Raw genomic sequence first — 57,671 nt, forward strand, 5'->3', positions numbered from 1 at the left:
CGGTCGGCAGTGTCTGCTGCTCTGGTGACAGCCGGCTGGCGAGCTCCATGGCATAGTTACTGTTATCGCCGGTCAGCGAGTTGCTCAGGAACCACGGCCAGTCAATGCTGCTCTCGCTGATAATATCTTCCAGCGACACATCGGTATTCAGCAGAGATAACTCCACCTGGTCGTGTGGAAAATGATACGGCAGCAGGGTCGGTATTTGCTGGTTAATGGCATCATTAACAACCATCAGGGTGGCCAGGTCCGGCCGACGCTCTGCCTGTCCCTGAATACCGCCGACAGCGGAACTGCTCAGGTTCGTGCCATTGTCCGGTGTCTGCTGCAAGGTCCCCCGAACTCTGCGGGTCAATTGATTTTCTCGGAACATGCAGCGGATATACTGCGCCTGGCCCATCGCCAGGTCCCAGGCTTTACCTCCGCGGGAGCCCGGCCATGACATATTGGCGTTAATAAACTGTTTACGGGTCTGACGGACAATATCAAACACGGAATAATAATTATATTTTGCAAAATTCCCTGCCGGGACCCGGATGGCGGTTTCGACCTGTGAAAGTGCCGGACTGGTGGTCTGATTCATATTCATAAATAATGATGACTCCTGAAAATAAACAGAATGAAATCCTGAAGACTGATAATGTCTGCAGGGGAATTATTTTGTATTGCCAGAAAATGAGTGGCTTATATTGAGTTTATTTATGTGCTATTTTTCTGCTGTGCGGAATCGCGGTTCCCGGTGTGCAAAGATGGCACAACAAATTAACTCAGGAATAAACAACGTTCAGCGCTCCGGCGTCGGGTCAGGCCGGGAACAACCTGACCGCTGGCGTGGTCCCATTTCAGGAATTCATTCGCTGCGCCGTCATAGTCACCGTTATTCAGTTTCTTCAGTAAAGTGGCGTGAGCCAGCGCGTTAATGCCCATGTTTTAGGTAATCCACCAGAGCATCAAACTGATTCTGTGTCAGATTGACGGCGACCAGCCGGTTTACTCCATGCTCCGCGGTGAACTACCGCTATGGAGGATGGGGATTGCTGACAATCTGAATCTGGCAAATGCCGTGAATACAGGTGTTGCGGCCCTTACGCTGCATAAGGTCAGAAGGTGGACTGTTTCAGTTCCTGCTGTATCAGTTTTATAGCTTTACGATAATCTGGTGTCTCCCGTTTCTTGGTCGGGTAATACAAGGAGGTACAGAGCGCTACGCCTTTGATGTGCAGTGCGTGATCTGTTGATAATCCCAGAGCCCGACAGACTCTGACGGGGATGAGTAACATCGCCAGCCCTTGTTGTAACCGGTACAGTGAACTGAACAAATCGACGTTATCAAAATTGAATGCAGGGTTGGTAATACCTAGTGTCTGTTCAAAAAAATGGTATATGGTGTCCTGATTAAAATTTTTAGCCCCCTCATGAAAAAGTACAGGTGTTCCGGCCAGCCTGTTGATATCAGGTTTGCCGCAGAGAAAGAATTTTTTAGGAATAAATAACATGACCCCACCCTCCACTGATGTCCGGCAGACAAGCGATTCCCGATGAAAATAATTTCTGGCAGAAATAACAATGCAGTTGTTTGTCTGACACAGTTCTTCTATTATTTGGCTGTTAACGGCTCTCCCCATTATATTTGTTTTTTGGCCGGAAATGGTCAGTGCTGAAATGATCAGATTTTTTAAACTTTCCGGATAAATTTCGTCAAATATTATTTCTAGTTGTTTCGTTTTACCCGTAGGTCCGATTTCCTGCTCCAGTGCATGTAAGAAAATATAATGGGATTTTACTTTTCGATAAATAGTTTGTGCAAATTCGGTTGGGATAAGAGTGCCATTCTTCCGTATAAAGAGTCTTTGTTTCAGCTCTCTTTCCAGGTCTGAAATAACCCTGCTCAGCGGGGTTCGGGTGATATACAGTACTGATGTTGCGATACTGAAGGAACCTGTTTCCATCAGTGTTATGAAAATTTTTAATTTTTTATTAATCAAGAAATCCATAATATCTCCTTTTTTTTCAGAATAATCCTGAAAAAATGTTTTGATGTGCAAAAACAGGATGGCGGTGACCTGTTTTTGCACAGACTGATTAGTTCTTACTAATCATGGTGTTACTGGGTAGGATTATGGGCGATAGATTTTATGCATACCCTGACTTTATTTCTGAGTGGATTTAATTGACCTGTTATGATGTATAGCTGGATAACAACGATGTATACCCATGATCAATGAAGATGCTTGGTTTCAAAAATAATCAGGATCATGCTGATGGCTATGAATGTTGAGTTGACCGCAGAACAAAAAATCGCTCTTGAAGCATTACAACGAAAAAGTCGCGATCCCATAAATGAACAGAACCGATGTACGACCGGGCCGGAATTAAACGGGAGGCGTTATTAGGCCTGGCGCACTACAGGACAGAATGCAGAGCCTTTTTATAGGTTCAGTCGAACGAAAACTCACGCCAGGCGAGAAAGGTTGTCTGAAAAATCGATTAGTGTGCACTAAATAGCTTCGCAAAATAGTAGATCACTGAAAGGGAACTCAGCCCGGATTGTGCGATCTGATCAATCGCCAAACATCACAAATCACCAACCGGACTGAGCGATGCCGATCATAGCAGCAATTCCTGATGAAGAACGACAACTGATGCGCAAAGAGGCCCAACAAACCCACGATAAAAACCATGCGCGACGGCTTATCGCCATGCTGATGCTGCATCAGGGAATGACCGTCACTGACGTTGCCAGATTACTCTGTGCCGCCCGTTCATCCGTTGGTCGATGGATAAACTGGTTTACTTTACATGGTGTTGAAGGACTAAAAAGCCTCAGACCCGGACGTGCTCCACGCTGGCCGGTCGCTGATATCCTTCAGCTCTTGTCACTATTGGTACAGCGTTCCCCGAAGGATTTTGGCTGGCTGCGCTCACGCTGGAGCACGGAGCTTCTGGCACTCGTCATCAACCGACTTTTTGATGTGACGCTGCACCGCTCCACCCTGCACCGATATCTGAGGCAGGCAGATATGGTCTGGCGCAGGGCAGCGCCAACGCTGAAAATCAAAGATCCGCACTATGAAGAAAAACGGCTTGTCATTGATCAGGCGCTGGCTCAGGAGCAGACTGCACATCCTGTGTTTTATCAGGATGAAGTCGACATCGACCTGAACCCAAAAATTGGCGCTGACTGGATGCCCAAAGGGCAACAGAAACGCATCGCCACGCCGGGACAGAACCAGAAGCATTATCTGGCAGGCGCACTGCATTCAGGTACGGGACGGGTTCACTACGTCAGTGGCAGCAGCAAGAGTTCTGATTTATTTATCAGTCTGTTAGAAACGTTACGCCGTACATACAGGCGGGCGAAAACCATCACACTGGTGGCGGATAACTACATCATCCATAAAAGCCGCAAAGTGGAACGCTGGCTGGAAGAAAACCCGAAGTTCCGGTTGCTGTTCCTGCCGATGTATTCGCCGTGGCTGAATCCGATAGAGCGACTGTGGTTGTCGTTACACGAAACCATAACGAGAAATCATCAGTGTCGGTACATGTGGCAGTTACTGAAACAGGTAGCACAATTTATGAATGCCGCTTCACTGTTTCCCGGCAATCAACAGGGTCTGGCTAAAGTGGAGCGGTAATATGCGAAGCTATTTAGTCGGGGATGGTTTTCACTGCAAACCAGGATGCATTCTAGCCTATTAAAGTGAGTACAAACAATAGAACGATTATTCAGTGGGGCCATTGAAACCACAATATCTGCTTTGCGGTAGGCAAGCAGATCTTCAGGCAGTTCGTCAGTGGTCAAAATGTCGTGATGTTCAATTTCAACCTGTGGATCTTTGCGGATATATTTAACTAATTTCATCACATATTGGGTGATCAACAGCTGTGGGCTGTAGATAATAAATTTTTTCTTCAGGCTGGACTGATTCATTATATTAATAGTTTGTTTCAGGCTGTTAAGATTATTTTCTAAATGATAATGTAAATTAATGCCTGTTACGGTAGGCGTAATTCCTTTGCCTGAACGAATAAATAGAGGGTCGTTGAATTGCGTGCGCAGGCGTTGCAATGACTGGCTTACGGCAGAAGGTGTAATATAGAGTGTTTCTGCTGCTTTGCTAATGCTTAAATGTTGATAGATACATTCAAATATAACCAACAGGTTAAGATCAAATTTTTTAAGGTCGTAAAGGTTAGCCATAGTATGTTCCCGGCATTATCATGGTATCTTCCATGATTATGACTTAATCTCAATAATTTACCAGAGTTATGTTTATTAAACTTAATGTAGAGTTTATTTAAACTAAAATACCACAGTTATGAATATTTTAGCGAGTAAATAATTACAGTAAAGGCGGACATAACGTACACTTTTATAACCACGCCGTTAGTCTAAAAAGGCTGTGTCGGATGACATGCTGGTCTGGCGTTGCGTTAATGCCAGTCAGAGGTTGGCCCGACAAACGTAGCGCTATCGGGCGTGGTACGGTTAAGCTCCAGCTTTGCTAATTTCTGCGTTAAGGCTGCCCCATCATGGCGTCCAGTTGCGCTTTTTCCGGTAAACCCACAACCTGTTGCAAAATCTTATCTTTATTCATGTAATAAATTGCTGGCGTCGCGTTAGCGCCAAGATCGTCCATTAGCTGCTGATTCTGATTAATGACTTTCATCTGCGCCGGGGGGATGGACGCCGGAACCTCCAGCTTCATCTTTCCTGCGGAGGCTTCATAGTCATGCCAGGTTTTCGCCGGGTCTGTCGCGGCTAAAATCGCTGCGGCTGTGGCCGGGCTTTCCGGTTTAATCACGCCGACCAGTAATGTGCGTAATTGTACCTTGCCGGATTCGACCCACGGACGAGCTTGTTGCCAAAACTGCTTACAATAGGGGCAGAAAGGGTCGGCGAAGACATACAGCACCACCGGCGCGTCTTTTTTACCGTCGAGTATCCATGACGCTTTTTCCATTTTCTGCCACATTTCACGTCCGGCCGGCGCATAGATCTCTTTTTCTATCAGGGCGTTGCTAAGATTTTCGCCTTTTTCATTATACATATAGCCGGAAATCGCGTGTTTACCGTCCGGCGTCAGGTAAATCGTGACGCCCATATCCTGATACTTTCCGAGATAGCCCTTCATGCCCCCCGGCGCCTCGAAGGATTTCAGGATAGTTATACCCTGTTTTTCAATGGCTTTAACCGGCGCAGGCAGTTCTTCCGCGTGGGCGAGAATGGGCAGCATAGCAAGCAGCAATGTACGTTTAATCATATTTTTTCCTTTTAATATCAAAGCGAAAAGAGTATTAATGATGATGCCTATCACAGACATAGGTAAGAGCTGGCGTGCCAGGATTGCCCTTTCTGTGCTGGGGTGATGTAATCCTTTTCGCTGTTACAGCCTTTGTTAAGGTAATGTAGAGCGCAACACTTAGCCAGCATATACGCTATGGATTTCGAGTTGCAGACAATACGTCTGTAATTTGCAAGACGAGTCGTACTGGCTCTGAAGTTACCTACGGGTAGTTCAGGTAATGGGGCCGCCTGTCAGGCGGCCTTTTTACTTTAGATGGCTGACAGGGCGCAGTGTTCACAATGTCGCCCGAATCGGGTTGTTAGTTAACGCTTATTGATTTGATAATGGAAACGCATTAGCCGAATCAGCAAAATTTCGTTAACTTACTCCTCAACGAAAACACGGAGGAAGTATAGATGTCCTTAATTAACACCAAAATCAAACCTTTCAAAAACCAGGCGTTCAAAAACGGTGAATTCATTGAAGTCACCGAGAAAGATACCGAAGGCCGCTGGAGCGTCTTCTTCTTCTACCCGGCCGATTTTACCTTTGTTTGCCCGACTGAACTGGGTGACGTTGCCGACCATTACGAAGAACTGCAGAAGCTGGGCGTAGACGTTTATTCCGTCTCAACCGATACTCACTTCACGCACAAAGCATGGCACAGCAGCTCTGAAACTATCGCAAAAATCAAATATGCGATGATCGGCGACCCGACTGGCGCCCTGACCCGTAACTTCGACAACATGCGTGAAGATGAAGGTCTGGCAGACCGTGCGACCTTTGTTGTTGACCCGCAGGGTATCATCCAGGCGATCGAAGTTACCGCTGAAGGTATCGGCCGTGACGCGTCTGACCTGCTGCGTAAAATTAAAGCAGCACAGTACGTTGCCGCTCACCCAGGCGAAGTATGCCCGGCGAAATGGAAAGAAGGCGAAGCGACTCTGGCTCCATCTTTAGACCTGGTCGGTAAAATCTAAATTTCCGTCGTCTTTCACGCCATAGCTGCGTTGGCGTCGCCTGCTCACCCCGGTCACTTACTTCAGTAAGCTCCCGGGGATTCTCAGGCTAGCCGCCTTACTCTGACGTGAAATACCTTGGAAATTGTTTCAGTCATGGGCGCACCCGCGCCCATTTCATTTCAGCACCATGACGCAAGTTGCATTAATGCAGTCCCGCGAAGTCGGCTTGCATGATGATGTTTTCAGAGAGGGAAGAAGAATGCTCGACACAAATATGAAAACCCAGCTCAGGGCTTACCTTGAGAAACTGACCAAACCTGTTGAGCTGATTGCCACGCTGGATGACAGCGCTAAATCGGCGGAAATCAAGGAACTGCTGGCTGAAATAGCCGAGCTGTCCGACAAAGTCACATTTAAAGAAGACAATACTCTGCCGGTGCGCAAGCCGTCTTTCCTGATTACGAATCCAGGTTCTCAGCAGGGGCCGCGCTTTGCCGGTTCTCCGCTGGGCCACGAATTTACCTCGCTGGTTTTGGCGCTGCTGTGGACCGGCGGTCATCCGTCAAAAGAAGCGCAGTCGCTGCTGGAGCAGATTCGCGATATTGACGGCGATTTTGAATTCGAAACTTATTATTCACTCTCCTGCCATAACTGCCCGGACGTAGTGCAGGCGCTGAACCTGATGGCGGTGCTGAACCCGCGTATTAAACATACGGCAATTGATGGCGGCACCTTCCAGAACGAAATCACCGAACGTAACGTGATGGGTGTTCCGGCGGTATTTGTTAACGGTAAAGAGTTCGGCCAGGGACGTATGACTCTGACCGAGATTGTCGCTAAAGTGGATACTGGCGCAGAAAAACGCGCGGCGGAAGCGCTGAACAAACGCGATGCGTATGACGTACTGATTGTCGGCTCCGGCCCGGCGGGCGCGGCGGCGGCGGTCTACTCGGCGCGCAAAGGCATCCGTACCGGTCTGATGGGCGAGCGCTTCGGCGGTCAGGTGCTGGATACCGTGGATATCGAAAACTATATCTCGGTGCCGAAAACCGAAGGCCAAAAACTGGCGGGCGCGCTGAAAGCGCATGTCAGCGATTACGACGTTGACGTTATCGACAGCCAGAGCGCAAGTAAACTGGTTCCGGCCGCGACAGAAGGCGGCCTGCATCAGATTGAAACGGCATCCGGCGCAGTCTTGAAAGCGCGCAGTATCATCATCGCCACCGGCGCAAAATGGCGCAATATGAATGTGCCGGGCGAAGATCAGTATCGCACCAAAGGCGTCACCTATTGCCCGCACTGCGACGGTCCGTTATTTAAAGGGAAGCGTGTGGCGGTCATCGGCGGCGGCAACTCTGGCGTTGAAGCGGCTATCGATCTGGCAGGTATTGTAGAACATGTTACGTTGCTGGAGTTCGCGCCGGAGATGAAGGCGGATCAGGTGCTACAGGACAAAGTGCGTAGTCTGAAAAATGTCGATATCATTTTGAATGCGCAAACGACAGAAGTGAAGGGCGACGGTTCGAAAGTGGTGGGGCTGGAGTATCGTGACCGTGTCAGCGGCGATATTCATAGCGTCGCGCTGGCAGGGATTTTTGTGCAGATTGGTCTGTTGCCGAATACCCACTGGCTGGAAGGCGCGCTTGAGCGTAACCGCATGGGCGAGATCATTATTGACGCCAAATGTGAAACCAGCGTTAAGGGCGTCTTCGCTGCAGGCGATTGCACCACCGTTCCTTACAAACAGATTATCATCGCCACAGGCGAAGGGGCGAAAGCCTCGTTGAGCGCCTTTGATTATCTGATTCGTACCAAAATCGCATAAAAAGAAGTAAGCACACCTGCAAGGTCAGTTAACTGGCCATCGTAAACGGCCCGATAGTGTAAGCTATTCGGGCCTGCGGTGTTTATGCCCGGGGAACGCCGCCGGGTAAAACACGTTCTTCATTATCAATACTCTGAAACCGTCTGTTAATAACAGACGGTTTTTTATTTCAACGGTCTTCTGTTTTTAAACTTTGAAACAATAAAAAAGCCTTCTACGGATTTAACTGGAATTTTTCTGTTTTTTTATCAAAGAAAGATTAAGCGCTTCCGTTAACATGCCCATTCTTTTTTCTTGATTTATATTGCATTTGTATGTGAGGTTATTTATTCATGGATTCAATCTATGAATCACTGACGGAATTAGAAAAAACAGGGCTTACATTGCGTGATTTTTTTAATTCTCATGATAGTCATTCACTGAAATCTGCCTACGTGAGATTAAATCCCTCTGCTGCGGTAAACCTTACCGACCGGGCGTGGCTGGAAGCGGAGTATGACTTTAATGCGCTATTCGTCGGTCCTGGCAAGCTGCTGGCTGCGCCTTTCGCTTCAGTGTATCTGGAGGACGATGCGCTGGTGATGGGAAAGGCGACGCTGGAGATACGGGAGTTTATGGCAGCGTTGGGATTATCGGTTAATCAGGAGAGCAATATTCCTGACGATCATATTTCCTGCGTGCTGGAGTTGACCACACTATTACTGGCTAATACCCGGCAAACGTCACCATACCGATCTACTCTCACTCAATATATCAATAACTATTTAACAAAGTGGGTGCCATTATATATCGAAAAAATAAAAACTCATGCACAAACGACCACGTTATATACGGTGGCGGACATCTTATTTTATTGGCTTGATGAATTAAAACGAGAGTATCAATATGAGTAATGAGACAGGACATCTGAACAGACGTTCTTTTTTAAAGGGGATAGTGGCACTGGGCGCCGTTGCGGCTTTACCCGGAGGATTACTGACCTCCCGATGCGCGCTTGCGCAGCCGCCTGTTCCCTTTAACCCTAAAACGTACAAAATTTATCGTAACGCGTGTCCGCGTAACTGCTATGACACCTGTAGCCTCAAGACGTGGGTAAAGGACGGGGTCATTACTTTCGTGGAAGGCGCGCCGGAATCAACATTTACTCACGGTACCCCTTGCGTCAAAGGGTTAAGCTATCCGCGCCGGGTTTATAGCCCCGATCGTATTAAATATCCCATGGCGCAGGACGTTCGCGGTAGCGGCAACTGGCGTCGCATCTCATGGGAAGAGGCGATGCAGCGCATTGCCGCCAAAATGCTGGAGATTAAGAAAAAAGACGGTTCTATGCTCGGTCTGGCGCTGACCAAATATTCCGGTAAGTTTGGCGTGCTGAACTATGCCGTTGAAGGGATGATGTCCTCGCTTGGCTACACCACCCGTTTTGCCGGTACGCCGTGCTGGCCTGCCGGTATCGACGCGCAAAACTACGACATGGGCGACATGTGGTGTAACGACCCGGAAGATATGGTGAAAGCGAAATACATCATTATCTGGGGCGCCAACCCGGCCTGGTGCTCAATGCACAGCATGAAGTACATCTATCAGGCGCGCGAGAAAGGGGCGAAGGTCGTGGTTATCGACCCGCTGCTGTCGCAGACTGCTGCCAAAGCCGATCTCTACCTGCGCGTACGGCCTGGCTCAGACGGTGCGCTGGCGCTGGGAATGGCGCGTCATCTGGTGGATAAAGGCCTGGTGGATCAGGATTTTGTCAACAACGATGCTCACGGCTATCCGGAATTTGAAGCCTATCTGCGCAATAACGTCACCGTGGAATGGGCGGCAGAAATCTGCGGCCTGTCTGCGGATGTCATTCGCCAGCTGGCGGAAGAGTTTACGGCGGTTAAGCCGGCCACGGTCTGGATTGGTTACGGGATGCAGCGTCATGTCAACGGCGGCGCCAACGTTCGCGCTATCGATGCCTTTGTCGCTATGTCCGGCAACATCGGTGCCGAAGGCGGCGGCGCGCGTTATGGCCATCTGCATACCTGGGGCTTTAACTATAACGCCATGCTGCAGAAGCCGCCGGTGGGCGCTATTGGCATACCGGGAGCGGCGGGCACCACCAGTGAATTCGGGGCTGCCGCTGGCAGCGACGCCGTGCAGTACTCCGATCGCTCTCTGAATATCAACCAGACGGCGCAGGGGATTCTGGAGGCCAACGATCCGCCGGTTCGTATGCTGTGGGTCACCTGTAAAAACCCGTTTGCCCAGGATTTCGATCGCAGCAAGATGAAAAAAGCGTTTGAAAAACTGGAAATGGTGGTTTGCGCCGATCAGTTCTTCAACGAAACGGTGCAACACGCTGATATCGTGCTGCCCGTTACCACCGCGTTTGAAGAGTGGAACGTGGATGCTTCTTACTGGCACTACTGGCTTTCCATTAATCAGCCGGCGATTAAGCCGATGTATGAAGCAAAATGCGACCTTGAAATCGCTACCATGCTGTCGCGCACCATTAATAAGATGGCGCCGGGTTCCTGTACCTTCCCGCAAGAGTTCGATCACAAGCGCTGGCTGGATCAGGAGTTCAACGACGGTATGGCGAAAATGTTTGGCATCTCTTCCTGGGACGATCTGCTGGACGGGCCGAAAAAAGCGATCCTGCCAAGTTCTGCCGCCTGGTACGATCGCAAGTTCAAAACGCCGTCAGGCAAGTATGAATTTAAATCTGAACTGGCGGAGAAAAACGGCCACACCGCGCTGCCGGAATACAAACCGGAAGCCGAGAGCAAACTGCCGTTCCATCTGTTTACGCCGCACGTGCAGTTTGGCCTGCACTCGCAGTTTATCAACCTGGACTGGATGCAGGTGTTCTACCCGGAACCGTTCGTTTATATCCATCCTTCTTCCGCGAAGAAAAAGGGCATCAGCGAGAACGATCTGGTCAAAGTTTTCAATGGCACCGGTGAAGTTGAGCTGCGGGCAAAAGTCACCACCAACGTGCCGGAAGATTTTCTGGTGATGTATGAAGCGTGGTTCCCGAAACGGCAGTACAACGTGCAAAACGTCGTGGCCGATACGCCTGCTGATATGGGGCTGATGAAAACTGGCGCGCCGGGCGCCGCTATCCACAGTCAGTTTGCTGACGTTGTATTGATCGGTAAAGGGGAATCCGTAGCATGAGACGTGCGTTTTTAGTGAATAGCGATAAGTGCATCGGCTGCCGCGGCTGTGCTATGGCGTGTAAAAGCTTTAACCAACTGGAGCCGGATCGCTTCTGGCGCTACGTTTATCCGTTGGATAAAGACATCTATCCACATGAAGAGCGGGCGTTTTACTCGCTGGCCTGTAACCACTGCGAACATCCGGCCTGCGTCGCCGCCTGTCCGGTCGAAGCCTATACCAAACGTGAAGATGGCGTGGTGGTGCATAACCCTGAGCGCTGCATCGGCTGTAAAAACTGTATTCGCAACTGTCCTTATGGCGCGCCGCGTTTTAATGAAGAGACGCGTAAAGCGGAAAAATGCAGTATGTGCTACGAGCGTCTTGATATCGGTATGAATCCGGCGTGCGTAAACGCCTGTCCGGTGGGCGCCTTGTCGATTATCGATTTGGATGCCGATCCTGTGCCCGATAATGCGGTGCAGTATCCGCCAGGGTTCCCGCATATGCCACAGCTTAATCCAGGAACGCGCTTTATTCTGGCGCGCCAGCCTAAGCAGCCGGAGGACAAGTAATGGAAAAATATGAACTGCCGCTGGTGTTTTTTACGGTATTAAGCCAGATGTCTGTCGGGATGGCTTTGGTACTGACATGGCGTACGCTGCGTGGTGAAGTGGAAGGCCAGCGTTTCTGTTGGTTGGCCACCGGGCTGGTGCTGGCACTGGCGTCTATTGCCGCGATTCTGCATCTGGCGCATCCCGATCGCGCTTATGATGCGCTGATTAACCTGCGACATGCCTGGTTAAGTCGGGAAATCCTGGGCGCCACGTTGTTTGGCGCAGCGGTCGGCGTAACGTTCCTGGCAAAGGGACATAAAGCGATGGCTCTTATCGCCTCCGTGTTCGGCGTGTTACTGGTGGCGGTGCAGGGGATGACCTACGCCGCGCCAGCGATGGTGGCTATCGCTAATGGGTTTACCATGCTGTTATTTTTTATTACGGTATGGGTCATGGGTTGCGCGGCGATTCCGCTGTTAAAACTCAGGCCTGCCGTTCCTGCGTTACGCCAGGGGATTGTGGTGTGTATCGCGGTACTTATCGCGGCGCCGCTGGTGTGGTTAAGCGGGGGAACGGTAATGCAGATGACGGCGCGTTCATGGTTGGCTTCACCGTTTTATCTGGCAAGCCTGGTCTGCCTTGCGCTCGCTTTTGTCGCCAGCCGTCACGGTGATTCGCGCCCGAAACTCCTGTTCGTCTTGTTATTCGTCGGCGTATTTCTGAGTCGGCTGGTCTTTTTTGGCGACACGGTGAGTACTATTGTGAATATCGGGCATTTGTACTAACGATGATGCAGTAAAAAGCCCTGCCAGGCGTGACCTGGCAGGGCGTGTCAGTTTTTAGCCGCCAGAGTTAACGCACAACCAATACCGGCAGCGTTGCATGGCGCGCCACGCTTGAGGCGTTAGACCCCAACAGGTGTGTCGTGATGGACGGATTACGCGAACCGATTACCACGACATCCGCATCCAGTTCTTCGCCCATCTCATTGACGACATCGCGCACGCTACCAAAGCGAACATGCGTTTTAATTCGTGAAGGATCGATACTGAAGTGTCCCACCATCGTTTGCAGACGCGTTTCCGCCTCATGCTGTAAATGTTCTTCAAAGCGACGCACGTCGGCGGCAAAGCGGTGCAGACTCATGCTCGCGGACCCAGGCAGTACATGCAACAGATGAATGACGCCATCCTGTTGCGCCAGAAACTCAGCGTGGCGAATGGCTTTATCGCTAAGTTCCATTTCAAAAACATCAACCGGCATAATGATTGTCTTATACATACCCGTTACTCCCTGTTAATCAATACTGAATTTATTCAAGCATATAATAATGTTTCTTTCTGCTATTTGTCTGGCAATTTTAAATATTGCGACAACCTGACGTTAAAAAAGTCGTGTATTTTCCAGGAAAAATCCTAAAGCCGCCTGTTTTTCCGGCAGTCTCTCCGGGATAGCTACCCTTTTATAGTCGAACGCAACATTCACCGTTACCCCGGAGGCTGCATGAAAGCATTGACGTATCACGGTCCACATCACGTAAAGGTTGAAAACGTACCCGATCCCGGCATTGAGCAGCCTGACGATATCATTTTGCGTGTTACCGCCACCGCGATTTGCGGATCTGATTTGCATCTCTATCGCGGCAAGATCCCACAGGTAAAACATGGTGATATTTTCGGCCATGAATTTATGGGCGAGGTGGTGGAAACCGGACATGATGTGAAGAATATTCGGAAAGGGGATCGGGTCGTTATCCCGTTTGTCATTGCCTGTGGTGACTGCTTTTTCTGTCGGCTACAGCAATATTCAGCGTGTGAAAACACTAACGACGGACACGGCGCGACGATGAATAAAAAACAGATCCCACCGCCGGCGGCGCTGTTTGGGTATAGCCATCTGTATGGCGGCGTTCCCGGCGGACAGGCCGAATATGTTCGCGTGCCAAAAGGTAATGTCGGTCCATTTAAGGTGCCGCCGCTGTTATCTGACGATAAAGCGCTGTTTCTTTCTGATATTTTGCCTACCGCCTGGCAGGCGGCAAAAAATGCCCAGATTCAGCAAGGTTCCAGCGTGGCGGTTTTTGGCGCAGGGCCGGTAGGATTACTGACTATCGCCTGTGCGCGACTGCTGGGCGTGGAGCAGATCTTCGTCGTTGATCACCACGCCTGGCGCCTGCGTTTCGCCGAAGAACGTTACGGCGCGATACCGATCAACTTCGATGATGAGAACGAGCCGGCGGAAAAAATCATCGAGCAGACGGCAGGACACCGCGGCGTGGACGCGGTAATTGATGCCGTAGGCTTTGAAGCGAAAGGCAGCTTGACGGAGACGGTTCTGACGAACCTTAAACTGGAAGGCAGCAGCGGCAAAGCGCTGCGACAATGTATCGCGGCGGTCAGACGCGGCGGCGTGGTCAGCGTGCCCGGCGTGTATGCCGGTTTTATTCACGGCTTTTTATTCGGCGACGCCTTTGATAAGGGGCTAACTTTTAAAATGGGTCAAACCCATGTTCACGCGTGGCTGGGGGAATTATTACCGCTTATTGAAAAAGGGTTGCTGAAGCCGGAGGAGATTGTCACGCACTATATGCCGTTTGAAGAGGCGGCGCGCGGCTACGAAATTTTCGAAAAACGCGAAGAAGAGTGCTGGAAGGTTATCCTGGTGCCGGGAGCGACGTCGGCACAAGCGGCGCAGAAACAGGCGACGGGAGTAATCAACCCGATGCCAGGCGGCGTTGTCTGAAACAGGCAAATGAAAGGGCTAACGGAAAGAGGATGCGCAGGCATCCTCTGTGTAAACGCATTAACGCTTATGCAGATGGTTTAACGCAGGAAGTCGCCCGCGGCTTCAGGCTGATATTCGAGTTCCAGCACTTCGAGATGGGTGGAGGCACCGCCCGGCAGTTCCCAGTGAATGGTGTCGCCGACGCGCAGTCCCAGCAACGCCGCGCCGACGGGCGCCATTACCGAAAGCTGGGTACTGCTGTCCGTCATATTGGCGGGGTACACCAGCGTCCGCACGCGTGTTTCACCATCGCTCAAATTGCGGAATTTAACGCGGCTGTTCATGGTGACGACATCGTTCGGCATCTCTTGTGGCGAACACATTTGCGCGCGATCCAGTTCGGCGTTGAGCGCGTCGGCAATCGGCAGATCCGCATACGCAGGCTGTTCCAGAAGACGATCAATACGTTCGGCGTCAAGGTCGTTAATGATAATAGTGGGTCTGGACATTTCTTACTCCATGTCATCGATACTGCGAGTAGTGCAGGTAAATGGTCCCAAAAGAAAACCCTCACCGTCTGGCGGCGAGGGTTTAACTCTCATGATGATACTGAGACTTACCCCGTCTTTGAAGTGATTTAGTTCACATTCGGGTAAATCCTCAAACGTCATAGCCCTGAGTGAATTTTAGTCTACATTCGGGCGTGTTCTCAAATGTGGCTACGGTTTTAAACCTCTGCTTCGTCAATAACCGGCTTTATCGATAATAAACTGTTTCCCGCAGTTGCCGGGATGCGGCTGCGGCAGGAATGAGGCAAAGGAGAGCGGGGCGTTAATCATCGACGCCTTTAATGAAAACTGAATCTCTGTTAAATAGGCGGGATTGCCATGGCAGTTTACTTTAACGGCTTTGACATTATCCTGGCCCCACGTTTGTGCGACGACGCTATCAAACTCAGCGCGGCTAACGGTCTTGCCGTAATTATCCGCCAGAAACTGCCCCAGCGCGCTGTCTTTTATCGCCTTATCCAGCCGTATCATGGTGCCGAAATAGGCATTGGGATCAAACCCGAAACAGGCGCCATGTTTGGCATATTCGTAGCGCTCCAGACAGGAATTCCCCCCCGCGCCGGGCATCACTTCCTTAAGCGCTGTCGCGATGTCAGGCGAAAGTCCGGGGGTGGGGGCTGAGCATTTCCGGCTGGCCTTGACTTCAGGCAGATTCGGGATTGGCCGCGTCGCACAACCAAAGCGCTGCCAGCGTCTCTGGTCAACACCGCGTGCGGCGATAGATTTGGGTAATCCTGGCCACAGGCCGTGGACGGTCAGAAAGTCTGCTTTGTTGGCTGGCTCTTTTTGCAGACGGCACTCATCGGGTTCCCGATGGCGGCGTTCATGCTGGCTTTGACAAAAACCGGTTTGCCAGGAAAGCGCCAACACATAGTCAGTGAAATCACCGTACTGTTGCGCCTGAAGTTCGTCGGCGTTGGCGGCAAAAATCGGGGTTAAGAGGGCAGCCAGCAGCGGACTGTAATGCCATATTGTGTTCATGATGAATTCGATAATTTATAGTCATTATGAATGTTACTCATTTAATCATAAAAAATGCCGCTCAGGTGAACCTGAACGGCATCATTTTTAACCTGCGTTGGCGTAATGTTTAATTCCACATTGCCAGAATCGGCCAGCCCACCAGCAACAGCATCGCGATATAGATAACGCCAAAGATTGCGCCAAGCCGCCAGTAGTCTCTGGATTTCACGTAACCGCAGCCGTAGATAATCACACCAGGGCCGGTGGCATACGGCGTCAGACAGCCCATGATCCCGATAGACAGCACCAGCAGAATACACAGTTGTTCCATCGGAACGCCCGGAATGCCTTTACCCACCGCCAGAATGACCGGCAGCATGGTCGCGGTGTGAGCGGAAAGACTGGCGAACAGATAGTGCGCGAAATAGAACACCAGTACCAGTACAATCACGGTTGCATCCGGCGAGAAACCTTCCAGATGCGTACTCATGGTATTGGCGAACCAGTCAATAAAGCCGGAGCGGGTTAAGCCATTGGCCATGACCACCAGCGTAGCGAGGTTCACCAGGGTGTTCCAGGCGCTGTTGTAGCGCGTAATGTCTTTCCACGGCACGACATGCAGCGCCAGCATCAGCGAGACGGCCAGCAGACCCACGGCAGTGGCGTTGATGATTTTTCCACCAAAAACCCACAATCCTAAGCTAAGCAGCACCAGGCCAATCAGCGTCCACTCTTTGCGGGACAGACGCCCCATGTTTTTTAACTCGCCGCCAGCCCAGGCCGCGACTTCCGCACTGTGGGTCACTTCAGGTTTATAAAGCACATAGGAGAGCCACGGCGCAACGATCAGTAAAATAATCCCTACCGGCAGAAAGCTGAGAAACCACTGCAGCCAGCTAATCTGGACCCCGGCGATCTTGCTGACGAACTCCAGACCTAACACGTTTGGCGCCGCGCCAGTGACAAACATCGAAGAGCTCAGGCTGGTACTGATCACCATCATCCACATCAAATAACCGCCGATGCGGCGTGCGGAAGGATCGTTTGGAAACGATTTAAACAGCGGCGGCAGGTTCTTGATGACCGGGAAGACAGTCCCGCCGGTACGAGCCGTATTGGAGGGAGTAAACGGCGCCAGCAAAATATCGATAATGACAATCGCATAGCCGAGCGTCAGCGTGCGTTTACCCATGAATTTTACCAAAAACAGCGCAATGCGGCGCCCCAGCCCGGTCACTTCGTAGCCCAGCGCGAAAATAAACGCGCCGAAAACCAGCCAGACCGTGGTGCTGGAGAAACCGGCAAGCCCCCATTTCAGCGCCTGTTTACTGGCTTTAAATGCCGGATCGGCCAGTTCTGAAGCGTCAAATAGCAGGTAATTGCTGCCGATAACGCAAATGGTTACGGCGATAAAACTGATCGCTGTCGCCGGGATCGGCTCCAGGATCATACCGACAATCATCGCGACGAAAACCGCAAAATAGTGCCAGGCCTGCGGCGGCATACCATCTGGAACAGGAATTAGCAACATGACGCCCATCACTACTAATGGGGCCAACAACTTCCATATATTATCTTTGGATAAAGACATAAATGACTCTCCGGAAAGGATATTTTCTATAATTGTGTTAATGATTAACTTGCGAAATTTGCGCTAAAAACCAGGTCACGATCAGCAGATCGGCGCTACCGCCTGGGCTGAGATTGCGTTCAATGCATTGCTGATCGAACCGGTGGAGATAAACGAGATCGTCAGGCGTCCGTATGCCGCCCTGATGTAATAAGACCGCCGCCTGCTGCTGTAACCAGCGCAGACCGTCCGCCCCGCCGCGCGACGCGACGTTGGTATCGCCGTTAAGCGACATCAGCAGCAGTAAGGTATCAAGCAGCGCCAGTTCCGGATCGCGCCCCTGCGCCAGCAATGCGCGGTAGTGCGGTAACGCGTGGCGGATGACCAGCGGATAGCCCGCTTCCGCTTCGCCGCGCGCGCCGGTTAATCCCAGTTGCTGATACAGCCGCTGACCTGCGGTGAGCTGTAGGTTGTTCTGGCGCAGTTCGCGCGTGGTCAGGCCGCGGCAAAAATCGGCGGCGGTAGCGCAGAGTGTTTCTGCAGCGATCGGCTGGCGTAGCTGATACAGGCGGCCAATGGCGGCGCACAGTAACCCCAGCGAGAAAATGCTGCCTTTATGGGTATTGACGCCCGCCGTTGCGCGAAACATCGCTGCTTCACAGGCCATCCCCAATGGACGCAGGCCCGCCAGAACTGACTCTGGCGGCAGGCGCGTGCAGCTGGCGCCATATTCCATAAAGCGCGGCAGCCAGTGTCGAATCGCCTCCGCGCTGCGGTGAAAATCCGCCAGCGCCATATCTTTGTGCGCGCCGCAGTTTAGTCGGTCTACCAGACCGGGTTTTGGCGATAAATTTACCTCGGTCAGCATGGCGCGCCAGGCCAAATCGGCCCAGGCGTCATACAGCGACTGAGGCTGAATGGAGGCGTTAGTCGGGTTGGCGGGAATCGGCATCATGCAGCAGCGCCTCCATATGAATCAGTAAATCAGTCAGCGCGTGGGTTTTACCCCGCGCGCATTCAGCCGCGCTTTGCCCGCACAGCAGACAGCGGCGAGCGGGAAGCGCGAAATGGCGGCGGGAGAGTATTTCGCCTTCCGCCGTCAGGACATCGATATCCCACAGGCGCCCCAGTGGATAACGCTGTTCAAGCGCGATGGTCGCCTGTTTGAGCGCCTGAGCGGGCGCGTCAATCGCCAGCAGTCCTTCCGGCCCGCTGGCGGAAGCCAGTGCAGCCTGCTCCCGGATGGTCCAGCCATACTCTTCTGCCAGCGTGTGCAGGGCAGTCACGCCGTGATTAAAGATCCGGCGGGTTAACGCGCTGTCTTTCATCGGGCCTGGCGCCACCACGGTAAAGGAGACCAGTGGAGTGGCGTGGCGCGTTAGCCAGGCGCGCTGTCTTGCTTGTCTCTCATCCCGGCTGGCGAGCAGCTCAGGAATAGAAACGTCGTGACAGGTGGCGAGTTCAGGAAACAGGCGCATGGCTTATTCCTTCACCTGATGCACCACATCGATCACTGAACCGTCGCGATAACGCACGACAGCAATCACGCGGTCGGTGAATTCGATAGGGCGGGGCTGACCGGTAAGCAGTTGCGCGCGTTCGCGCAGCCACTTAATCGATACCACTTTCATTCCCGCTGCTTGCAGTCGTTCAGCCAGCTCCGGACGCGCCGGGTTGACGGCGATACCGTGATCGGTGACCAGAATGTCGACGCTGGAGCCTGGTGTGACGCAGGTGGTGACGTTATCAACCAGCGTTGGGATGCGACCGCGCACCAGCGGCGCGACGATGATGGACAGCGCCGCCGCGACGGCGGTATCGCAGTGGCCGCCGGACGCGCCGCGTAGAACGCCGTCGGAGCCGGTCAGCACGTTAACATTGAAGTGGGTGTCTACTTCCAGCGCGCTCAGCACCACCACGTCCAGACGGTCGACGGAAGCACCTTTAGAGCCCCAGTTGGCGTACTGGTTAGCGCTGATTTCGATATGGTTCGGGTTGCGGGCCAAAGATTGCGCAGCGTTACGATCGAAGCTCTGCACGTCAAGCAGTTTGCGGATTAAGCCCTTTTCATGCAGGTCGACCATGGTGGCGGTGATACCGCCCAGCGCGAAATTAGCCACAATGTTGCGGCTACGCATTTTGTCTTCCAGGAAGCGGGTGACCGCCAGCGATGCGCCGCCGGTGCCGGTTTGTAGGGAGAAACCTTCGTTGAAGTAGCCGGAGTGAGCAATGACTTCCGCCGCACTGCGGGCGATCAGCAGTTCACGCGGATTAGTGGTCATGCGGGTCGCGCCAGCGCCGATTTTGTTTGCATCACCGACTTCTTCGATTTGCACGATCAGATCAACCTGATCCTGAGCGATGCTTGCCGGGTTATGCGGATACGGCAGCAGTTGCTCCGTCAGCATCACGACCTGCTTCGCGCTGTCGGCATCCACCATCGCGTAGCCCAGTGAACCGCAACAGGCTTTGCCGGTATAACCGTTAGCATTACCGAATTCATCGCAGGAGGGCACGCCAAGAAACGCAACATCAATGTTGAGTTCGCCGCTTTGTACCAGATGTACACGACCGCCGTGGGAGTGAATCTGAACCGGCTCAGCCAGCAGGCCGCGAGAAATTTCTTCCGCCAGCGGGCCGCGCAGGCCTGACGTGTAGATGCGGCTGACCACCCCGTTACGAATGTGTTCAACCAGCGGCGCGTGGCAGTCGCTCAGCGAGCTGGAGGCCAGGGTCAGATTTTTGAAGCCCATCTTCGCGATGGTTTCCATCACCAGGTTAATCGTCAGATCGCCGCCGCGAAACGCGTGGTGAAAGGAAAGCGTCATGCCGTCGCGTAAACCGGAACGGCGGATGGCCTCTTCCAGGCTGGCGCACAGTTTGTGGTCGCGCGGTTTTTGCGCTTGTAGATCCAATTTTGCCGCACTTTGGTAAGCGCTCAGTTCGCTTTCAGCGTGACGGCTCCAGGCGGCTACGCGATCCTGGCGTTGAGATTCATTTTTCTGCGTCATTTTTTTGCCTTATTCTTCGCGAATACCGGAAAGTTCTGCACGGGAGAGCACCAGACGGGCGCGTTCAATCACCGGGCTGTCGACCATCTTGCCGTTAAGGGAAACGACGCCGAGACCTTCGCGGGCGGCGGCTTCTGCGGCCTCAACGACCAGACGCGCATGGGCGACCTCTTTACGCGTCGGCGCATAAAGGTTGTGCAGCAGTTCGATCTGGCGGGGGTTGATCAGTGACTTACCGTCAAAGCCCAACTGTTTAATGTGGGCGGCTTCTTGCAGGAAACCGGCTTCGTTGTTGGCGTCGGAATAGACGGTATCGAAGGCCTGAATGCCGGCGGAACGCGCGGCCTGCAAAATGGCGCAGCGGGCGAACAGCAGTTCGGTGCCTTCCGGAGAGCGTTCGGTGCGCAGGTTGCGAACATAGTCTTCCGCGCCCAGCGCAATCCCGATCAACCGTTCAGAGGCGTGGGCGATTTCTACCGCGCGGGTAATACCCAGCGGCGATTCCACGGCAGCTAACAGGCCGGTACTGCCCGGTTCGCGACCGCAGGCGTTTTCAATGCGCAGAATTTCGTTTTCGATATCAATGACGTCCTGCGCGGTGTCGGTTTTCGGTAAACGCACCACGTCCGCGCCGCCGCGCACGACCGCTTCCAGATCGTTGACGCCCCATTCGGAATCCAGCGCATTCACGCGGACAATGGTTTCGACGTCACGGTAAAGCGGGTGTTGCAGCGCGTGATATACCAGACGGCGCGCCGCATCTTTTTCGCGTAATGCAACGGAGTCTTCCAGGTCGAACATCAGCGCGTCGGCCGGGTAGATAAACGAATTGCTCACCATCGCCGCGTTGGCACCCGGTACGAATAACATACTGCGGCGGGTGCGGGTTTTACGTTGTTGCAGAGAGGCGGAAATCATTGGCGATCCTCCCAGGGCAGAGCGGCAATACCGCTGGCGCGCGCCAGTAGCGTTTCCAGTCGGGCGCGCAAAATGCAGTCCAGAGCGCCTTTATCATCAACGTTCAGTTGTACGCCGCGCACGTCGTAGCGAGAAAGCACCTCCAGGATGGTGGCGCGAATGGCCTCGCCAAACTGTTTTTCAACGCTACTGTTGATTTGCAGGTCAATATCCTGCGTATCGAGCGGCGCAATGCGTATCATCACATCGCCGGACTCAAGCGTGCCTGCGACGGCTAGCTGGTTTATTTTCATTTTTCACCTGTTGCTAATACGGGGGACTTTTGACGGGCTGCCGCGCTGCCCGGATGGCGTTCGACCATGCCCTGCAAATAGCGCAGGGTGGCGTCGGGAACCAGCGGCGCGATAGCCGTGAGATCGTGTTTAACCAGCAGCTTGCGTACCCAGGAGGCGGATATCGGCGTCTCCTGGAAGCAAAGCCGCTCTATTTCCACCAGCGTAATGGGTGGGGCGGGAAGCGTTGGCGTCTCCAGCCAGAAACGCATATCAAGGTTGTACTGTGCGGTAACGGTGCAAAACGGTTCCGTACCGACAAAGCGGTGTGTGATGCCAAGCGCGGGCGCCAGATACTGGCGAAAAATCTTCAGGTCGATTTCGGTATAACAGTGATTAATAACGCTCTGCTCTTTAATGAAATAGCAGGGGAACGTTGCCCGAGAGATAATGTATTCGGAGCCGCGGTGAACGGTTAAGCGCGGGATATCGGTGGTCCCTTTAAGGACCAGATCGAGTCGGTCTTCATAGGGAAAGCGTGACGTATCTTCTTTGACCAGGAACAGATGCAGCCAGTCGCACTGTGCCGCCGCCTGTTGGATCAGATAGCGATGGCCGTTCGTGAAAGGATTGGCGTTCATCACAATACAGCCAATTTTCTTTCCCTCATGACGCAATGTCGCCAGCGATTCCGCATACCGTTTTAACCGGGTCGCGCTATTTTCCATTAAGACCATCACGCCAGGGACGCTGGCTATCGTCGAAAAGCTGCACTGTTTAAACAGCGCTTCGTATTCCGTTTTGGTATAAATAAAAAGATGGGTGCAGTGCCGTTCCCAGGCGAGATTAATCAATTCCGTCGCCAGCGTTAACGCTAAGCCTTCGCCGCGTACTGATTCGCTAATGGCCACGCATTTAATGATATTTCCGGCAATACCGCCGCAGGCAATAAGACGGTCATCACGGCTGACGGTAATAAACACTTCTACAGTGGTATCGACGCTTAAATCATTCTCTTTGAGAAAGTGAGCGATCTCCGCCATTTTTTTATTTTCAGAGCGTTTTACCCGAGTGAATACATTATTGCCAAACATAGTAAGAAATATCCTGGTGATATGCTTGTTGCCACTTTTCTGTATATGTTGCGCTGTGTTGCAACTTGATAACTTTTTCTTTTCAGTCAGAGTGGGAGTATTTTTATGACGAGTTATTTATTTTTCTCTCTGACGTATACATCGTAAGGAGTATTTTGGTGGTAAATTTTGATTTATTTCACAAAGCGTTAGATGGTTTTTAAGTGTTTTATGGTTTTAAGTTTTTTAATTAATTTAATCGCCATTCCGGCGGTGGGTTTTAGTTGTTTAATTGATTTAATGTGGGGAATCTGTAACGATTGGTTTTTATATGCTTCAAGATGCTGAAAACATTTTTATTACATTTGCGATAAATCTGAAGAGAAATGCCCATAAGGAACCTTAATGTCCTATCAGAAAAATAAAAAGCTGTTTCCTTTTTTTCGGCAACTCGCGTTTCCGTTACGTATTTTTCTGCTCATTCTGGTGGTTTCTGTTTTCATCGTGGCAGCGTTAGCACAATATTTGTCTGCCAGTTTCGAAGATTATCTGGCGTCCCATGTTCGTGATATGGCGATGAATCAGGCAAAAATTATTGCTTCTAACGACAGCATTATCGCTGCCGTAAAAAAACGGGACTATAAACGCCTGGCGATAATTGCGAATAAACTGCAGCGCGGGACGGATTTTGACTATGTGGTGATAGGCGATCGCCACTCGATCCGGCTTTACCATCCGAATCCGGAAAAAATCGGCTATCCCATGCAGTTTACGAAACCCGGCGCGCTGGAAAGAGGAGAAAGTTATTTCATTACCGGTAAGGGCTCAATAGGGATGGCGATGCGCGCCAAAACGCCTATCTTTGACAACGAAGGCAACGTGATCGGCGTTGTTTCAATTGGCTATCTGGTCAGTAAAATCGACTCCTGGCGGCTGGACTTCTTATTACCGATGGCGGGGGTTTTTGTCCTGTTGCTGGTGGTCTTAATGCTGCTTTCCTGGTTTTTCGCCGCGCATATCCGCCGACAAATGCTGGGCATGGAGCCGAAACAGATTGCGCGCGTGGTACGCCAGCAGGAGGCGTTGTTTAGCTCGGTTTATGAAGGGCTGATCGCCGTTGATCCGGAGGGACATATCACCGCGATTAACCGCAATGCGAGAAAAATGTTGGGGCTGCCGTCGCCGGGGCGTCAGTGGCTGGGCAAGCTGATAGCGGAAGTCGTCAATCCGGCAGACTTTTTTACCTGCCAGATCGCGGAAAGACGCCAGGACGTGATGGCCAACTTCAATGGCCTGAGCGTCATCGCCAATCGTGAGGCTATCCGTTCCGGCGAGGAGCTGCTGGGCGCTATTATTAGTTTTCGCAGCAAAGATGAAATCGCGACGTTGAACGCGCAGCTAACCCAGATTAAACAGTATGTTGAGAGCCTGCGCACGCTACGCCATGAGCACCTGAACTGGATGTCGACTTTGAACGGCCTGCTGCAAATGAAAGAGTATGATCGGGTCAGAGAGATGGTGCAGGGCGAATCGCAGGCGCAGCAACAACTTATTGATAGTTTACGCGGCGCCTTCGCCGATCGTCAGGTGGCCGGTTTGCTGTTTGGCAAAGTTCAGCGCGCGCGTGAACTGGGGCTCAAGATGGTGATTGTTCCCGGCAGCCAGCTACATCAACTGCCGGAGGGGCTGGATAGCACGGAGTTCGCCGCCATCGTCGGGAATCTGCTGGATAACGCGTTTGAGGCGAGTTTACGTACACAGGAAGGCGACAATACCATCGAACTTTTCCTGAGCGACGAGGGCGACGAGGTGGTAATAGAGGTCGCCGACCAGGGCTGCGGCGTTCCTGAAGCGCTGCGGGAAAAGATTTTTGAACAGGGCGTAAGTACCCGCACCGACGAACCCGGTGAGCATGGTATCGGGTTATATCTGATTGCAAGTTATGTGGGGCGCTGTGGCGGGGTCATTACGCTGGAAGACAATGATCCTTGTGGCACCTTATTTTCTTTATTCCTTCCGAAAGTGAAAAAAAACGATGACAGAACCATTAACCCTATTGATCGTTGAGGATGAAACGCTGCTGGCGGAGATGCACGCAGAATATATCCGCCATATTCCTGGCTTTAACCAGATATGGCTGGCGGGCAATCTGGCGCAGGCGAGAATGATGATTGACCGGTTCAAACCTGGATTAATTCTGTTGGATAATTATCTGCCGGATGGGAAGGGGATTACGCTGCTGCATGAATTAATGCAGTCGCGCTATCCCGGCGGCGTCGTGTTTACGACCGCCGCCAGTGACATGGAGACGGTAGCGGAAGCGGTACGTAGCGGCGCGTTTGATTATCTGGTCAAACCTATTGCTTATGAGCGTTTGGGGCAGACGCTGACCCGCTATCAACAGCGCAGACGTATGCTGGCGAGCGCGGATAGCGCAAGCCAGAAGCAGATAGATGAAATGTTCAACGCCTATGCGCGCGGCGAACCGAAAGGGGATTTGCCGACCGGTATTGATGCCTTAACCCTTAATGCGGTGATGAAGCTGTTTGCCGATCCAACCGTACGCCATACGGCTGAAACGGTCGCGCAGGCCTTAACGATAAGCCGCACCACATCCCGACGCTACCTGGAATATTGCGCGAGTCAGCATCTGATTGTCGCAGAGATTATTCATGGCAAAGTGGGCAGGCCGCAGCGTATTTACCACGGCGGCTAAGCCTGGTTTAAGATGCCGGGGCGATGTTTTCCCTCGCCCCGGCTTACCGGCTATCAGCCGCCAGTAACGGCGGAAGAGGCGCCTGGCACCATAATTTCCGTGGCGATAATGACGATCAACAGACCGACGATGACCGGAACGGACGTGCGCTTCACCACTTCAAACGGTGATATTTTAGCCATCCCGGCGACAGCGACCACGACGCCGGAGACCGGCGAAATCGTGCGCCCCAGGTTTGAGGCTTGCAGCATTGGGATGGATAAATAGGCTGGGTTGATACCGGAGGAGTGCGCCAGTTTAGGGATCATCTCAACAAAGGCGTAAAAAGGCGCATTGCCTGAACCGGTGGTCATCGCGGCCAGCATGGTTAAAATCACTAAGACCAGCATCAGAATAATGCTGGCGGAGCCAAAAGAAGTGGCAATCGAGATCAGACTTTGGATAAAGCCAATGGTGCTCAGCCCCTGGGCGAAAACGCCCGCCGCGACCAGCAGCATCACAACGCCGGCAAACGCATCCGCCATGCCGCGATAAGCCACTTCCAGGCCGGAAAACACATTTTGCGTGTTGAAGCCGCGCACGAATTCCAGCACGGCGGCCAGCAGCATACAGATCACCAGAATGGTAATAATGTGCAACTGCGGCCCCCATTTACCGTCAAAAATCAGTACGCCGATAATGGGCGTGAACGGCAAAAGGGCATAAAACGCCGGGGCCGTGGTGGTAATCTCCGCCACGTCCAGCATCTCATGTGAAATGTTCTCTTTTTTATCCAGATAGCGTTGCCAGAAAAAGTGCGCAATCGCCATACCGATAATGGCGGCGATGGAAATCGGCAGCGTGGTTTTGAACGCAAAATCGATTAACGGCATCTCCGCCGCTTTTGCGGCTAAAACCACATCGCCAGACGTTGGCGAGAGGATAATGGCGGCCGGAGAGGCGCAAATAGCCGCCGCCGCGCCGCGGCTAATGCCGACGTTGACCATCACCGGGAAGAGAGTAGCCATGAGCAGTACGCCAAGCCCCGTCGCGGAAGAGACGGCCAGCGACATCAGGCAGGCGACAAAATAGGCGGCAATCATCAACAGGTAGGGCGAGTTTATGTACTGTAAAGGTTTCGACGCCAGCTTCACGACCATATCATTTGCGCCGATATGCGTCATATAGGCGGCAAAGCCGCACAGCATCATGATCATCATGCCAAGATCGCCGCCGCGACTCATAAGCAAGATTTTGATGTATTCAACAATATCTGTTGCGGTATAGCCGGTACTGGTTTCGCTGGCAGGTAATACCTTATGCCCCATCAGCGCGCTGATAATAAGCAGAACCAGACCGCCGACAAATAAAATGCCAGTGGCGGAATATCCCTTAATGATGTAGCGCGCTACACCCACAATAACGACGACTCCGATAAGGAGCTCTATAACTGTTAGCATTGTTTCCCCTGTCTTATCGACACCCAGAGTAAAAATAAGAACCACAAAAGTGGTATAAAAATGTACCGAATAAAGGATGGCGCCTTACTGATTAAAATCACGGCGCGGTTATTTTTTCATGTCATCGCTAAAGATGAAATATGCTTATACGAATTTTCTGTAGTGCTATAAGTATTAATTTATTGTTATTTTATTGTTTTATTTGTTGTGCTTTGTTTTGTGTTTTTTGTGAAAGCTTATTAAGGAGCGCGACGGTTCTGAGTGCTAAATCAAACGCCGTTAACCCGATACTCTCTCAGATTATTCTCTGTTTATAGTTTGTTAAGATTTTATTCAGGTTAATGTTGTTATTATCACAGTCGAATTTTTGAACGGTATGGCTGTTGTGATGATTATCAGAAAGTATTTTCTTATTATTGCTCTCCTTGTTATGCCATGGCTGGCTATTCCTTCAGTCTCTGCGGCGGATAAAGGGTGGTTTAACACGTTTACCGATAACGTCGCAGAAACGTGGCGACAGCCTGAGCATTATGATTTGTATGTCCCCGCCATTACCTGGCATGCGCGCTTTGCCTACGATAAAGAGAAAACGGATCGCTATAACGAACGGCCGTGGGGCGTTGGTTTTGGTCAGTCGCGCTGGGACGATAAAGGCAACTGGCATGGCCTCTATATGATGGCCTTTAAAGATTCATTTAACAAATGGGAACCCATAGGCGGTTATGGCTGGGAAAAAACCTGGCGACCGCTGGAAGACGATAATTTTCGTCTGGGACTGGGCTTTACCGCAGGCGTTACCGCGCGCGACAACTGGAATTATATTCCCATCCCTGTGCTGTTGCCTTTAGCGTCGATAGGCTATGGTCCCGCTACCTTTCAGATGACCTACATTCCGGGTTCGTATAACAACGGAAACGTCTATTTCGCCTGGATGCGTTTCCAGTTTTGATGGGGAAGGGCATGCTTCAGTTGTGAATTAAAAAGTCTTAAAAAACAATAAGTAGCTAGAGTTAGCTAAAAATTAACGCGATATTTATCACTTTTTCGCAAAGTTCGACTGGACAAAATGCATCACAATTGTTGTACTGGTATCCGACACAGCATTTGTGTCTATTTTTCATGTAAAGGTAATTTTGATGTCTAAGATTAAAGGTAACGTTAAGTGGTTTAATGAATCCAAAGGATTCGGTTTCATTACTCCGGAAGATGGCAGCAAAGACGTGTTCGTACACTTCTCTGCAATCCAGACCAATGGTTTTAAAACTCTGGCTGAAGGTCAGCGCGTAGAGTTCGAAATCACTAACGGTGCCAAAGGCCCTTCCGCTGCAAACGTAACTGCTCTGTAAGCATACGTCCGACAGCAAGATTTCAAAACCCGCCCTTTCGGCGGGTTTTTTTTGCGCTTAACGCGCCGCTGCGGCGGAAAATAGCCAGAATGCCAGCGCCGTCATGGCAAACGAACCCAACAGGTTAATCAGCACATTCAGCAGCGCCCAGCCAAAGCGCCCCTCTTGCAGCAAGAATACCACTTCAGCAGAAAAAGTAGAAAAGGTCGTCAGGCCGCCGCAAAAGCCGGTCGTAATGAGCACTTTCCACATCGGATCGATATGTGTCATGCGGTTAAACCAGGCGAACCCCATGCCGATAATAAACGCGCCAAGCAAATTTGCTGTTAGCGTACCGATGGGAATCGCCTGATGAAGCGGATTAAAACGCATACTTAGCATCCACCGGGCTACGCTCCCCGTTCCACCGCCGATAAAAACTGCTAAAAGAAGCTGTAACACTGCCGAATCCTTTATTTAATTGCTATACAAGAGGAGTGTAACGCCGAATACGCATAATTGGCGAGTCCTGACAGAGGTGTGGGAGGGGATATGTTCGTTGCAGCCGGGCAGTTTGTGGTGAGTTCTGTATGGGAAGAGAATGCGCAAGTTTGCGTTTCGTTAATGGCTCAGGCGGCGGGCCGCGGCGTATCGCTTCTGGTGTTGCCTGAGGGGATATTAGCGCGAAATGACATCGACCTTGACCTGCCGATTCGCGCCGCGCAGCCGCTGGATGGCGCGTTTATGACGCGGCTTCTGGAAGAAAGCGCTCATAATAATATGACGACGATATTCACTATCCTTGTCCCGTCAACGCCTGGACGGGCGGTTAATATGCTGGTGGCGCTACGGGCGGGTCACATTGTCGCGCGTTACGCGAAGCTGCATCTCTATGATGCGTTTTCGATGCAAGAATCCCAAAGTATTGATGCCGGAACCGTTATCGCGCCTGTGCTGGACGTGGAGGGGGTTAAGGTAGGGCTTATGACCTGTTATGACCTGCGCTTTCCGGACATGGCGTTAGCGCTGGCTTTACAGGGGGCTGACGTATTGGCGCTGCCGACGGGCTGGGTTCGCGGCCCGTTGAAAGAGCAGCAGTGGTCTACGTTGCTGGCGGCGAGAGCGCTGGATACCACCTGCTATATGATTGCGGCCGGGGAGTGTGGTAATCGTAATATTGGTCAAAGTCGTATTATCGATCCGTTGGGGGTAACGATAGCCGCGGCAGCCGATCGTCCGGCGCTGATCGTCGCGGAAATATTCAGAGAACGAATAGATCAGGTGCGGGAGCAACTTCCTCTTTTGCAGCAACGACGATTTGCGCCACCGCAATTATTATGATGTTTTTTTACGCAAAGCTTGATTCACCTTGTTACAGATTGCTATTGTGTGCGCGCGTCGAAAGACCGTTAATATTCTCAGGTTAATCCGGCGCGTTACGCAGCCTGTTTTTAGTGAAGAAGGTATCTATGGGTGAGATTAGTATTACCAAACTGCTGGTGGTTGCCGCACTGGTTGTTCTGCTGTTTGGTACCAAGAAGTTACGTACGCTGGGCGGAGACCTGGGCACGGCGATTAAAGGATTCAAGAAAGCAATGAACGATGAAGACGCGGGCGTTAAGAAAGACGTCGACGGTAGCGTTCAGGCTGAAAAACTCTCGCACAAAGAGTAATAGCGCGATGCGCTTGCTCCGCAGAGTAAAAAAACCGGCAAGTTGCCGGTTTTTTTTGCCTGAAATGTAAGCGTCTATTACACGATCATTTCACTTCCATGCCTTTGGCCTGGAGATCAGCATGGTACGAAGAACGTACAAAGGGGCCACAGGCGGCATGGGTAAAGCCCATCGCCAGAGCTTCCGCTTTCATCTCGTCAAACTCTTCCGGGCTGACATAACGCTGTACCGGCAGGTGATGGCGGCTTGGCTGTAGATACTGACCAAGCGTCAGCATGGTAACGCCGTGACGGCGTAAGTCGCGCATAACCTCAATGATTTCCGCATTGGTTTCGCCTAAGCCCACCATCAGACCCGATTTTGTCGGAATTTCCGGGTGTGCTTCTTTGAAGCGTTCCAGTAATTTCAGCGACCAGTTGTAATCGGCGCCCGGACGAACCTGGCGGTAAATACGCGGCACGTTTTCCAGGTTGTGGTTAAACACATCCGGCGGCGTCGCGTTAAGGATATCCAGCGCGCGATCCATACGTCCACGGAAGTCTGGCACCAGCGTCTCTATTTTTATCTCCGGGCTTTTGGCACGGATGGCAGTGATGCAGTCAGCAAAATGCTGGGCACCGCCGTCACGCAGATCGTCACGGTCGACAGAGGTGATGACCACATAGCGTAGCGCCATGTCGGCGATCGTTTGCGCCAGTTTCTGCGGCTCTTCCGCATCCGGCGCAACGGGGCGGCCATGGGCGACATCACAGAACGGACAGCGGCGAGTGCAAATGGCGCCAAGGATCATAAACGTAGCGGTACCGTGGTTGAAACATTCAGCCAGGTTTGGGCAAGACGCTTCCTCGCAGACAGAATGCAGGCCATTTTTGCGCATTGCGGCTTTGATGCCCTGGATACGGGTAGAATCCGCCGGAAGTTTTATTTTCATCCATTCCGGTTTACGTAGTAGAGCGTCGCGCTCTGTGACCACATTTTTAACCGGGATAAGAGCCATCTTATCGGCATCGCGGTATTTTACACCGCGTTCCATCACAATGGGTTTACTCATAGCGTGCGTGTTCCAGTTGCGAATAACGAAGGAAAGCGTTTCAATTCAAGGGAAAGTTGTATTTATCAACTATTTTTGAATTTGTGACACGCAGTATATCATTGATAAGGGCCATAAAGCAGCCTGACAGCCCGGCAAAATGTAAAATAGTTGTTGTTTTGTGCTGTTTGCCCATATCTTCCGTGACCTGAATGCAACATTTTTGTCAGAACGCCTCACGGATGATATCAATGACGTTCTCCAGCACCGGATCGCGCAGACTCAGTTTATTGTAATGCAGCGAGAACTCGACCTGTTCACTATTCACCGGCGCGTAGGGAAGGCGTTCAAGCGGCCAGCAACGGCTAAATAAGTCGTAGAAGCGGGTGGGCATCAGTCCCAGCAGATCGCTGCTGGCGATCAGCGAGGCAATGGTAAAAATATTGTAGCTGCTAAAACTGATTTGCTGATCGGGAAATGTCTCCTGCAGTCGCTGGCGCAGCAGGGAAAGATGTTGTCCCTCCAGCATCAGAAAGGTGTGATCCGCGCTGTTCAGTCTCTCTTCAGTAATGGCGTTCGCCAGACACGGATGATGCTGGCGGCAGACAATCTCAAGCGTATCGCTAAACAGGACGTGATGCTGAATGCTCCGGTTGTTATAGCTATGGGTATTGATAATGAGATCGGTCTGAAACTGACTAAGCTGGCTTTCGGCATCGTCTACCGGAATGTTGCGCAGCAAAAGCTGAGGATAACGCGGCCTGATGGCCTGGTAAATAATCGGCATCACTAGCGCGCCGACCGAAGGCGTCGTGCCAATTGTAATGGTGCGTTGCTTATCATAGCTGCCCGTAAGATCCAGGGCGCCAAGAATAGATTCCAGCCCCTGGCTGATGTATTCGTGCAGATGCGTAGCATACGTCGTGGGCGTTACGCCCTGGCCTTTGCGAATAAACAGCGGATCGGGAAATATAGTCCTTAATTTTTGAATGGACTGGCTAATGGCTGACGGCGTCAGGTTAAGAATTTTCGCTGCATTGACGATCCCTTTATGGACATATACGGCCTCGAAAATCGTCAACAGATTGAGGTCAATATTTCTCAGTGTTCTGAAAATTTGCGGTTTGTCCTGTAGGTGTTGATCGGCCGGTTGTCTTTCTGCCTGATTATTATCACTCACGCTCTGGCTCCGAATTCATTCGTATTATGAATAATAGATGAAATAGTATATTTTGCATTTATGGGTTGGTTTTAAAATTACTCTTATGAATGTATTTTTAGTCATTTCAATAAGATAAGTAACAGCAAGGCCGGGATTTTGGTCACGGAAAATTCCTCATCATGAGGACTGAAGAGGCCATGCCGCCTGGCGGCTACAGCAGGGATATAACGAAAATATAGAAAGCGGGGGGAGAAGTAAAGCATTCAAATCATATATGATTAATGACCCATAAATTTCTTGGGCCATTATATTTTACGCATTAAGCAGCAATATATTCATACGGTGGATTATTTAGCAGAGCTAAAATATTCGCCAGCAAGCGGGGCGCAATATTATCCGTGGTAGCGTCTTCCTTCCACTGCGTTATTTTGGCCATTTCCATGCCGGCATAACCACACGGGTTGATGCGTAGGAAAGGAGAAAGATCCATGTTAACGTTTAGCGCTAAACCGTGGAATGAGCAGCCGCGACGGATACGTAAACCCAGCGAGCAGATTTTCTTTTCACCCACATAGACGCCCGGCGCATCGGCGCGCGGATGCGCCTCAATACCAATTTCAGCCAGCGTATTCACCACGGTCTGTTCAAGTAGGGTGACTAAATCACGCACGCCCAGTTTACGTCGTTTCAGGTTAAGTAAAACGTACATTACCTGTTGGCCCGGACCATGATAGGTCACCTGTCCTCCACGATCGCTCTGCACAACGGGAATATCGCCAGGCATCAATATATGTTCCGCTTTACCGGCCTGGCCCTGGGTAAACACCGGGTAATGCTCAACCAACCAGATTTCATCATGGCTGTTTTCATCGCGCATATCGGTAAAGTTATGCATGGCCTGAGAGATAGCTTCATAGGGCTGAAGGCCGAGCTGGCGGACAAGGATTTTATCCTGATACAAAACGGCATCTCCGTAGAGAATGAAAAAAGAGAGGAAAGTATATCACAGCGGGGGAGGCGGGGAGTTACCCGGATAAGACCGGGTAACCGTCTGGATGTATTACAATACCATTCGCACGATATCAATATTGCCCAGTTCTTCGTACAGCGTTTCAACCTGTTCAATATGGGTGGCATTAATGGTGATAGAGACCGAGTGGTAGTTGCCTTTGCTGCTCGGTTTTACCGTCGGAGAGTAATCACCAGGCGCATGGCGCTGTACCACTTCAACCACCTGATCAACCAGCTCAGGTAACGCCTGCCCCATTACTTTGTAAGTAAATGGCGTAGGGAATTCAAGCAGTTCGTTAAGTTTGGTTTTCATGTCAGCTCCGGCATTACGTAAAAAAATAACAACTCCCGCCACAGGGCGGGAGTTTTACTGATGCATAGTATATGGGGACGAAAATCACACTTTCAAGCGTTCAATTTTTATCCAAACCAGTGATGGAACATTAATTTAATGTAATCAATGATTTTACCGAAGAAGTTCCCTTCCGGGATCTCTTGCAGTACGACCAGCGGACGCTGCTCGATGGTTTTACCGTCCAGCTGGAAGTTGATGGTGCCGACCACCTGGTTTTTCTGCAGCGGCGCGTGCAGTTCTGCGGTATTCAGTACATAGCTCGCTTTCAAATCTTTCATGCGGCCGCGAGGGATCGTCAGGTAAACGTCTTTATCAACGCCCAGCGAGGCGCGATCGGTATTACCAAACCAGGCGGGTTCAGAGGCGAACTCTTTACCAGCCTTCAGCGGATTAACGGTTTCAAAGAAACGGAAGCCCCACGTCAGCAGTTTTTTGCTTTCTGTTTCACGGCCTTTATAGGTCCGTCCGCCCATCACGGCGGAAATCAATCGCATCTGGCCTTCGGTTGCGGAAGCGACCAGATTATAGCCCGCTTTGCTGGTATGGCCGGTTTTGATGCCGTCCACATTCAGGCTGTTATCCCACAGCAGACCGTTACGGTTTAACTGGCGAATGCCGTTAAAGGTGAACTCTTTTTCTTTATAAACGGCATATTCGTTAGGCACATCGCGAATTAACGCCTGGCCAATCAGCGCCATATCGCGAGCTGAACTGTATTGTCCGTCGGCGTCCAGGCCGTGTACGGTCTGGAAGTGGGTATTTTTCAGCCCCAACGCGTTCACATAGCTGTTCATCAGCCCGACGAAAGCATCCTGGCTACCGGCGGCGAAATCAGCCATCGCCACACAGGCGTCATTGCCGGATTGCAGATTGATGCCGCGTATCAACTGAGAGACCGGTACCTGCATTCCCGGTTTGAGGAACATCAGCGAGGAACCTTTAAATACCGGATTGCCGGTGGCCCAGGCGTCATTACCGACGGTAACCAAGTCGGTTTCTTTAAATTTACCCGCTTTCATTGCCTGTCCGATGACGTAACTGGTCATCATCTTTGTCAGACTAGCCGGGTCGCGACGTTCGTCGGCGTTTTGTTCCGCCAGAACTTTGCCGGAGTTGTAGTCGATCAGGATATAGGATTCCGCATCGATCTGCGGAACGCCCGGGATCATAGTTTTGATATTCAGGTCATCGGCATGTGCGGTTGAGATAAACGCGGCACAAAGCGCCGTGGTGAGCGCCATGCGCTGCATAAAACGAGCGGAAAAAGTGGTCTTCATGGTCTGAACTACGACGTCCGTGATGAAATTAAAAAAAGAGCCCTACTATAGCAAAAGCATAACTGGCAGGCATCTGACTTTCCGCGTGACTTTGTTAATGTCATTTACAGAAATTGACAGTACAGATACCTGCGATCGGTTACTGCGCGCTGGCGATAAAGGACTGTAATTGTGCTTCTGTTTGCAAACGTTGCTGTAACGCGCTGGCTTCGGCTTTACTGGCAAAAGGCCCCAGTTGAATACGCCAGACCGCGCCGTTTTGTATTACGCGTCCTGGTACGCTGAACTGCTGGCTTAAACGCTGTTGGTATTGCTGCGCACGCGTTTGATCGCTGACGGCGCCGACCTGGACGACGAAACGACCGCTCGCCGCGGCGGCTGGCGCACTCACCGGGGCAGATACCGGGGCCGCGGCAGCAGGCGCGCTCACCGGCGTCGCAGTCGCTGGAGCCGTCACCGGCGCGGAAACCGGCGCTGGCTGTGACGCCGGCGTCGGTTCATTACCCTCCAGCACGCCAGGCGCCAGCGTAGTCGGCGCGCCGAGGAAGCCGCTGCTGCTCACCGGCGCGCCGGTGGTATCGTCACTTTTCAACGTGGAATTACTGACCGGAAGAACGTCGCCTTGCGGTTGCGCAGGCGCTGAAGAGGCGCTTCCCATTCCGCCGCTTAAATCAGGGCGCGGGGGCAGAGCGTAGGTCTGTTTCGCCACCGTCGTACAGGCCATCCCCGGGCCGGAGAGCGAACCATCCGGCGCTACGATAATGGGGTCAATCCGTACTTTAGTATTATTCGAGGTATTCAGACGATCCGCCGCTGCGCGGGACAGGGAGATGACCCGATCGGTGCCATAGGGGCCGCGATCGTTAATACGCACGACGATCATGCGACCGTTGGCCAGGTTGGTGATTCGCGCATAGCTGGGGATAGGCAGTATCGGATGGGCGGCGGTAAGCTGCATCGGATCGAACATCTCCCCGGAGGCGGTTAAATTACTGCCGGGTTCCGCATCATAAATAGCGGCCAGGCCAGCTTGGCTAAAGCGGGACGGGTCCTGAACGATTTTATAACTTTTACCGTCACGCTGATAATCCTGGTTTGCGGTCGGATTCAGAGGTTCATAACGCGGTTCCGCTCCGCTGATTTCCACAGTCGGACCATTACATACCGCAGGTTGCGGCGCGACGGTGGTTTGCTGCTGACCGCCGTCATTAGTACATGCCGCGAGTAGTACTATCCCTGCCGCGACGCAGATTACAGGCAACTGCTTACGCATTGCGCACCCCTTATACGCTTTTCGACAACATTTTTCTGTGGGTGTGGATCGACATCACAATCCCGAACCCGGCCATCAGCACAATCAGTGCGGAGCCCCCGTAGCTGACCAGGGGTAAAGGTACTCCAACCACAGGCAGAATACCGCTCACCATACCAATATTTACGAAGACATAAACGAATAATATTAACATTAATCCGCCAGCCATCACGCGACCAAATGTAGTTTGTGCTCTGGCGGCAATCCACAAACCGCGCATTATTAGCAAAATATAGAGCGCGAGCAGAATCAGGATGCCCACCAGACCGAGCTCTTCCGCCAGTACCGCGAAGATAAAGTCGGTATGGCGTTCGGGTAAAAACTCCAGCTGCGACTGGGTGCCGTGGAGCCAGCCTTTACCGCGCAGGCCGCCTGAGCCAATGGCGATTTTAGACTGAATAATATGATAGCCCGCGCCCAGCGGATCGGTCTCCGGATCAAGGAGCATCATGACGCGCTGGCGTTGGTAATCGTGCATCAGGAAAAACCACAAAATAGGAATAAATGCAGCGATCAATACAATGGCGACCCCAATTAAGCGCCAGCTCAGACCAGACAAAAATAGGACAAAGAGACCGGAAAGGGCGACCAGAATAGACGTCCCCAGGTCAGGCTGGGCGGCGACCAGCAGGGTAGGCATAAAGATTAATACCAGGGCGATGGCGGTATTTTTCAGCGAGGGCGGGCAGACGTCACGGTTAATAAAGCGGGCGACCATCAGCGGCACGGCGATTTTGGCTATTTCCGAAGGCTGAAAGCGAACGATTCCCAGATCGAGCCAGCGCTGCGCGCCTTTGGATATTGCGCCGAAGGCATCAACGGCGACCAGCAGAATGATACAAATGATATAGAGATAGGGCGCCCAGCCTTCATACACGCGCGGCGGGATCTGCGCCATCACCACCATGACCACCAGCCCCATCGCAATCTGACCGATTTTACGCTCCATCATGCCGATGTCCTGGCCGCTGGCGCTCCAGATGACCAACGCGCTGTAAACCAGTAACGCCAGCAGAATGAGTAGCATCGTGGGATCGATATGAATTTTATCCCAGAAGGTTTTTTTGTTCGGATTATCCGTCATGATTATTGGTCCTCCGCCGCTGCAACCACCGGGTTTTCCGCAGGCAAATGGGTGTTGTTGTCGCCCAGCATGATGTGATCAAGGATTTGGCGCATGATTGTGCCTACTGCCGGGCCTGCACCGCCGTTTTCAAGGATGATCGCGACGGCGACCTGGGGATTGTTATACGGCGCAAAGGCGGTCATTAATTTATGGTCGCGCAGGCGCTCGGCGATTTTATGCGCATTGTACGTTTCGTTGGCCTTCAGGCCAAAGACCTGCGCGGTGCCCGACTTCGCCGCGATTTTATAGGGCGCGCTGGCAAAATATTTATGCGCCGTGCCGTTAGGGCGGTTGGCGACGCCATACATGCCATCTTTCGCAATTTCCCAGTAGCCGGAGTGAATATCGCCCACCGGCGGCTCATGCGGCTGTACCCACGGCACCTGTTTACCGTTTTCCGCGGTGCTCATTAACAGGTGCGGGACTTTAACTACACCGTCGTTAATAAGGATCATCAGCGCCTTACTCATCTGAATCGGCGTCGCTGTCCAGTAACCCTGGCCGATGCCCACCGGAATCGTATCGCCCTGATACCACGGTTTTTTAAAGCGTTTCTGTTTCCACTCGCGGGTCGGCATATTACCAGAGCGCTCTTCTGCGAGATCAATTCCGGTATAGTGACCATAGCCGAACTTACCCATCCATTCTGACAGGCGATCGATCCCCATATCATAGGCAACCTGATAGAAGAAGGTATCCGCCGACTCTTCAAGGGATTTGGTGATATTCAGATGCCCGTGGCCCCATTTTTTCCAGTCGCGGTAGCGTTTCTCAGACCCCGGCAACTGCCACCAGCCAGGGTCGAAAAGACTGGTGTTACGGGTGATGACGCCAGCGCTTAACGCCGATACGGCGACGTAAGGCTTAACGGTAGAAGCGGGTGGGTAGACACCCTGAGTCGCGCGGTTCACTAATGGCGTGTTCGGGTCGTTAAGCAGCCCGGAGTAATCTTTGCTGGAGATGCCGTCCACGAAAAGGTTAGGGTCGTAACTTGGCATGGAGACCAGCGATAGCACGCCGCCGGTACGCGGATCGGTGACAATCACCGCCGCGCGACTGCCTGCCAGCAGCGTTTCAATATACTGCTGGAGCTTGAGATCCAGCGTCAGGTAGATATCGTGTCCGGCCTGCGGCGGCACCTCTTTAAGCTGGCGAATAACGCGGCCGCGGTTGTTGACTTCAACCTCTTCATAACCGGTTTGCCCATGCAGAATATCTTCATAGTAGCGCTCAATGCCCAGCTTGCCGATGTCATGAGTGGCGGCGTAGTTCGCCAGTTTGTTTTCTCTGTCGAGACGCTCGACGTCTTTATCATTGATTTTCGATACGTAGCCGATAACGTGGGTCAGCGCCGATCCGTATGGATAATAGCGGCGTTTATAGCCTTTGACTTCGACGCCCGGAAAACGGTACTGGTTGACAGCAAAGCGCGCGACCTGAACTTCCGTCAGGTTTGTTTTCACCGGAATAGAAGTAAAGCGATGGGATCGGGCGCGCTCTTTTTTAAAGGCGGCGATATCGTCGTCGTTTAAATCGACCACACTGCGTAGCGCATCCAGCGTTTGCTGAACGTTATCCACCTTTTCCGGCATCATTTCAATCTGGTAGATAGTGCGGTTCAGCGCAAGGGGAATGCCGTTACGGTCGTAGATTATCCCGCGACTTGGCGCAATTGGCACCAGCTTGATACGGTTTTCGTTCGAGCGGGTCTGGTAATCGGTAAAACGGAGAATTTGCAGATTATACAAATTGGCGATCAGTACGCCGGTCAGCAGCAAAATACCCAAAAAGGCGACCAGCGCCCGACGCACAAACAGTGCGGACTCAGCCGTATAGTCACGAAAAGAATTTTGTCGTTTCATCCGCTGCTTAATCTTCTCAAGACTTCACGATCACTCACGGTGATAAGGGTGGTTGGTTGTGATGCTCCACGCCCGGTACAAACTCTCCGCAACCAGAACCCGAACCAGCGGGTGAGGGAGCGTTAACGCCGAGAGCGACCAGCTCTGTTCCGCTGCCGCTTTGCAGGCGGGAGATAATCCTTCCGGGCCGCCAATCAGCAAACTGACGTCGCGCCCGTCCTGTTTCCAGCGCTCCAGCTCATTGGCTAACTGCGGCGTATCCCACGGCTTGCCTGGAATATCCAGGGTAACAATGCGATTCTTACCGGCGGCGGCCAGCATCTGCTCGCCCTCTTTGTCGAGAATGCGTTTGATATCCGCGTTCTTGCCGCGTTTGCCCGCAGGGATTTCGATCAGCTCAAAGGGCATATCTTTCGGAAAACGACGCAGATATTCCGTAAATCCCGTTTGAACCCAGTCGGGCATCTTCGTGCCGACAGCGACAAGTTGCAGCTTCACGCATTAACTCCAGAGTTTTTCCAGTTCATACAGGCGGCGACTTTCTTCCTGCATGACATGCACAATCACATCGCCCAGATCGACGACAATCCAGTCAGCCGCATTTTCGCCTTCGACGCCCAACGGCAGCATACCGGCCGCGCGCGACGACTGCACCACGTGGTCGGCAATAGACATAACGTGACGGCTGGAGGTGCCGGTACAAATAATCATACAGTCGGTGATACTGGATTTACCCTGAACATCTAAGGCGATGATGTCCTGACCTTTCAGGTCATCAATTTTGTCGATAACAAAATCCTGGAGTGCTTTACCCTGCAAGTTTTCCCCCTGGGTGAATAATTGCGTTATAACGATAGAAAAAAGGCCAACAGGCTGGACCGGTAAGGCGTTGCGAGTTAACGCTAACCTTCCGGCGGGACGCCGTGTAGTATACCTGAATCAGCGGCGATACCGGGACTTATGTCGCCGGATCGGCGTTTAAAACCAGATTATCATCCCATCCCACGTCACAGAAAGCATCGCCATTTTTGTAAAACAATTTCTGCAAAGCTCTGCAAGGTGAAAAAAGCCTGGCTGCGGAGAATAACAGCCTGTCGGGGGCTGTCAATGGGCGAAACCGCTGCGGCGAGAAAAAACGGAAAATTCATCACTCAGGCCGCCAGACGGCACGACTATTTAATACTTTCAGGGTGGCGAACCCTTCGCATATGTCGATTGCGCTCCAGCATCCCTGTTCTACCCGGAAATGCCATAGCGAGGCGGCGGGCATTGCGAGCAGACGGGCAATCAACAGGCTGAGTACGCCCTGATGGCTGACGATCAGCAGGTTCTGGCAATCGCTAAACGCGTCGAGTCGCGAGATAAAGCGCTCTACGCGCCGGGTAAAAGCCTGAAAACCCTCGCCATTGGTCGGAACCGCATTCTGCCAGTCCGTACACCAGGCGGCATAGCTTTCGGCATCTTCATGGGTGAGGTCGCGGTGATGGCGCATTTCCCAGTCGCCAAAGTACATCTCATTAAGCTCAGGTAAGATGTGTTGCGGCACATCCCGGCCCTCCAGTACGAGCCGGGCGGTATGGCGCGCGCGCTCCAGCTCGCTGCATAACACCCGGTCAAATGGCGCGTGGCGCAATAAAGTATGTAGCGTTTTCGCCTGGCCAATCCCTTTTTCCGTTAACGGCGTGGGAGCATGTCCGCTATACAACCCGGCGACATTGGCCTCGGTTTCGCCATGACGCACCAGCCACAATCGCATGGTATTCCTCATGAGGTTAAATGCGCAAAACATGATAATGCCCCTGATTGCGCAACGTTTTTTTCACTAAAATAGCGTTTTTTGGCCGGAGGCATAATGGCGTTATTCAACAGCGCGCATGGCGGTAATATTCGGGAAGCCGCGACGGTGTTGGGCATCTCGCCTGACCAGTTACTGGATTTTAGCGCAAACATTAATCCGCTGGGTATGCCTGTCAGCGTGAAACGCGCGCTTATCGACAATCTGGACTGCATTGAGCGCTACCCGGACGCCGATTATTTTCATTTGCACCAGGCGCTGGCGCGTCATCATCAGGTGCCGGCATCGTGGATACTGGCGGGAAATGGCGAGACGGAGTCAATCTTTACCGTGGCGAGCGGTCTTAAACCGCGTCGTGCAATGATTGTCACGCCAGGTTTCGCGGAGTATGGCCGGGCGCTGGCGCAAAGTGGCTGTGAAATTCGTCGCTGGTCTCTACGCGAAGCGGATGGCTGGCAGCTTACCGATGCCATTCTTGAGGCGTTGACGCCCGATCTGGACTGCCTGTTTCTGTGTACGCCCAATAATCCTACCGGCCTGCTGCCGGAGCGGCAGTTATTACAGGCCATTGCCGATCGCTGCAAATCGCTGAACATTAACCTGATCCTGGATGAAGCGTTTATCGATTTTATTCCGCATGAGGCGGGCTTTATTCCTGCTCTTAAAGATAATCCGCATATCTGGGTGCTGCGTTCGCTGACCAAATTTTATGCCATTCCCGGCCTGCGGTTGGGATATCTCGTCAATAGCGATGACGCGGCGGTAGCGCGGATGCGTCGCCAACAAATGCCGTGGTCGATTAACGCGCTGGCGGCGCTGGCCGGTGAGGTAGCGTTACAGGATAGCGCCTGGCAACAGGCGACCTGGTATTGGTTACGGGAGGAGGGCGCCCGGTTTTATCAGGCGCTTTGTCAGCTCCCCCTGCTGACGGTCTATCCCGGGCGGGCAAACTATCTGTTGTTACGCTGTGAGCGAGAGGATATTGATCTGCAGCGACGGTTGCTGACGCAGCGGATTTTAATCCGTAGCTGCGCTAACTACCCGGGGCTGGACAGCCGCTATTATCGTGTGGCGATACGCAGCGCTGCGCAAAACGAGCGTCTGCTGTCGGCGCTGCGCAATGTGCTTACCGGTATAACCCCTGCTGATTGATGTAGTTCAGCACGTTTTCCGGCAACAGATCGTCGCAGGACTCGCCTTTTTCCAGCCGTTCGCGGATGAGGGTTGCGGAGATATTAAGCCAGGGCGTTTCCGCCAGGTAAATTTTACCGGCTGGCAACTGGTGCAGATCGTCTGGCGTATGGGTCAGATGCTGTTCCAGCCACTGCTGGTGTTGCGCCTGCGTCATTTCAAGGGGATAGCCCGGACGACGACAAACGATCAGGTGAGTGTTATCAAGGATGGTGTCGTAATCATGCCAGGTGGGGAAGTTAAGCAGCGAGTCCTGGCCGATAATAAACGCCAGCGGCGCTTCGGGGCCCTGTTCTTCGCGCCATGCTTTCAGCGTTTGCGCAGTGTAAGAGGGCGCGTTTCGCTGTAGCTCGCGTTCATCCAGCGTAAAAAGCGGCTTATCGGCGATAGCCAGCTCCAGCATATATTTACGCTGCGCGCTGGAGGCTTCCGGCTGGGGGCGATGCGGCGGCACATTGTTAGGCATAATAATCACCCGCGATAAGCCGATCAGATTCGCCAGCGTTTCAACAGGTTTAAGATGTCCATAATGCACCGGATCAAAGGTGCCGCCGAATAAAGCCTGTAACGATTTCATATCACCCATCAATAAATACGTCTGCCAGCGCCTTATGGCAGAGCAGGAGCGACAGCCCTTCAAGATCTGCCCATACCGACTGACCATAATCCTGTTTGAGCGTAATTTCTGTACGCGTCAGTAACTGCACGGCCTGGCGAAGCTGCGCAGGATGGAGACGCTGCAACGCGTCGCCGATCATGGGGCGACGGTTTTGCCAGACCCGGTGTTTATCAAACAGCGCGCGTAACGGCGTATGCGCGGACTGACGTTTGAGATTTACCAGTAGCAGCAGCTCTCGCTGGAGGGTGCGCAGCAGAATAACCGGTTCGCTGCCTTCAAGGCGTAGCTGTTGCAGAATATGCAGCGCGCGTTTGCTTTTCCCCATCAGTAACGCATCCACCCAGTGGAAAGGGGTAAAGTGGGCGGCGTCATTGACGGCCTGCTCTACGCGAGGAAGCGTTAACTTACCGTCAGGCCAAAGCAGCGACAGCCGTTCCAGCGCCTGCGCCAGCGCCAACAGATTGCCCTCATAGCAATAGCACAGCAGTTGGTTCGCGGCGTCATCCAGTTGCAAATTCTGTGCTTTCGCTCTGGCGGCTACCCAGCGGGGAAGCTGCGCCTGCTCCGGCGTCTGACAACTGACCTGAACGCTACGGTCTGCCAGCGCGGTATACCAGGCGGCGTTTTCCTGCGCTTTGGTGAGTTTGTTTCCGCGTACTATTAATAACAGGTCGTCATGCAGCAGCTCGCTCAGCGTGGCGAGTTGCTCATTCATTGCCGCGTTAGGCCCGTTTTCCGGCAGTTGCAGCACCAGCGTTTGACGGCTGGCGAACAGACTCATCGCCTGGCAAAGTGAGAAAAGCGATCCCCAGTCGGTACTGGGATCGAGAGTAAAAGCGTGGTGCTCTTCGAAGCCTTGCGACGCAGCCGCCAGACGAATAGCGTCCTGACTTTCCTGCAGCAGCAGCGGATCGTTGCCCAATAGCAGATATGCCGCACGCAGCCCTTCGTTGAGCTGCGCGCGGAGTTGTTCAGGATACAACCTGATCATTAGTTACTCAGCGTAGTGGAGACGCGTGCTGGCGTAGAGGCGGGCGCCGCCGTCTCATTGTCGGCGGTAGCCTCCTCTTTCGTCGCCTGAATATCCGCCGCGCGGACGCTGGTCAGCTTACGAATCAGCTGTTCAGCGGCTTTGTCATACATCTCCTGAACGATCATGGCCTGCTCGTTATCCTTCGCCAACGCCATCTGCGGGTTATCGAAGAACGAACGGTACACTTTCGTGCTGATAGGATAGATGTCATGGCCCGGAATCAATACCGAGGCATTGACGGTCATTACCATCTGATATTCCGCCGTCTGGCCATCCTGGAACACTGACGCCGTATCCTGCGAAATAGTCACCGTTCCAAGCCGCAGAGACGGAACGTCTTTGCGCGTTGTGTCTTTATCAAGCAGGTTTACGTTATTCAGCCGTAACTGATTACGTACCGCACGACTTAGCGGACCGTTCGGATCGCCGGAATCGAGGATCATCGTTTTCATTGAAGCCGGAACCTGCGTAGTGCTACGCAGATGCCAGCCGCATCCGGCGGTGACCAGCACCGCCAGAGATAACAACAGTGTTACCAGATATCGCACGCTTCCTCCCGCGCTTAGCCAACAACCAGATTGAGGAGTTTACCCGGAACGTAAATCACTTTACGCACGGTAACGCCATCAAGATATTTTGCCACCAGATGTTCCTGGCCTGCACGTTCACGCACCTGTTCTTCGGTGGCATCCACCGCAACGGTGATCTTACCGCGAACTTTACCGTTAACCTGCACGACAACCAGCGTGGTGTTTTCCACCATTGCCTGCTCGTCGGCAACCGGCCACGGCGCGTTGTCGATATCGCCTTCGCCGCCCAGTTCCTGCCACAAGGTAAAGCAGACGTGAGGGGTGAACGGGTTAAGCATACGCACGACGGCCTGCAGCGCTTCCTGAAGCAGTGCGCGGTCTTGTTCGCCTTCCTGCGGGGCTTTCGCCAGTTTGTTCATCAACTCCATGATCGCCGCAATGGCGGTGTTGAACGTCTGACGGCGGCCGATATCATCGGTCACTTTGGCAATGGTTTTATGCACATCGCGACGCAGCGCTTTTTGATCTTCGCTCAGCGCATCGACGTTCAGCGCCGCGACAGGACCTTTAGCGGTGTGTTCGTAAACCAGCTTCCAGACGCGTTTAATAAAGCGGTTTGCGCCTTCTACGCCGGACTCCTGCCATTCCAGAGTCATATCCGCCGGAGAAGCGAACATCATAAACAGGCGTACCGTATCCGCGCCATAACGTTCAACCATTACCTGCGGGTCGATACCGTTATTTTTCGACTTGGACATTTTACTCATGCCAGTGTAGACCAGCTCATGACCCGCTGCGTCTTTTGCTTTGACGATGCGGCCTTTTTCATCGCGCTCGACGATAGCGTCAACTGGCGAAACCCAGTTACGTTCGCCGTTCTCGCCGACATAATAGAACGCATCCGCCAGTACCATGCCCTGGCACAGCAACTGTTTAGCCGGCTCGTCAGAGGTGACCATGCCCGCATCGCGCATCAGCTTATGGAAGAAGCGGAAGTAGAGCAGGTGCATGATGGCATGTTCAATACCGCCGATGTAGATGTCGACTGGCAGCCAGTAGTTTGCCGCTTTCGAATCCAGCATTCCTTCCTGATACTGCGGGCAGGTGTAACGCGCGTAGTACCATGACGATTCCATAAAGGTGTCGAAGGTGTCGGTTTCACGCAGCGCCGGCATACCGTTAACGGTGGTTTTCGCCCACTCAGGATCGGCCTTGATCGGGCTGGTGATGCCGTCCATGACGACATCTTCCGGCAAAATAACCGGCAGTTGATCTTCCGGCGTCGGCAGCACGGTGCCGTCTTCCAGGGTGACCATCGGGATCGGCGCGCCCCAGTAACGCTGACGGGAAACGCCCCAGTCACGCAGACGGTAGTTCACTTTACGTTCGCCGACGCCTTTTTCCGCCAGTTTATCGGCAATGGCGTTAAACGCCGCTTCAAAGGCCAGGCCGTCGAACTCGCCGGAGTTAAACAGCACGCCTTTTTCGGTCAGCGCCTGTTCGGAAAGATCCGGCTCGGAACCGTCAGCGGCCAGAATCACCGGCTTGATGGTCAAACCATATTTGGAGGCAAATTCGTAGTCGCGCTGATCGTGACCCGGAACGGCCATCACCGCGCCAGTGCCGTACTCCATCAGGACAAAGTTTGCCGCCCAGACCGGGATCTCTTCGCCAGTTAACGGATGAATCGCTTTATAGCCGGTGTCGACGCCTTTTTTCTCCATGGTCGCCATTTCGGCTTCGGCCACTTTGGTGTTACGGCATTCGTCGATGAACGCCGCCAGCTCGGCGTTGTTCGCCGCCGCTTTTTGCGCCAGCGGATGACCGGCGGCCACCGCCAGGTAAGTGGCGCCCATAAAGGTATCCGGACGGGTGGTATAGACGGTCAGGGTGTTATCGTAACCCTTCACATCGAAGGTGATTTCCACGCCTTCAGAGCGGCCAATCCAGTTGCGCTGCATCGTTTTTACGGTATCAGGCCAGTGGTCCAGCTTATCCAGATCGCGCAACAGCTCGTCTGCGTAAGCGGTGATTTTGATAAACCACTGTGGGATCTCTTTACGCTCAACTTTGGTGTCGCAGCGCCAGCAGCAGCCGTCGATCACCTGTTCGTTGGCGAGAACGGTCTGATCGTTCGGGCACCAGTTAACGGCAGAAGTCTTCTTGTACACGAGGCCTTTTTTATACAGCTCGGTGAAGAATTTCTGTTCCCAACGGTAGTATTCCGGGGTGCAGGTCGCGATTTCACGGCTCCAGTCATAGCCAAAACCCAGCGTTTTGAGCTGGTTTTTCATGTACGCGATGTTGTCGTACGTCCACGGCGCCGGCGCGGTGTTGTTCTTCACCGCCGCGCCTTCCGCCGGCAGGCCGAAGGCGTCCCAGCCGATTGGTTGCAGCACGTTTTTGCCCAGCATACGCTGGTAACGGGCAACCACGTCGCCGATGGTGTAGTTACGTACGTGGCCCATGTGTAGTCGGCCAGAAGGATAGGGAAGCATCGACAGGCAGTAATACTTCTCTTTGCTCTCGTCTTCGGTCACTTCAAATGTGCGCTTCTCATCCCAGTGAAGCTGTACTTTGGATTCTATCTCTTCCGGGCGGTATTGCTCTTGCATGGCAGCCAGTAGTCCTGTTTTCGATACAGCTACAAATGTAGCTTTAGAGGTGGTGTTTAGATCCGCATAGCATAGCCCAAACACGCACGTCAAAACAGGGGGTAGAACATTTGTCGCGCCAGGCGTCCGTGAGGAGGTGACGCAAAATGCGACACGACTGAGGCAAATTACCGCAGTTCCTGTCATCGCCAGATCGGCCTGTAAAAATAAAGTCATATAAACCAATTAGTTAAAAAATGGCACGCCTTTTGATTAGGGAAGACAGGACTAAAGCAAAGGAGTTAATCGTGAAAAAAAATGCAGTGGTGATTCACCCTCAGGATTGCGTCGCGACGGCTATTACGGCGCTCAAGGCCGGCGAAACCGCCACAATGTTCATTGGCGAACGCGAGATAAGCGTTGTGTTACATCAGGATGTGCCATTTGGCCACAAATTCGCCATCTGCGATGTGCCTTTTCATGGCGAAGTTTATAAATATGGCGAATCCATTGGCCGCGCCACTCAGGAAATAAAAAGTGGCGACTATGTGCACGTCCACAATGTGGAAAGCGAACGCGGACGTGGTGACTGGAAATAATATAAAACAAGGGAAAATGATTATGAGCAATGAGACTTTTTTGGGGTTCCGCCGCCCTGACGGCCGTTTTGGCATCCGTAATTATGTACTGATTTTACCTACCAGCGTTTGTGCGAATAAAGTTGCCCAGGATATTGCCCGGCAGGTAAAAGGCGCGACATGGGTGAATAACGATTTTGGCTGCTGCCAGGTAGCAGGCGATGCGCGTCTGACGGAAAAGACATTGATTAATGTGGCGAATAATCCCAACGTCGGCGCTATTGTGGTTGTGGGCTTAGGCTGTGAAGGCGCGGAGCCGCTGCGCATCGCAGAAGAGATTACCGCATTTGGCAAACCGACTTCCTGCATTACCATTCAGGAAGAGGGCGGCACGCTTAAATGTCAGGCCAGGGGGATTTCGCTGGCCCGCGACTATGCGCAACAACTCTCCATGCAAAAACCGCAGCAAGCACCGGTTAGCGAGCTGCTGCTGGCGATGGAGTGCGGCGGGTCAGATACGACATCGGGGCTGGCGTCTAACCCTTCCTGCGGGGTCGCCTCGGATAAGCTGATACGCTGCGGCGGAAGCTCAATTCTTTCTGAAACGACGGAATTTATTGGCGCCGAGCATGTGATGGCGAAACGCGCGGTGACGCCGGAGGTTGGTCAACAGCTCATTGATTTAGTGGTCGGCTGCGAGGCGCGAGCAAAAGCGCTGGGCGAGGATATTCGCGGGGGACAGCCGACGCCGGGCAATATTAAAGGCGGGTTGACTACCATTGAAGAAAAATCGTTAGGTTGTATGCATAAAGCGGGTCATGCGCCGCTACAGGGAGTACTGGAATATGCCGATAGTCCAACGCATCCGGGCCTGTGGATTATGGATACCCTAGGGCAGGATATTGAATCTATTTCCGGCATGGTGGCGGGGGGAGCGCAGATCGTTATTTTTACTACCGGTCGCGGAACGCCTGCCGGTAACCCAATAGCGCCGGTAATAAAAATTACGGGTAATAAAGCAACGTGGGAAATGATGCAGGACAATATTGATATTGATGTGTCCGCCATTATGTCTGGCGAGGCTTCTATTACGCAAATGGGCGAGGAAATTTATCAGGAAATTTTACGCGTCGCGAATGGGAAAACGACTAAATCAGAAGATTTAGGTCATAACGAATTCTCTATTTATAAGATCGCGCCGACGTTCTGATACCAAATCGGGCAGCACAAGCTGTCCGGTTATCTCCTGGGAATAAGCTATGAAAATTAAAAAAACACTGGAACGTTTTCCTGGTGGTATGATGGTTGTACCGCTGATCATCGGCGCATTGTTTAAAACCTTTGCGCCGGAGGCGCTGGAAATAGGCGGTTTTGTCACCTCTATTTCGCATGGCGCAATGGCGATTTTAGGCATGTTTTTAGTCTGTATGGGCGCGGATATCCAGTTTAAAGCCGCGCCGAAAGCGCTGAAAAAAGGCGCTGCGATCACCTTTGCGAAATTTGCCAGCGGCGTGATTATTGGCATTCTGGTCGGAAAATTTTGCGGCCCGGATGGGTTATTAGGTCTGTCGGCTTTAGCGATTATTTCGGCGATGACCAACTCAAACAGTGGGTTATATGCCGCGTTGGTGGGGGAGTACGGCGATGAAACCGACGGCGGCGCGATTGCGGTAATATCGTTGAACGATGGTCCCTTTTTCACCATGCTGGCGTTAGGGTCGGCAGGCATGGTGTCGATACCCTTTATGAATCTGGTGGCGGTTATTATTCCCATTATCATTGGCATGATTTTGGGTAATCTGGATGAGGACATGCGCAAGTTTCTTAAACAGGGCAGCGTGGTAACGATTCCTTTTTTTGCCTTTGGGTTAGGATACGGTATTGATTTCGCACGACTTATCACGGTAGGCCCTTCAGGCATTTTACTGGGACTCATGACGGTGGCGATTGGCGGATTTTTTAATATTTTCGCCGATCGTCTGACGGGAGGCAGCGGCGTGGCAGGCGCGGCGGTCTCCACCACCTCTGGCAACGCCGTCGCGACGCCAGCGGCAATCGCGCTGCTCGATCCGCATTTTACCGACCTGGCGTCGACGGCGGCGGCGCAGGTGGCGGCCTCGACGATTATTACCGCTCTGTGCGCCCCCTTCCTGACCGTATGGATAAAAAAACGCTACGATCGTAAACTGAACCCAGCCGCCGCAGGCGGTTAGCGTTTCGGCGGAAAATAAATCACGACGGGCGGTCTCGCCCGTTCATAAACCAACAGGATGGTGAGTGATGAATAAGACGAAAGATATAGCCGCATCTCCTCTCTGTTTTGTCTCTCCTTACCCGCAACTGGCAAAGGCTGCCGAGGCGCTGGTCGCGCAGTTGGATTACGCCGTCACTATTCATCAAACGACGCTTAATCGTATCCTGGATGAGCTACCTTTATTAGAGTCCCGTGGGCACCAGGTACTGATTAGTCGTGGCGGCTGTGCGGAAATATTAAAAAAGCACAGTAAATTACCGGTAGTCGAAATTAAAATGTCCGGCTACGACATTCTTGATGCGCTTATCCCTTTTAAAGGACAAAAAGGCACTGTCGGTATTGTCGGCTTTTCCAGTGTGATCAAAGGATGCGCGCGCGTAGCGGAACAGTTAAATATTAACTATAAAATTTTTACCTTACAGGGAAATGATAAAGAAACGATTTCTTGCCTGAAGCAACAATTAGCGTCCACGCCATTAGATTGCATTGTTGGCGATACCGTTTGTCAGGATTATTTTTCACCGCTGGGATCGCAATTCCGTTTACTTGATTCCAGCCCAGCCTCAATAACCGAAGCTCTGGAAGAAGCCCGCTCATTATATCTGGCTTTTCGCAGCCAATTACTCGAGCGTCATCATCTGCAGCTGATTCTCGATCAGTTTGATAAAGCTGTTATCACGCTTGATGATACCGGCGCGTTACTGCACTACAATAAATATGCGAGCCAACTTTTTAAGGTTAACGCCTCCGGTGAAATTTATGACGCGTCTTTTCTGAAACAGGTATTGCTCCAGGAGCGGCATACATTACGTGAGGGAAAAACCGTCAGCGCGAAAGTCGTCGATACGCCGCAAGGCGCGATGGTGGTTAATCTGTATCCGGTATTTGCGGCCAGACAGTTAAGCCGGGTAGTGTTGACGATGCAAACCGTCTCCAGTTTACAGGGGGCGGAACATCATGTTCGCCGCTAGGAACTGTCTCGCCGCGGCTTGAGCGCCCGCTATCATTTCGACGATCTGCTTACCGAAAACCCGGAAATGCTGCGTCGTCTGGCGATCATTAAAAATTATGCCGGTACGGACGCGACTATCTTAATTAATGGCGAAAGCGGGACGGGAAAAGAGGTGCTGGCGCAAAGTATTCATAATGCCAGCCAACGCGTCAACGGCCCGTTTGTCGCCATTAAGTGCGGCGCGATGGCCCCTCAGATTCTGGAGAGCGAACTCTTTGGCTATGTCGCCGGCGCATTTACCGGCGCGTCGCCGAAAGGCAAAATAGGCCTGTTTGAATTAGCGCACCACGGTACCATTTTTCTGGATGAGATCAGCGAACTGGATAAACCGCTACAGACGCGCTTATTACGGGTATTGCAGGAGCGGCAGATTATGCGGCTGGGCTCAGACCAGATGATACCTGTTGATATTCGCGTGATTGCGGCGACCAATCAGACGTTAACGAAGCTCATTGCGGACGGGACATTTCGCGAAGATCTTTACTATCGGCTTAACGTATTAAAAGTGACCACCATCCCGCTACGCAAACGTCCGGAGGATATCAAAGCCATCGGCCTGTCGCTGCTTACCAGTTTCAGCCAGCATTATAAACGCCCGGCACTAACGTTAACCCCGGCGCTGTGGCAAGAGCTTCAGCGCTTCGCCTGGCCCGGAAACGTCAGGCAGTTAAGCAATATTATCGAACGGCTGGTGCTCTCTATTGATCACTCCCCGGCAACGCTGGATGAGGGCCGCCTCTTGCTGGACGATCTGGAAGAGGGGAGCCGACGCGAGCCAAGTACCTGCCACGACTGCCAGATGCTGGCTGGCGATTATAAAACGATTCGCCTGCGTATTTTGAGAAAATTATTAGAGGCGGAAAGGGATAATAAATCGTTAGTGGCGAAACGGTTAAATGTCGATCGTACCTCGCTGACGCGCTGGATACGCGAGTCGGCCTGACAAGAATTTACAGACTCTGTAGGCAGCCTTGCAAAGCGTAACGCAAATAACGTCTATTATTATAGGCAGTTAACGATCCAAGAGGTGAAGTGATGAACAAGGTTGCTCAATATTACCGTGAACTGGAGGCCTCATTAAGCGAGCGTTTACGCAATGGCGAGCGCGACATTGATGCGCTGGTGGAGCAGGCGCGCCAGCGCGTGATGCAAACAGGGGAGTTAACGCGAACCGAGGTGGACGAACTGACGCGCGCTGTCAGACGCGATCTGGAAGAGTTCGCCATGAGCTACGAAGAGAGCCAGGAAGATAGCGTCTTCTTGCGGGTGATTAAAGAGAGTCTCTGGCAGGAACTGGCGGACATTACCGACAAAACCCAGCTGGAATGGCGTGAAGTCTTCCAGGATTTGAATCACCACGGCGTGTATCACAGTGGCGAAGTGGTGGGGTTGGGGAATCTGGTGTGCGAGAAATGCCACTATCATCTGGCGGTTTACACGCCGGATGTGTTGCCGCTCTGCCCGAAGTGTGGCCACGATCAGTTCCAGCGCAGGCCGTTTGAGCCGTAAGGTTCATTATCGTGAGCGGACGGTTGCCGTCCGCCATGTTAAGCGTGCAGTTGGGCTTCCAGTTTGCGGATCTCTTCATCGACGTTCCATTTGCCCGTGGGCTGTGCTTTTTTGAACCAGTAGAGCGCTTGTTGTAGGTCTTGTGCGGTACCGTGTCCATCTCTGTACATGCATCCGAGGTTGTACCAGCCCGATGAATTGTTACATTCTGCTGATTTGTGGAACCATTCCAGTGCTAGCGAATAATTTTGCTCGACGCCATGACCGCATTTGTACATCCAGCCGATACTGTTATAGGCACCATCGTCACCCTGGTCTGCCGCTTTTCGAAACCAGTATATTGCCTGCTGGTAATCTTGTTTGATACCTTCTCCGATGTAATAACAATAGCCCATCTGATATTGCGAGTAGCTGCTCTCTTGTAGCGCGCTCTTCTTGTACCAAAGAGCGGCAAGGGATAAATTTTTCCGACATCCTTTCCCATTGCCATACATATACGCCAGTCTTTCCTGGCTGGCGCAATGGCCTTGTAATGCTGCCTGTTTAAACCAGTAGAGTGCCTGTGTATCATTTTGCTCTACGCCAGTTCCTGAACGATACATTCTCCCGAGATTATATTGCGCAAGGTTGTGGCTCTGTTCTGCTCCTTTGCGATACCAGGCAACGGCCTGGGCATAATCTGGCGCCATCCCGGTTTCTCCTTCCTGAACCCAGCCTAATGTGTTGAAAGCGTGGCGGTGTCCTTGCTGTGCGGCTTTTTCTGACCAGAATAAAGCCAGCGTATTATCTTTCATGTCGGTAGGCGTGTCTTTGTATCGTAAGCCGAGCCAATATTGCGCCTCGCAGTGTCCTTGTTCAGCTGCCTGCTGCAACCAATAAAAAGAGAGCTTATCCTCTTCGCTGCCATCTATACGTTCGTCATTATATAAACGGCCTAATATATATTGAGCTTCACTATTTCCTGACTGCGCCAGTTCGGTTAATTGTGCTAAAGATACGTTGTCGCAGGGATGACTGGTTATGGAATGATTCATTTTTTAATTTATCCCGCCATTGTTTTTTAGATTAATAATATATTGCGATTTGGCTTTGTTGTACTCTATTTTAGTTTTCAATTGCGTTTTTATTTGTGGTGTGAATATATTTTGGCGATTTATTATGGATAAAGAATCACAATATTTACTCTTTGCACTTTCCTCGCCGATGGAAGTATTGAACGAGGACTGTTTACCTTCACATTCGTCACCGAAAATGTATATAGGGATAAAACGTTTCGATCTTGAATCGTCGTGGGGTATTGAAAATCGTGATGAGCTGCTTCAGACCATTTCCCGCATGACGGATGACGGTCATGCCACGCAACTGGAATGGCTATATCGCCGCTGGTTTAGGTATGCGCCGCAGGAGTGGCAGGAGTATACCGACGCGCTGGACGAGGGAGATCGCATTTATGCCCGATTCGTCGCTGATACCGCCGTGTGTTGCGGCGAAGGTGGTATTCGCAGTTGGGATTATGTGCGGATGGGATTTCTCTGCCGCATGGGCGTGCTCAATGAATGGCTGACGGAAGAGGAGAGCCTGTGGCTGCAGTCGCGGATACAGCTTCGCGCGCTCAGCTATTATTCCGGCTGGTTGCCGTATTTCAGCGCCTATTACACCGGGCGTTTGTACTGGCAGTTACGGAATGGCGATAACCTACCGTTACTACGCGAGACATTCGCCCGTAAGGAGTTTGATGACGCGGGGCGACGTATGATGAATAAGCTGATCGCAGGGAAGGACAGTTTTTACGCCACGCTGCCGTGGCGCTACCTGCCCCATTACCCTGAATGCCCGGACACGCTTCAGGAGGTGAGCGATCTATGAAAACCTGTTGGCAAGTCCTTGGCATTGAGGCCACCACGGATACCGACGCCATTCGTCAGGCTTATCTGGCGCTGCTGCCGTCATTTCATCCGGAAACCGATCCGCAGGGTTTTAAGCAATTGCGAGAAGCCTATGAGAATGCATTGCAGGGGACAACATCGCCCGCCATTACGGTGGTTGATGAGGATCCCGATACCCCGTGGGTGAATTATCTCAGGGAGATATTCGGTGATTTGCTGGCGGATGGCGAACGGCGCTTTCAGCCGCAGGCATGGCAGGAGTTTATCCAACAGATCAATAAATTATCGATTTCACAGGTCGAAAAATCGCGCTGGTGGCTGTGCGCTATCGCGATGAAGACCTTTCCTATTTCGTACTCGTGTCTGAAACTGCTGTCAGATCGCCTGGCCTGGGAACAGGGGAGTGATAATCGAGATGTCGATGCCGAGGAGGTGGAGGATCTTTTGTTTGAAATCCGCCGTGGCGACCTGTTTGATTATTCGCTATTGCTGCATTTGCCAGTGGCGGTACAAAACCAGACCATTGCTTTTTATGATGCCCTGGACAACACCTTTTTCGAGCATCCTCTCTATTTCGCCCAACTTATGGCCCAGCACGGCCCGTGGATTATCCCGGACAATCTACGCTTTCAACGACGTCTGTTACGCTGGTTCAGCACCTTGCACTGGGGTATTGCGGAGCTGCTGCCTGTCGCCCTGGCATGGCAGGAAGCCGAACCCGATAACGCAACGCCGGGTTATTACTACTTAGCCCAGCGCGTATTTTGCGGTGAAGGCGATAGCCTGCTGCCAGAACTTTACGCGCAGTGGTGGGCGCATCCTTCTACCCAGCTTGACGATCTGTTGCTGCGCTGGTGCCGTCAGCATCGACCGGACTTTTTCCCGCTGCTGGTGATGGCGGTTGAGGGGCGTGAGCAGGTGGATATTAACGCTGAACAGCTGCTGTATATTCCCGGCTCCAGCGCGCGTTCCTGCTTGCTGTGGGCCGAGGCGCTGCACAGCGGCGCATTATCGCCGCTAAGCGAAAGTTTTATTGCGCGGCGTTTGAATTATGGCGCGCCAGCGATGAGTGAGGCGCATAGCCAGCATCCATACTGGCTGTTGTATCAGGTGGCGGATAGCCTGGCGTGCGCCGAGGAGCCGTCAGCGGCATTGTTATAGAGTCTGGTAACGAAGCTTGATGCGCCGGATATCTGCCCGTTGGAAGCGCTGGTTATTCGCGGGTTGCTGGGGCGGGCTGCGGCTGTCGCCACACCGTGTGAAGCTGTAGTCGCAGATGAAGAACCGGCGACGACGGTGACTTCGCAGAGTGTGGAGGAATCTGGCGGCGGCTTTGGCCTCTGGCAGGTGATTAAAATCATTTTATTTATTGGCGTTGTCGGCCATGTATTACGCCAGTTTATGCATTAGGGATATCGAATATGGACAAGGAAGAACAATATTTACTTTTTGCGCTCTCCACACCGATGGAGGTGCTATATATCGGCAATGAGCCTTCGCATACCTCTCCAGCAATGTATACCGGAATTCCTGCTGTCGATCTCTCCGATTCATGGGGGATTGATAACCGTGAAGATCTTATTCAAACCATCTATCGGATGACGGACGATGGTCATGCGGCAGATTTGGCTCCCTTTTATATCCGCTGGTTTACGCTATCTCCTCGCCAATGGCGCGAATTTACCGCGCAGTTTGGCGAGCAGGGCCAGATCTATGCGCGATTTGTCGCCGAAACCGCACTATGCTGCGGTCGCGGCGGCATTAAAGCCTGGGACTATGTGCGTATGGGGTTTTTATGCCGGATGGGGGTGTTGAATCAATGGCTGACGGAAGAGGAAAGCCTGTGGCTGCAATCGCGTATCTATGAGCGGGCGCACTATTTTTACGACGGCTGGACGCAATATTTTGCCGCCTATTCGTTGGGGCGGCTGTACTGGCAGGCCGAAGGGGACGCCATGCAGGCATATTTCGCCCACCTAAAGTACGACGCTTCAGGCGCACGGATGTTTAATGAACTGACCTCTACGACAGAGAGTTATTATGCGCAGCTACCGTGGCGTCCGCTCAACGAACAACCGACATGCCCGGAAACGCTTAAAGGAGTGAGCGATTTATGAATATCTGTTGGGAAATCCTGGGCATTGAACCTACCACCGATCTGGAATGTATCCGTCAGGCTTATCTTGCCCTGTTGCCCTCATTCCACCCTGAGAGCGATCCGCAGGGTTTTAAGCGATTGCGCCAGGCCTATGAAGAAGCGCAGCACTGGGCCGCCTCGCCTGCGGAGGACGCAAAAACGGAAGAGGTGGGCGACGAACATGTAATACTGGTGGCGTTCAGGGAATTGCTGGCATCAGAGCGCGATCGCTTTCAGCCCTCGGCATGGCAGAAATTTATTCAGCAATTGAACCAGTGTTCAATGGATGAGATAGATAAGCTGCGCTGGCAGTTGTGCGACATCGCCATGAAAACAGAAACGATCTCGCTGTCTTGCCTGGCATTGTTGGCGCAGCGTCTGAACTGGCAGCCGCAGGAAGCAGAAGATGATGCTGAGGGAGAAGAGCTGGAAGCATTTCTGGAGACCGTAAAGCGGGGCGATGCGTTTGATCTGCTAAGTCTGGCCAAATTGCCTCTTGTTGTTCAAGACCAAACTGACGCCTACTTTTTTAAGCTTGAGCGTATCTGGCGCTTTTATCCCGAACATTTTGCCGACGCTCTGCAGGTTCAGGGAGCCTGGATAATTCCCGATGATAAACAGCTGCATCGTAAACTATTACACTGGTTTAGCGCCGAGCAGTGGGGCATGGCGGAACTGGTCGATATTGCTCGTCGCTGGCAGGCCGCGGAGCCGGATAACGAAGATGCGCACTATTACCTGTGCAAACAGCGTTTGCTCTGCGGTGAAGGGGAAAGCCTGTTGGCCGACCTTTGCGATTTCTGGCAGCGTTATCCCTCCACGCAGGCGGACGACCTGTTGCTGGGCTGGTGCCGCCAGCATCGGCCTGATTTCTTCCCGCTGGCGGTGATGGCGGTCGAAGCGCGCTGTATGGTGGATGCCGAATATGTGCCCGGTGAAAGCGCGCGCACGCGTTTACTGTGGGCCGACATTTTGCACAGCGGTAGGTTATCACCGCTGGGGCGTTCATTTGTTGACTCCCTGTTTTATAAGCGAAAAGCGATGGCGTGGGCAAATTCACGGCTGAGTACCCAGGGGGAACCCGAAACGCCGCTGTTGGATCTGTACCGGACGGCGGAGCAGGTGGTGCTGGAAGCGTTTCCCAAAGAAAAGCCCTTTTTTCGCCTGCTGATCCGGCTGGAGGAGGGGCAAGCCTGTCCGCTGGAGGCGCTGATAACGCAGGCATTGTCATCTAAAATTGCCATGAAGCCAGGCGATATTCGCGACAAAAAGGAGCTGGCGGAAGAGCTCAGGCTGGCGGCTGAGAAAAAATTGTCTTCTGAAGCGAAAACCGAAGCACCCCGTCAGGCGGAATCTGGCGGGGTGA

At 52.4% G+C, this 57,671-nt stretch carries 53 protein-coding genes and 4 pseudogenes (2 of these 57 cut by a window edge); 24 read left to right on the forward strand and 33 right to left on the reverse strand.

Going from position 1 to position 57,671, the window contains the following annotated elements; translation table 11 throughout:
- The 3 genes and pseudogenes from spvA to spvR all read right to left on the reverse strand — a co-directional run.
- Positions 1-589, reverse strand: the 5' portion of a protein-coding gene (gene spvA / locus J4728_RS04930; protein ID WP_001541537.1) for a virulence protein SpvA. Its footprint begins 179 nt before the window's first position; only the first 589 of its 768 coding nucleotides appear in the window; the start codon lies at positions 587-589; its stop codon lies off the left edge, out of view.
- Positions 590-762: 173 nt separating this feature from the next.
- Positions 763-1,003: pseudogene (locus J4728_RS04935) on the reverse strand (lysozyme); the annotation flags it as partial.
- Between the two features lie 97 nt (positions 1,004-1,100).
- Positions 1,101-1,994: a virulence genes transcriptional activator SpvR gene (gene spvR, locus J4728_RS04940; RefSeq protein ID WP_208211395.1), complete on the reverse strand. Its 894-nt coding sequence runs from the start codon at positions 1,992-1,994 to the stop codon at positions 1,101-1,103.
- Between the two features lie 606 nt (positions 1,995-2,600).
- Here spvR and J4728_RS04950 point away from each other — a divergent pair.
- Positions 2,601-3,638 (forward strand): IS630 family transposase, encoded by a 1,038-nt coding sequence (locus tag J4728_RS04950; protein WP_208211342.1) that lies wholly within the window; start codon positions 2,601-2,603, stop codon positions 3,636-3,638.
- Positions 3,639-3,640: 2 nt separating this feature from the next.
- On the opposite strand, the pseudogene J4728_RS04955 reads toward J4728_RS04950, so the two are convergent.
- A pseudogene (locus J4728_RS04955) lies at positions 3,641-4,204 on the reverse strand (LysR family transcriptional regulator); the annotation flags it as partial.
- 316 nt (positions 4,205-4,520) lie between these two features.
- Positions 4,521-5,267, reverse strand: coding sequence for a thiol:disulfide interchange protein DsbG (gene dsbG / locus J4728_RS04960; RefSeq protein ID WP_208211345.1), 747 nt, complete (start codon positions 5,265-5,267; stop codon positions 4,521-4,523).
- Positions 5,268-5,707: 440 nt separating this feature from the next.
- Between dsbG and ahpC the strand changes: the two genes are divergently transcribed.
- From ahpC to J4728_RS04990, 6 genes are all read left to right on the forward strand, one after another.
- On the forward strand, positions 5,708-6,271 hold the full coding sequence (gene ahpC / locus J4728_RS04965) for an alkyl hydroperoxide reductase subunit C (RefSeq protein WP_000052802.1): 564 nt from the start codon (positions 5,708-5,710) through the stop codon (positions 6,269-6,271).
- A 241-nt stretch (positions 6,272-6,512) separates the two neighbouring features.
- Positions 6,513-8,078 carry an alkyl hydroperoxide reductase subunit F gene (gene ahpF, locus J4728_RS04970; RefSeq protein WP_000887644.1) on the forward strand — a complete coding sequence of 522 codons (1,566 nt, stop codon included), beginning with the start codon at positions 6,513-6,515 and terminating at the stop codon, positions 8,076-8,078.
- 332 nt (positions 8,079-8,410) lie between these two features.
- Positions 8,411-8,971 (forward strand): molecular chaperone, encoded by a 561-nt coding sequence (locus tag J4728_RS04975; protein ID WP_000377428.1) that lies wholly within the window; start codon positions 8,411-8,413, stop codon positions 8,969-8,971.
- Entirely contained in the window at positions 8,964-11,243 is a 2,280-nt protein-coding gene (locus J4728_RS04980) for a molybdopterin-dependent oxidoreductase (protein WP_208211348.1), read from the forward strand. Before J4728_RS04975 ends, J4728_RS04980 begins: the two co-directional genes overlap by 8 nt.
- Entirely contained in the window at positions 11,240-11,797 is a 558-nt protein-coding gene (locus J4728_RS04985) for a 4Fe-4S dicluster domain-containing protein (RefSeq protein ID WP_001250381.1), read from the forward strand. The genes J4728_RS04980 and J4728_RS04985 overlap by 4 nt, the downstream gene beginning before the upstream one ends.
- Positions 11,797-12,564, forward strand: a complete 768-nt coding sequence (locus J4728_RS04990) for a dimethyl sulfoxide reductase anchor subunit family protein (protein ID WP_000417089.1) — start codon at positions 11,797-11,799, stop codon at positions 12,562-12,564. Before J4728_RS04985 ends, J4728_RS04990 begins: the two co-directional genes overlap by 1 nt.
- A 67-nt stretch (positions 12,565-12,631) precedes the next feature.
- Here the strand turns inward: J4728_RS04990 and uspG are convergent, their stop codons facing one another.
- Complete coding sequence (gene uspG, locus J4728_RS04995; RefSeq protein ID WP_208211350.1) at positions 12,632-13,060, reverse strand: universal stress protein UspG; 429 nt, start codon at positions 13,058-13,060, stop codon at positions 12,632-12,634.
- Positions 13,061-13,282: 222 nt separating this feature from the next.
- On the opposite strand from uspG, the gene J4728_RS05000 reads away from it, so the two are divergent.
- Positions 13,283-14,521: a zinc-dependent alcohol dehydrogenase gene (locus J4728_RS05000; protein WP_208211354.1), complete on the forward strand. Its 1,239-nt coding sequence runs from the start codon at positions 13,283-13,285 to the stop codon at positions 14,519-14,521.
- Between the two features lie 80 nt (positions 14,522-14,601).
- Here J4728_RS05000 and rnk read toward each other — a convergent pair whose 3' ends face one another.
- The 9 genes from rnk to citC all read right to left on the reverse strand — a co-directional run bounded on the left by rnk (position 14,602) and on the right by citC (position 22,900).
- Entirely contained in the window at positions 14,602-15,012 is a 411-nt protein-coding gene (gene rnk / locus J4728_RS05005; RefSeq protein ID WP_000089748.1) for a nucleoside diphosphate kinase regulator, read from the reverse strand.
- Between the two features lie 234 nt (positions 15,013-15,246).
- The gene (rna, locus tag J4728_RS05010) at positions 15,247-16,053 is read right to left on the reverse strand and encodes a ribonuclease I (protein ID WP_001092575.1); all 807 of its coding nucleotides are present in this window, start codon (positions 16,051-16,053) and stop codon (positions 15,247-15,249) included.
- 109 nt (positions 16,054-16,162) lie between these two features.
- Positions 16,163-17,626: a citrate/succinate antiporter CitT gene (gene citT / locus J4728_RS05015; RefSeq protein ID WP_000059029.1), complete on the reverse strand. Its 1,464-nt coding sequence runs from the start codon at positions 17,624-17,626 to the stop codon at positions 16,163-16,165.
- A gap of 37 nt (positions 17,627-17,663) precedes the next feature.
- Positions 17,664-18,560, reverse strand: a complete 897-nt coding sequence (gene citG / locus J4728_RS05020) for a triphosphoribosyl-dephospho-CoA synthase CitG (protein ID WP_000982655.1) — start codon at positions 18,558-18,560, stop codon at positions 17,664-17,666.
- Positions 18,532-19,083: a citrate lyase holo-[acyl-carrier protein] synthase gene (gene citX, locus J4728_RS05025; protein WP_001236072.1), complete on the reverse strand. Its 552-nt coding sequence runs from the start codon at positions 19,081-19,083 to the stop codon at positions 18,532-18,534. The genes citG and citX overlap by 29 nt, the downstream gene beginning before the upstream one ends.
- Positions 19,084-19,086: 3 nt before the next feature.
- Entirely contained in the window at positions 19,087-20,616 is a 1,530-nt protein-coding gene (gene citF, locus J4728_RS05030; RefSeq protein ID WP_208211357.1) for a citrate lyase subunit alpha, read from the reverse strand.
- A gap of 9 nt (positions 20,617-20,625) precedes the next feature.
- Positions 20,626-21,534, reverse strand: a complete 909-nt coding sequence (gene citE / locus J4728_RS05035) for a citrate (pro-3S)-lyase subunit beta (RefSeq protein ID WP_000622342.1) — start codon at positions 21,532-21,534, stop codon at positions 20,626-20,628.
- Complete coding sequence (gene citD / locus J4728_RS05040) at positions 21,531-21,827, reverse strand: citrate lyase acyl carrier protein (RefSeq protein WP_000700679.1); 297 nt, start codon at positions 21,825-21,827, stop codon at positions 21,531-21,533. Before citD ends, citE begins: the two co-directional genes overlap by 4 nt.
- Positions 21,824-22,900 (reverse strand): [citrate (pro-3S)-lyase] ligase, encoded by a 1,077-nt coding sequence (citC, locus tag J4728_RS05045; protein ID WP_000467874.1) that lies wholly within the window; start codon positions 22,898-22,900, stop codon positions 21,824-21,826. Before citC ends, citD begins: the two co-directional genes overlap by 4 nt.
- Positions 22,901-23,284: 384 nt before the next feature.
- On the opposite strand from citC, the gene dpiB reads away from it, so the two are divergent.
- Together dpiB and dpiA are read left to right on the forward strand one after the other, a co-directional pair.
- Positions 23,285-24,946, forward strand: a complete 1,662-nt coding sequence (dpiB, locus tag J4728_RS05050) for a sensor histidine kinase DpiB (protein WP_000121805.1) — start codon at positions 23,285-23,287, stop codon at positions 24,944-24,946.
- Complete coding sequence (dpiA, locus tag J4728_RS05055) at positions 24,915-25,595, forward strand: two-component response regulator DpiA (protein WP_000138784.1); 681 nt, start codon at positions 24,915-24,917, stop codon at positions 25,593-25,595. The genes dpiB and dpiA overlap by 32 nt, the downstream gene beginning before the upstream one ends.
- 53 nt (positions 25,596-25,648) lie before the next feature.
- On the opposite strand, the gene dcuC is transcribed toward dpiA, so the two are convergent.
- Entirely contained in the window at positions 25,649-27,034 is a 1,386-nt protein-coding gene (gene dcuC, locus J4728_RS05060; RefSeq protein WP_208211359.1) for an anaerobic C4-dicarboxylate transporter DcuC, read from the reverse strand.
- Between the two features lie 376 nt (positions 27,035-27,410).
- Here dcuC and pagP point away from each other — a divergent pair, with 376 nt between their 5' ends.
- Together pagP and cspE are read left to right on the forward strand one after the other, a co-directional pair.
- On the forward strand, positions 27,411-27,983 hold the full coding sequence (pagP, locus tag J4728_RS05065; protein WP_001623090.1) for a lipid IV(A) palmitoyltransferase PagP: 573 nt from the start codon (positions 27,411-27,413) through the stop codon (positions 27,981-27,983).
- A gap of 187 nt (positions 27,984-28,170) precedes the next feature.
- A complete protein-coding gene (gene cspE, locus J4728_RS05070; RefSeq protein WP_000034826.1) occupies positions 28,171-28,380 on the forward strand; it encodes a transcription antiterminator/RNA stability regulator CspE in 210 nt (69 codons plus the stop codon).
- A 57-nt stretch (positions 28,381-28,437) separates the two neighbouring features.
- Here cspE and crcB read toward each other — a convergent pair whose 3' ends face one another.
- The gene (gene crcB / locus J4728_RS05075) at positions 28,438-28,821 is read right to left on the reverse strand and encodes a fluoride efflux transporter CrcB (RefSeq protein WP_000939753.1); all 384 of its coding nucleotides are present in this window, start codon (positions 28,819-28,821) and stop codon (positions 28,438-28,440) included.
- Positions 28,822-28,911: 90 nt separating this feature from the next.
- Here crcB and J4728_RS05080 point away from each other — a divergent pair, with 90 nt between their 5' ends.
- Both J4728_RS05080 and tatE read left to right on the forward strand, forming a co-directional pair.
- Positions 28,912-29,700 (forward strand): deaminated glutathione amidase, encoded by a 789-nt coding sequence (locus tag J4728_RS05080; RefSeq protein WP_000495782.1) that lies wholly within the window; start codon positions 28,912-28,914, stop codon positions 29,698-29,700.
- Between the two features lie 128 nt (positions 29,701-29,828).
- Positions 29,829-30,032 (forward strand): twin-arginine translocase subunit TatE, encoded by a 204-nt coding sequence (gene tatE, locus J4728_RS05085; RefSeq protein ID WP_000503938.1) that lies wholly within the window; start codon positions 29,829-29,831, stop codon positions 30,030-30,032.
- 85 nt (positions 30,033-30,117) lie between these two features.
- Here the strand turns inward: tatE and lipA are convergent, their stop codons facing one another.
- From lipA to J4728_RS05140, 11 genes are all read right to left on the reverse strand, one after another.
- Positions 30,118-31,083, reverse strand: a complete 966-nt coding sequence (lipA, locus tag J4728_RS05090; protein WP_000042640.1) for a lipoyl synthase — start codon at positions 31,081-31,083, stop codon at positions 30,118-30,120.
- A gap of 205 nt (positions 31,084-31,288) precedes the next feature.
- A complete protein-coding gene (locus J4728_RS05095) occupies positions 31,289-32,242 on the reverse strand; it encodes a YbeF family transcriptional regulator (protein ID WP_001282817.1) in 954 nt (317 codons plus the stop codon).
- Between the two features lie 301 nt (positions 32,243-32,543).
- Positions 32,544-33,185: a lipoyl(octanoyl) transferase LipB gene (lipB, locus tag J4728_RS05100; protein ID WP_000284009.1), complete on the reverse strand. Its 642-nt coding sequence runs from the start codon at positions 33,183-33,185 to the stop codon at positions 32,544-32,546.
- 99 nt (positions 33,186-33,284) lie between these two features.
- Positions 33,285-33,548: a DUF493 family protein YbeD gene (gene ybeD / locus J4728_RS05105; protein WP_000850547.1), complete on the reverse strand. Its 264-nt coding sequence runs from the start codon at positions 33,546-33,548 to the stop codon at positions 33,285-33,287.
- 107 nt (positions 33,549-33,655) lie between these two features.
- Positions 33,656-34,867, reverse strand: coding sequence for a D-alanyl-D-alanine carboxypeptidase DacA (gene dacA / locus J4728_RS05110; RefSeq protein ID WP_000858711.1), 1,212 nt, complete (start codon positions 34,865-34,867; stop codon positions 33,656-33,658).
- A gap of 139 nt (positions 34,868-35,006) precedes the next feature.
- Positions 35,007-36,140 (reverse strand): endolytic peptidoglycan transglycosylase RlpA, encoded by a 1,134-nt coding sequence (gene rlpA / locus J4728_RS05115; protein ID WP_208211362.1) that lies wholly within the window; start codon positions 36,138-36,140, stop codon positions 35,007-35,009.
- 10 nt (positions 36,141-36,150) lie between these two features.
- Positions 36,151-37,263 carry a peptidoglycan glycosyltransferase MrdB gene (gene mrdB / locus J4728_RS05120; RefSeq protein WP_000131713.1) on the reverse strand — a complete coding sequence of 371 codons (1,113 nt, stop codon included), beginning with the start codon at positions 37,261-37,263 and terminating at the stop codon, positions 36,151-36,153.
- A gap of 2 nt (positions 37,264-37,265) precedes the next feature.
- On the reverse strand, positions 37,266-39,167 hold the full coding sequence (gene mrdA, locus J4728_RS05125) for a peptidoglycan DD-transpeptidase MrdA (protein WP_000828700.1): 1,902 nt from the start codon (positions 39,165-39,167) through the stop codon (positions 37,266-37,268).
- Positions 39,168-39,197: 30 nt separating this feature from the next.
- On the reverse strand, positions 39,198-39,665 hold the full coding sequence (gene rlmH / locus J4728_RS05130; protein WP_000776107.1) for a 23S rRNA (pseudouridine(1915)-N(3))-methyltransferase RlmH: 468 nt from the start codon (positions 39,663-39,665) through the stop codon (positions 39,198-39,200).
- Positions 39,666-39,668: 3 nt separating this feature from the next.
- Positions 39,669-39,986: a ribosome silencing factor gene (gene rsfS, locus J4728_RS05135; protein ID WP_001161670.1), complete on the reverse strand. Its 318-nt coding sequence runs from the start codon at positions 39,984-39,986 to the stop codon at positions 39,669-39,671.
- Between the two features lie 328 nt (positions 39,987-40,314).
- Positions 40,315-40,923 (reverse strand): adenosylcobalamin/alpha-ribazole phosphatase, encoded by a 609-nt coding sequence (locus tag J4728_RS05140; RefSeq protein WP_001241922.1) that lies wholly within the window; start codon positions 40,921-40,923, stop codon positions 40,315-40,317.
- Positions 40,924-41,019: 96 nt separating this feature from the next.
- Between J4728_RS05140 and cobD the strand changes: the two genes are divergently transcribed.
- Complete coding sequence (gene cobD, locus J4728_RS05145; protein WP_208211364.1) at positions 41,020-42,114, forward strand: threonine-phosphate decarboxylase CobD; 1,095 nt, start codon at positions 41,020-41,022, stop codon at positions 42,112-42,114.
- Here cobD and nadD read toward each other — a convergent pair.
- The 4 genes from nadD to leuS are packed head-to-tail and all read right to left on the reverse strand — an operon-like array spanning position 42,089 to position 46,950.
- Complete coding sequence (gene nadD / locus J4728_RS05150; RefSeq protein ID WP_001518902.1) at positions 42,089-42,730, reverse strand: nicotinate-nucleotide adenylyltransferase; 642 nt, start codon at positions 42,728-42,730, stop codon at positions 42,089-42,091. The two genes, cobD and nadD, sit on opposite strands and share 26 nt — an antisense overlap.
- Before the next feature lies 1 nt (position 42,731).
- On the reverse strand, positions 42,732-43,763 hold the full coding sequence (gene holA, locus J4728_RS05155) for a DNA polymerase III subunit delta (RefSeq protein ID WP_000620491.1): 1,032 nt from the start codon (positions 43,761-43,763) through the stop codon (positions 42,732-42,734).
- The gene (lptE, locus tag J4728_RS05160; protein ID WP_001269950.1) at positions 43,763-44,353 is read right to left on the reverse strand and encodes an LPS assembly lipoprotein LptE; all 591 of its coding nucleotides are present in this window, start codon (positions 44,351-44,353) and stop codon (positions 43,763-43,765) included. The genes holA and lptE overlap by 1 nt, the downstream gene beginning before the upstream one ends.
- A 14-nt stretch (positions 44,354-44,367) precedes the next feature.
- A complete protein-coding gene (leuS, locus tag J4728_RS05165; RefSeq protein WP_001157916.1) occupies positions 44,368-46,950 on the reverse strand; it encodes a leucine--tRNA ligase in 2,583 nt (860 codons plus the stop codon).
- Positions 46,951-47,186: 236 nt separating this feature from the next.
- Here leuS and J4728_RS05170 point away from each other — a divergent pair, with 236 nt between their 5' ends.
- From J4728_RS05170 to J4728_RS05190, 5 genes and pseudogenes are all read left to right on the forward strand, one after another.
- Complete coding sequence (locus J4728_RS05170) at positions 47,187-47,528, forward strand: UxaA family hydrolase (protein ID WP_001574029.1); 342 nt, start codon at positions 47,187-47,189, stop codon at positions 47,526-47,528.
- A gap of 16 nt (positions 47,529-47,544) precedes the next feature.
- A complete protein-coding gene (locus J4728_RS05175) occupies positions 47,545-48,717 on the forward strand; it encodes a UxaA family hydrolase (protein ID WP_208211366.1) in 1,173 nt (390 codons plus the stop codon).
- A gap of 49 nt (positions 48,718-48,766) precedes the next feature.
- A complete protein-coding gene (locus J4728_RS05180) occupies positions 48,767-49,720 on the forward strand; it encodes a 2-keto-3-deoxygluconate permease (protein ID WP_208211368.1) in 954 nt (317 codons plus the stop codon).
- A gap of 67 nt (positions 49,721-49,787) precedes the next feature.
- A pseudogene (locus J4728_RS05185) lies at positions 49,788-51,716 on the forward strand (sigma 54-interacting transcriptional regulator).
- A gap of 92 nt (positions 51,717-51,808) precedes the next feature.
- Positions 51,809-52,282, forward strand: a complete 474-nt coding sequence (locus J4728_RS05190; RefSeq protein ID WP_208211370.1) for a zinc ribbon-containing protein — start codon at positions 51,809-51,811, stop codon at positions 52,280-52,282.
- A 38-nt stretch (positions 52,283-52,320) separates the two neighbouring features.
- Here the strand turns inward: J4728_RS05190 and J4728_RS05195 are convergent, their stop codons facing one another.
- Positions 52,321-53,316: a tetratricopeptide repeat protein gene (locus J4728_RS05195; protein ID WP_001016630.1), complete on the reverse strand. Its 996-nt coding sequence runs from the start codon at positions 53,314-53,316 to the stop codon at positions 52,321-52,323.
- A 124-nt stretch (positions 53,317-53,440) separates the two neighbouring features.
- Here J4728_RS05195 and J4728_RS05200 point away from each other — a divergent pair, with 124 nt between their 5' ends.
- The 4 genes and pseudogenes from J4728_RS05200 to J4728_RS05215 all read left to right on the forward strand — a co-directional run.
- Entirely contained in the window at positions 53,441-54,148 is a 708-nt protein-coding gene (locus J4728_RS05200) for a DUF1266 domain-containing protein (protein WP_001531467.1), read from the forward strand.
- Positions 54,145-55,578 (forward strand): annotated as a pseudogene (locus J4728_RS05205) (J domain-containing protein). Before J4728_RS05200 ends, J4728_RS05205 begins: the two are co-directional and overlap by 4 nt.
- 11 nt (positions 55,579-55,589) lie before the next feature.
- Positions 55,590-56,285 carry a DUF1266 domain-containing protein gene (locus J4728_RS05210; RefSeq protein ID WP_001648286.1) on the forward strand — a complete coding sequence of 232 codons (696 nt, stop codon included), beginning with the start codon at positions 55,590-55,592 and terminating at the stop codon, positions 56,283-56,285.
- A protein-coding gene (locus J4728_RS05215) for a J domain-containing protein (RefSeq protein ID WP_208211372.1) crosses the window boundary here: on the forward strand, positions 56,282-57,671 show its 5' portion. Its footprint extends 74 nt past the window's final position; the window shows 1,390 of its 1,464 coding nt (coding positions 1-1,390); the start codon lies at positions 56,282-56,284; its stop codon lies beyond the right edge, outside the window. The genes J4728_RS05210 and J4728_RS05215 overlap by 4 nt, the downstream gene beginning before the upstream one ends.

It is taken from the genome of Salmonella sp. 32070601201500089SM (assembly GCF_017573605.1).
Lineage (GTDB): Bacteria > Pseudomonadota > Gammaproteobacteria > Enterobacterales > Enterobacteriaceae > Salmonella > Salmonella enterica.

Coding starts and splice junctions, on each gene's coding strand:
- spvR (WP_208211395.1), bottom strand. CDS start 1,994: ATGGATTTCTTGATTAATAAAAAATTAAAAATTTTCATAACACTGATG.
- J4728_RS04950 (WP_208211342.1), top strand. CDS start 2,601: ATGCCGATCATAGCAGCAATTCCTGATGAAGAACGACAACTGATGCGC.
- dsbG (WP_208211345.1), bottom strand. CDS start 5,267: ATGATTAAACGTACATTGCTGCTTGCTATGCTGCCCATTCTCGCCCAC.
- ahpC (WP_000052802.1), top strand. CDS start 5,708: ATGTCCTTAATTAACACCAAAATCAAACCTTTCAAAAACCAGGCGTTC.
- ahpF (WP_000887644.1), top strand. CDS start 6,513: ATGCTCGACACAAATATGAAAACCCAGCTCAGGGCTTACCTTGAGAAA.
- J4728_RS04975 (WP_000377428.1), top strand. CDS start 8,411: ATGGATTCAATCTATGAATCACTGACGGAATTAGAAAAAACAGGGCTT.
- J4728_RS04980 (WP_208211348.1), top strand. CDS start 8,964: ATGAGTAATGAGACAGGACATCTGAACAGACGTTCTTTTTTAAAGGGG.
- J4728_RS04985 (WP_001250381.1), top strand. CDS start 11,240: ATGAGACGTGCGTTTTTAGTGAATAGCGATAAGTGCATCGGCTGCCGC.
- J4728_RS04990 (WP_000417089.1), top strand. CDS start 11,797: ATGGAAAAATATGAACTGCCGCTGGTGTTTTTTACGGTATTAAGCCAG.
- uspG (WP_208211350.1), bottom strand. CDS start 13,060: ATGTATAAGACAATCATTATGCCGGTTGATGTTTTTGAAATGGAACTT.
- J4728_RS05000 (WP_208211354.1), top strand. CDS start 13,283: ATGAAAGCATTGACGTATCACGGTCCACATCACGTAAAGGTTGAAAAC.
- rnk (WP_000089748.1), bottom strand. CDS start 15,012: ATGTCCAGACCCACTATTATCATTAACGACCTTGACGCCGAACGTATT.
- rna (WP_001092575.1), bottom strand. CDS start 16,053: ATGAACACAATATGGCATTACAGTCCGCTGCTGGCTGCCCTCTTAACC.
- citT (WP_000059029.1), bottom strand. CDS start 17,626: ATGTCTTTATCCAAAGATAATATATGGAAGTTGTTGGCCCCATTAGTA.
- citG (WP_000982655.1), bottom strand. CDS start 18,560: ATGATGCCGATTCCCGCCAACCCGACTAACGCCTCCATTCAGCCTCAG.
- citX (WP_001236072.1), bottom strand. CDS start 19,083: ATGCGCCTGTTTCCTGAACTCGCCACCTGTCACGACGTTTCTATTCCT.
- citF (WP_208211357.1), bottom strand. CDS start 20,616: ATGACGCAGAAAAATGAATCTCAACGCCAGGATCGCGTAGCCGCCTGG.
- citE (WP_000622342.1), bottom strand. CDS start 21,534: ATGATTTCCGCCTCTCTGCAACAACGTAAAACCCGCACCCGCCGCAGT.
- citD (WP_000700679.1), bottom strand. CDS start 21,827: ATGAAAATAAACCAGCTAGCCGTCGCAGGCACGCTTGAGTCCGGCGAT.
- citC (WP_000467874.1), bottom strand. CDS start 22,900: ATGTTTGGCAATAATGTATTCACTCGGGTAAAACGCTCTGAAAATAAA.
- dpiB (WP_000121805.1), top strand. CDS start 23,285: ATGTCCTATCAGAAAAATAAAAAGCTGTTTCCTTTTTTTCGGCAACTC.
- dpiA (WP_000138784.1), top strand. CDS start 24,915: ATGACAGAACCATTAACCCTATTGATCGTTGAGGATGAAACGCTGCTG.
- dcuC (WP_208211359.1), bottom strand. CDS start 27,034: ATGCTAACAGTTATAGAGCTCCTTATCGGAGTCGTCGTTATTGTGGGT.
- pagP (WP_001623090.1), top strand. CDS start 27,411: ATGGCTGTTGTGATGATTATCAGAAAGTATTTTCTTATTATTGCTCTC.
- cspE (WP_000034826.1), top strand. CDS start 28,171: ATGTCTAAGATTAAAGGTAACGTTAAGTGGTTTAATGAATCCAAAGGA.
- J4728_RS05080 (WP_000495782.1), top strand. CDS start 28,912: ATGTTCGTTGCAGCCGGGCAGTTTGTGGTGAGTTCTGTATGGGAAGAG.
- tatE (WP_000503938.1), top strand. CDS start 29,829: ATGGGTGAGATTAGTATTACCAAACTGCTGGTGGTTGCCGCACTGGTT.
- lipA (WP_000042640.1), bottom strand. CDS start 31,083: ATGAGTAAACCCATTGTGATGGAACGCGGTGTAAAATACCGCGATGCC.
- ybeD (WP_000850547.1), bottom strand. CDS start 33,548: ATGAAAACCAAACTTAACGAACTGCTTGAATTCCCTACGCCATTTACT.
- dacA (WP_000858711.1), bottom strand. CDS start 34,867: ATGAAGACCACTTTTTCCGCTCGTTTTATGCAGCGCATGGCGCTCACC.
- rlpA (WP_208211362.1), bottom strand. CDS start 36,140: ATGCGTAAGCAGTTGCCTGTAATCTGCGTCGCGGCAGGGATAGTACTA.
- mrdB (WP_000131713.1), bottom strand. CDS start 37,263: ATGACGGATAATCCGAACAAAAAAACCTTCTGGGATAAAATTCATATC.
- mrdA (WP_000828700.1), bottom strand. CDS start 39,167: ATGAAACGACAAAATTCTTTTCGTGACTATACGGCTGAGTCCGCACTG.
- J4728_RS05140 (WP_001241922.1), bottom strand. CDS start 40,923: ATGCGATTGTGGCTGGTGCGTCATGGCGAAACCGAGGCCAATGTCGCC.
- cobD (WP_208211364.1), top strand. CDS start 41,020: ATGGCGTTATTCAACAGCGCGCATGGCGGTAATATTCGGGAAGCCGCG.
- nadD (WP_001518902.1), bottom strand. CDS start 42,730: ATGAAATCGTTACAGGCTTTATTCGGCGGCACCTTTGATCCGGTGCAT.
- holA (WP_000620491.1), bottom strand. CDS start 43,763: ATGATCAGGTTGTATCCTGAACAACTCCGCGCGCAGCTCAACGAAGGG.
- leuS (WP_001157916.1), bottom strand. CDS start 46,950: ATGCAAGAGCAATACCGCCCGGAAGAGATAGAATCCAAAGTACAGCTT.
- J4728_RS05170 (WP_001574029.1), top strand. CDS start 47,187: ATGGCACGCCTTTTGATTAGGGAAGACAGGACTAAAGCAAAGGAGTTA.
- J4728_RS05175 (WP_208211366.1), top strand. CDS start 47,545: ATGATTATGAGCAATGAGACTTTTTTGGGGTTCCGCCGCCCTGACGGC.
- J4728_RS05180 (WP_208211368.1), top strand. CDS start 48,767: ATGAAAATTAAAAAAACACTGGAACGTTTTCCTGGTGGTATGATGGTT.
- J4728_RS05190 (WP_208211370.1), top strand. CDS start 51,809: ATGAACAAGGTTGCTCAATATTACCGTGAACTGGAGGCCTCATTAAGC.
- J4728_RS05195 (WP_001016630.1), bottom strand. CDS start 53,316: ATGAATCATTCCATAACCAGTCATCCCTGCGACAACGTATCTTTAGCA.
- J4728_RS05200 (WP_001531467.1), top strand. CDS start 53,441: ATGGATAAAGAATCACAATATTTACTCTTTGCACTTTCCTCGCCGATG.
- J4728_RS05210 (WP_001648286.1), top strand. CDS start 55,590: ATGGACAAGGAAGAACAATATTTACTTTTTGCGCTCTCCACACCGATG.